The sequence below is a fragment of the Bacillus sp. SA1-12 genome (genome assembly GCF_000981385.1).
Classification (GTDB): Bacteria; Bacillota; Bacilli; order Bacillales; family Bacillaceae; genus Metabacillus.
Genome location: NZ_LATZ01000119.1, coordinates 461,373 through 519,043, shown reverse-complemented (window position 1 = coordinate 519,043; position 57,671 = coordinate 461,373). Strand labels below are relative to the sequence as shown.

Genomic DNA, 57,671 nt, shown 5'->3' with positions numbered 1-57,671 from the left:
TGTTTTCCGTCCGGTCTTGGTGCTTCGGTTTGCATCCAATAAAGCAGGGAAAGACTTAATTGCTTTGCTCCCTGCAAATGCTTCTGCCTTTCTTCTTCACTCACTTCAAAGACTGGTCCTAGCCAGTAATCATTTTGCGGCCAGTTGACAAGGGTCGTATCACTGACAAAGGTTCCAGGTGCAAAATTCTCTTTATCTATGATTCTTCGATATAACCACCATGATGGGAGATCTGTTTCTGGAAATAGGGTAAAGTGTCTTGGTTCCAAAGTAATATGATGCGGAACTGTCCAGCTAAAATGCTTGTCAGGCCAAAAGCTGGCTTGATAGTTTCTCCAAAACTCGTAATTCTCGGGTTTTGGAATCGTATGATCTTCCCCTTCCACATAATCCATTGCAAAACAATGGGTAATCGCCTGCATATCCAGCGGATCAGCCTCATCTGCTAATGCATGGGGTTCACCGGTCTCTTTTTGTGACTCGGAGCCTGTTACATATTCTACATTTGCTAATGGCAATAGATCTCCGCATTCTGTACCATCAAGAAAATAGGTGCCAGTCAATGTCATTCTTGTTCCTGTACCTGCATTCTTTACTTGGACAGCTAAAACGCTGTCTCCTTTTACTTCAGCTTTTTCCGGTACATAATTTGTGAAAATCTTCATCTGACCGCTATGAACATAGGGAGCTAACATCTCTTGAATCACCGCAAGTGCAGCTCTTGGCTCATGGCAAATCCTGCTTACGTTTCCGTTGCCCGGATTGAGAAAGAGACGAGCGCTTGCCTCAGTTGTCAACGGAAAATTTCGTCGATAATACTCTCTGACACGGTTTCGAAATTGGCGATAGCTCTCGGTACATCCGAATTGTTCAATCCATGGATGCTCATCGGGAGGAACTCCCTGGCTTGTCAATTGGCCGCCAATCCAATCAGTTTCCTCTGTCATAATGATCGTTTTTCCCATTTTTGCAGCGGCTAATGCAGCTGCACAGCCGCCGGTACTTCCGCCAATAATCACGATGTCTGCCTTCATTTCCTGATTCATCGTACACTATCACCTTCTGCTTTATATAGTAAGAAGGAAAACAAATTCAGATTATTTTCCTCCCCTTGTTCACGAGTTACTGACTGACAAACTCTGAAATTTGTTCGGTAGCTGAATCTAAATAAGCCTTGTAATTATAGGTACCTTCCAACGTGCTGATGAATTGATCGTATTCATTTAAGGAACGGTTTCCGTATATGAATTTGACGATTTCTTCATTAATATATCGTTCCGCATCTGAAGCAACAAAGCCTTCTGGCAATGTGACTAAACTATCATAAATTTCAATGCGCGGCTGTTCGATTGCGAAATCAATTTGCGGCTGGGCATAGCCGAATTTCGATGCTAAATATTCTGCGTTCGGGCGTCCTGTCAATTGGAAGTAGTGAGAATGCTCAACCCCTTTAGGATCGGTGATTTCCACTTTGTCGCCATTTATCTTATAGTTCTTGCCTTCTTCTCCATACATCACAAGAAGGTTCCCTTCTCTTTCCGATACATAGTTAAAGAGCTCTAAAATCTTTTCAAGCTTTTCTGGTTCTTTTTCTAGAGATTTAGGTAATGACCACATTCTTGAAACCGTGGCAACATCATAAACGCCATCCAAGTTTCCGCCAGGACCCGCAGGTGCTTTGATCTGAATCCATTCTGCTTTTGGGTTTACTAACTTAATTTCCTCTTGGTTTTCCTTTTTCGCGATATCTGTCCAAGAATGGTAGATTAAGCCATATTGGCCTTTGTAAATTTTATCTAAGTGCTGTCTGCCAGTGTTGGCGATTAATTCAGGATCGACAACTCCTTCATCAATCATCCCTTTGATAAAGCCAAGTGCATCCTTCATGGCAGGGTCGTAAAGCGAATTGATAACCTCACCATCCTTAATGTAGAAATTCCCCGGCGTCCCCGCACCGAATGCGCTAAATACACCTGTAAAGCCTGCAAGTCCTCCGCCGGTTATTCCGTACGTATCATTTTTTCCGTTTTGGTCAGGATCATTAAAGGTAAATGCTTTTGCTACTTCTGTGATTTCATCGATTGTTGTTGGAACTTTTAATCCTAAGTTATCCAACCAATCCTTCCGTACCCACCATGTGGAAAATGGAACATCTGGTATCCTCGGAATTCCGTACTGCTTGCCATCAAGATTTCCTTTTTTGAAATTATCATCTCCTGCAAAGGTAACAGAAGGCTGAAGCTTTTCCATATAAGGTGTTAAATCAAGAAGCATGCCTTTCCGCCCGTATTCCGCCATGCGCTGGCGATCCTGAGTGAGGATGATATCAGGATAGTTACCTGCAGCTAATCGAACATTTAATTGATTAAAATAGTCTTCCTCACTTGCCAGTGCTGTTATTTTGATCTTAATTCCTAATGCTTTATTAAGTGCTTCTGCAATCGGATCCGGATCTGGAAATCCTGTCCCTGACATCGCAATTTCAATTTCCATTGGTTTATTCGAATTGCCTGAATCCTGTTCTTTCTCACTAGATGTTTTATTTGAGCTGCAGCCCATGAGAAAAAGACTTATTAAGAGCATCGTGACCACACTAACCAATAATGATTTTTTCATACGTGTTCCTCCCCTTTATATGTCATTCAAAAACAACTAACCTTTTATTGAGCCAATCATGACCCCCTTTGTAAAATGTTTTTGGATAAAAGGATATACAACAATAATTGGCAAGCTTGCTACAATGACTGCAGCCATTTGCAACGTTGTTGTCGGAACATATTCCTCGAGCATTTGCTCAGGATTTGTTGATTGCATTAAAATGTTTCGGATCACTACCTGCAGCGGATATAATTCCGTATCGGTGATATACATGACCGCTTGGAAGAATTCATTCCAATGCCCCACTGCATAAAATAACCCAACCGTCAGTAATACTGGCAATGACAATGGCATGACAATTTGAAAGAGAATTCTAAACTCCTTCGCCCCGTCAATCCTGGCAGAATCAAAAAGTTCATTCGGAATATTTTCAAAAAAGCTTTTCATAATCAGTAAATTGAAGGCTCCGACAGCATTTGGGATGATCATCGCCCACACTGTATCTACAAGACCAGTATCACGGACAACGAGATAGGTTGGAATAATTCCCCCGCTAAACAGAAGGGTAAATACGACTAAAAATAAGAAAAAGTTTCGCCCCGGCAAGTCTTTTCGACTAAGAGGATAGGCCATAAAGGTTGTTAAAAACATATTGACGAGCGTTCCAACTACTGTGATAAAGACGGTTATACCGAATGCTTTCACGATCTCATTTCCTGAAAAAAGCTGATGGTAAGCCTCTAAGGTAAAGCTTTTTGGAATAATGATATAGCCTCCGTTTTTTAACACCTCGCCATATGGTGTGACAGAAACAGCCAGCACGTATAATAACGGAAACACACAGATTATACCGACAATCCCTAAAATGAGATAAATCACAGCATTAAAGATGCGATCCTCAAGCCCTCTTACCAAATTCCTCCCCCCCATCTCTTCGCTAAGCGGTTCGCACTAAGAACCAGGACGAGACCGATGATTGATTTGAATAATCCGACCGCTGCCCCTAAGCTGAAATTCATTTGCTGCAGACCGACACGGAAAACCCATGTGTCTAAAATATCTGCAACTGGATACACCTGAAGGTTATAAAGAATATAAATCTGTTCAAAACCCGCTTCCATAAACTTTCCTAAATGCAGGATAAACAGCAAAATAATTAAATTGCGGATTCCAGGAAGAGTGATATGCCAGATCATGCGAAGCCTGCTTGCTCCGTCTACTCTTGCCGCTTCATAATACTCTGGATTTATGCCAGACATCCCGGCCAAGTAGATGATCGCCCCCCACCCAAGGTTTTGCCAAATATCTGAGCCAACCAGGATGGTCCGGAACCAATCTAGTGATGTTAAAAAGTTGATGGGTTCGATCCCCAATCCTTTTAACCATTGATTCAATAAACCGCTGCTCTCAGACAAAAAGGCAATTAAAATCCCGTAAATGATGACCCATGATAGGAAGTGCGGCATGTAGCTTAAGGTTTGAATGATCCGCTTATACCAGAGAAAGCGGCACTCATGTAATAACAAGGCCAGGAGAATTGGCGGAATCATACCAAAAATAAGCTTATAAAGACTGATTAAAAAGGTATTAGTTAATAACTGGGAGAAATAAGGCGAATCATAAAATGCTTTAAAATGCTTGTACCAAGGATCAGCCCAAGCACTTCCCATGATTCCATCCATGATGTTAAAATCCTTGAACGCGATCACGACTCCGTACATAGGAATGTACTTGTAGATGATGAAATAGATAAGACCTGGGAGAAGCATGAGATAAAAGGCTTTATGTCTCCAAACGAGCTGAAAAATAAGCCGCAGCTTTGTTTCTTTTTTTGGATATACTGTCTTTTCGGTTGCAGTATTTAGGTCCACGTCACCACCCGCCTTTCAGTCTTTTTCCTTACTTGCCATTTAAGCAACTTTAGTTATTGAGACCCCTTGTTAATGTAAACCCTTACATAATTGGCGTTCGAATCATCTCCTTCCGTTTGTCTTACTAGTAGTATAAAAGTCAGGAAATTCTTTTTATATACACATAATCGGTAAAAATGTACGATATGTTACAATCATCATTGGTCACTGGATCATTTTCGTTAAGCCTAAAGTTGGATCCTTTACTGATTCATCATTTCCGCAGGGGATGGTGATTTTCACAATCGTCCCCACATTTTTCAAGCTTTTTACACGGATTCCATAACTGCTGCCATAATGAAGGCGAATTCGCTCATGAACATTCACCATCCCGATGCTGTTAAAGCCCTCTGTCACATGTCTTTTAATCGATTCATTTAGGAGCTGATTGACTTTTTCTTGTTCCATACCAACCCCATTATCGCGAATATACAGCTTTAACATTCCTCCTGAGATGGTCCCTTTTATTGAAATTTCTCCTTTCCCTTCCATTGTTGAAATCCCATGAAATATCGCATTTTCAACAAATGGCTGTAACGTTAACCTAGGAACCTTACAAACGAATGCTTCTACGTCTACGGCAACGGATAAGGTGAATTTATTGCCATATCTCATTCTTTGAATGTCGAAATACATTTCAACACTTTCTACTTCCTCTGTTAACGAAACCATTTCTGAGCGTTTATCAAAGCTAAAGGATAAAAGGCCGACGAGAGAACGGATGGTTCCCCGCACTTCCTCTGTTTTATTCTGTCTGGCTAAGCTTCCAATACAAGCTAAAGTATTATAAAGAAAATGCGGTTTAATCTGGGACTGAAGCATTTTAAATTCGTACTCCTTTTTCAGATCCTCCATCCTTGCATTTTCTTTAAAAAGAAACTGAATACGATCAATCATCGCATTATAGCTTCTTGCCAGACTTCCTATTTCATCCGACCTGTTCATCTCGATGGTGGACATATTTTGCAAGCTTGTGACGGTATCCATTTTTTTCGCTAATTTTCGTATTGGTTTCGTTAAGTATCGGCTTAACATAAATGTACTAATAAAAAGAATAACAACAAGAAAAACTCCAGCCTTTTTAAAATTTTCATTAAGGATATTAACATTTTCATAAAATACATTTTTGTCGATGAGGGAAATAAGACTCCAGCCTAAGCGGTTTTGATCTGATTTAACCGAAACAAGTGACATGCTTTGTTCGGCTAAGTCATGAACGCCATTTTTTTGGATCTTTATGTTTTGGATAAAGGGTTTACTAGGCTTTCTAGGATAATCGGATAAATCCTGAGGGATGTTTGATTCCTTTTTAATATCTGTTGATACGATATTTCCGGACGATGTAAGAATGATAAAGGATTGATTTTTATTTAATAGCATCGGAGTAAGTTTGCGAGACAATTGTTCAAGGTCAATTTCGATGACAACCGTGCCAATAAAGGTATTTTTGTTCTTGATTGGACTGACAAAAGCGACTGTATTGCCTGCTGAAAGCGGCGAATGATACGGCTCGCTCCAATTGATTCCGCCATAGTTTTTTTGAGAAAGCTGATATAAATAAGAAATTTGCGGATTTCCTAAAATTTCATAATAAACCTTATGGCTGGAATACACCTTACCATCTGTGCTGATCATATAGATGGCATTGATTAATGATGAATTAATATCCGCAGTTGTTCGTAATTCGTTATTGATCGCCTCTTCATTTTTCGTTAACAGTAATTCATCCTTCATAGACAAATCCAACAAAATACTTTGAATGTTTTCTAAGTACGAATTCAAGAACAAGTTTGTGTTTTCCAACAATTTTTGAGAATCATAGATCACTTGGTTTCGAAATAGTTTTATTGAATCCTGTTGGTTATTCCAAATCAAGGTTACAAATATCATTAAAGTTGAGATGAACAAAAAGATAAAATGCTTCGTCGCAATACTCAGCCGATTCGTGAACTTCATCTGCATCACCTTTTCCTAAAGTCTTTTGGCGTTAATCCTGTCCATTTTCGAAATAACACAGAAAAATAGCGATAACTTGGAATCCCTATTTTCTCCGCCACTTCGTACACTTTTAAATTGGAATGTTTGAGTAAATGAATGGCCTTTACCATCCGTAAATCCGTCATAAACTCATTAAATGATTTTCCTGTTTCTTCCCGAAAAAGGCGGCTTAAATAATTCGGACTAAGTCCTACCTCTTCAGAAACAGAGGAAAGCGTCAGCTGTTCTCCAAGCTTGTTTTCGATGATGTCAATCGCTTTTCTGATCTCAAAGCGATGCTTGTACTCAATGTTTTCGTTTGTATTTAGTTCCTTCGTTAAAACGTGAATCACTTGCGATAAGCTTGTTGCTTCCGCCAATTCTTGACTCACCTCCACTTCAGCCACCCCTTTTACCTCCTTCATCCATTCCATTCGCCACTTAGCTACAAGCCCTTTTATCTCATCAGGTCGAAATCTGTTCTTCGTACACCAATCATAAAAATCACGCTGGAGGAAGTCTGTCAGCTTTTCGCGATTATATAAAAACGCTTTCATTCCCTTTTCGATTTCTCTTGTCTTTTCGTTATTCAGTGAGTGATAAGCAAATTGATCGATCACCCCCACTTTCTGCTGGTTCTCATAAAATCCGTAATGAGCACTATAATTCATTTCTTTTAATCTACTTAAAATTTCTTTTTCTTCCAAAAAAGAATGGCTTATCAGAACAAATAAATCAACCTCCGAGCTTATGTATGACACATGTTGCAGAATTCCATTTTGCAAAAAGCTGCGAATGTCTTCCAGCTGTTTCGACAGGATGGAAAGGTCGTTGGAGGGATTGTTTAAGAATAAATAGTACTCTCCTGGTTTTGACGGGAGCCAAATAAATCGTTCATTTTGCAATTGCTCCAATTCGCTGAGCAATTTTTGTAAAGCACGATCTAAGAAAAGGATATCTTCTAATGCGACTCTCACAACTAGTTTTGCCATACGATAAGGAAAAGATAGGAGAATACCTGCAGATTCCATCTCCGCTATAAACTGATTTGTTGTCAATGAGCCTGCATGCAAATATTGATTAAACAAGTTTGATTGTTGGAAGCGGAGCTGTTCCCTTGAATTCTTCTTATGTAATTGTTCACGTATGATGATCTCTCTTGCTTTATTTAGAACAGATGCTAATTCTTCCTCACTCCACAGCACTTTTACCAAATAATCAAGCGCACCTAGTTTTATCGCTTCTTTGGCATAGCGGAAATCACTATAAGCAGTTAACATAATGATTTGCACCTCAGGAAACTGGCTTTTAAGCATATGTGCGAGCTGAATGCCGTCCATCTTTGGCATCGTAATGTCTGTAATAACAACATCCGGAACAAAATCTGTACAAAAATCCAGTGCATCCTGACCATTTTCTGCCTCCCCTACTAATACAGCACCATGTGACGCCCAATTAACTAGTCGTAATTCTTCTCGAATCGGGACTTCATCATCTACAATGAGGACACTCAACATTTGCGACTGCATAAGCCATTCACTCACTTTCTATTTGATTTACTTTTGATTATTCTAGCTTTTTCGTTTTTTACCTTTTTCACATTTCTTTCGATATGTATAGATAAGAGATTCTCATCAAAGTATTCTAGTTATAAGCATCCCTATTAAAGGTAAGGAGTATTTCAAATGAAAATTTCCCTTAGCATGTGGAGTGTTCACCAATATTGGTTTGAAGAAAAATGGACGATCACCGAATTTATTGATTTTGCCGGAACGACAAAAGCAGAAGATGTTGAACTTTTAAGTATTTTTTGGCGCAATCAAAAGCTGGAACTGCCTTTAGTCGAAGAAGCCCTTAAACGAATCAATTATCGGTATCTAGTTATGCTGTTTGCTATAACTTTGTGACAGAGGATCCTGAGACATTTAAGGAACAAATTAAAGAGGTTACGGATGCCATTGATATGGCGAATCATTTTTCGACATATATTGTAATGGGGTTTTCACTGGAGATCTTCCTTCTGACCAATCCATTACCTATGTGCAAGGAATCGCATATGTATTAAAAGGCCTTTCTGAATGCTGCCAATACGCTGAGAAAAAAGGCGTCTATCTATACATTGAAAACCATGGTTTATTTGCTGGAAGAAATGATCAAGTCATAGATATCATCAATAAAATTGGTTCACCCATGCAAAAAAGTACGTTTGATACAGGCAATTTCCTGCTTGTTGACCAAGATCCAAGTTCCTAGCACCTGCATAAAAAAGTGGGGGTCCCTAGCTACCGAAATAATAGGTCCTATTCATTGGGTACAGATTAAAAACTGGTTAACCCTATAATACGAAGCACCATTAGCTTAATAAGGTTCTCTCAAAAATTAAAAAAGCAGCGATCTCCTAAGCCTAAGATAATATTGTAATTGCTTAAATCTCTTTATTTGATCTTTCGAAAGAACTGAATATATGAGAATGAAAATGGTTATGAACTTTCCATACAAATTATTAAACCTCGGATTCCAGTTAAGAATCCGAGGTTTTTATTTTTCATCTCTATAAGACGAGATACTAGTTAACTTACTGTTTTTGAAGCCAAATAAGCTACAAGTATATACCGTTCAGGTGCTGAACCAATATACTCAAAAGGATAACATGTACTAACGGTTAGCGTTGCTCTGGGTTTCGGAACAATAACGGTCCGGTCATCTTCATCAACAATGCGTACTTTATTGACTTTATATTTGAACTCCCCTGCTGAAGTTCTGACAACTAACCAATCTCCTTCGCCAACCTCACCGAGTTTTCGGAATACTGTATCTCGATGACCTGAAAGAACGGAATTGTCATTTTCACCGGGCAGCACACTTCCTGCAAAATGGCCGACTCCTTTTTCCAGCTCATCCTCGTCAGTCCCATGATAAATAGGAAGTGTTGCGTTTAATTTTGGTATATACAGTTCTCCTATTTCTTCCCCTATTTTAGGTCGCTCAGAATATAGCTCTTCGTCAATATCTTCTTTAATTTGCTTTGTTGGTTCTTTTACTTGGCTGCTCGAGGAATGGGTCTTGTAAGCAAAATAGCCTTTTGCAAACTTATAGGCATTTGTCGTAGAAAACCAAATTCCAAATAAGATGACAGCGATCGTAATTGAAAGAAAGATCATTCGTTTTTTGCGATTGATTCTCTTATCTGTTTGTGTTTCCATCTTATGCAATTTTTACCCTTCGGTACATCAATATTCCGAATAATGCAATGAAAAGTCCAAATAGTGTATTCGGGATATAATCAGAAGCAGTCTTTGGAAGTTTAGCACCTTTTACGGTCCTCTGTTCCATGTTCTTCTGAGTAGCAACGACTTTTTGTTTTTCTGATTTGATTGGTGACGTATGCTTTTCTGATTTAGCTACAGGTGAACTTTCAGTTGTTTCTATCACAGCCTCGGCAGACTCCTCTATTTGTTCGCCTGTTTCAATAACTGTTTCGGAATCAACTATTTCACCCGTTACAATAAGGTCAGCAAGGAAATGCCCATCAGTGTTAGATAATACTACTTTCAAATTAGCACCCTTTAGTTCTTCTATTTTCATTAAGTCAACAAGAGATAATGGTGTTTCTGAACCATCTTTCACGAGGCTATACGATACTTTTAGCTTAAAGATAGAAAGTAATTCTTCATAAATAGAAGCTAACTCAGTAATTTGTTCGGCTGTAAGCTCGGTAGCAAAATCAAAATCTTCGAAAGCCATCATGCGGTTACCCAATTCATCAAGTCGTTCTAGGGTTTCTGGATTAGAGAAATGTTCCTCTAAGGACATTAAATGGCCTTCGATTCGTTGAAGCTCCTCATCCGTAAGGTCTATTTCTTCCTGAAAAATAGGAAGAAGATCTTCAGCTATTTCTTCTCCCATTCCAGGAAACAGCTCACCTTCATAATAGGTCCAAACAGCATTGTCAAGGTCATCAATAAAAACATAATCGTTGATATCCTCACCGTTTTCTTCTAACAATTGGATGATGGCTTGTCTATCCAACTCATAATTTTCGTAAAAGTAATCTAAATTACTTAAATCTGCTTTAATGACTTCACCTAAGAAATCACTTAGATCCTCGACCGTTTCAAATTCATCGATATTAGTCTCATAAATAGCAAGAGACGCTTCTATATCTTCCTTTGTTATTTCAAATCCTCTTTCGTTACTAACTTTGGTTAGATAATTCACTAGGTCTTGCTCAAAGTTTGGATCACGTTCAAAAACCCCCTCTTCTGTATAGAAGTAAACCGCTGTATCGAGGTCATCAAGGAAAATATAATCGTTTATTTCATCCCCATTTTCTTGTAACAATTGATGGAGCCCTTCTTCATCCAATTCATATGCCTCATAAATATTTTCTAAGTTACTTAAATCAGCTTTAATGACTTCACCTAAGAAATCACCCATCTCTTCAACAGAATCATAATTTTCAATACTATCTTCATATAGTGCTAGAGATGCTTCTATATCTTCTTTCGTTACTTCAAATCCTCTTTCGTTACTAACCTCTTGTAAATATTGGGTAAGTTCTTGCTCAAACTTAGTGTTTGAAGCGGCTTTTGTTAAATGCGGAAATAAGCCGATTAACAATGAAAATGAAAGTAAAATTGCCCCCAGTTTTTTCATAACTGTTCTCCTTTTTTTTATAATTTTCTATAATTCTAGAAAATTATAAATGAATAACAAGAACTTAACAATGATGGTAATTTTACCAAATAGTTTTTTATTTATATACAGCGTTATTTGTTATCGGTTCTGGGATACATAAGTTGTATTTGACAGTGGTTTAGAACTTTACTTTGCTAGATCTTAGCTTTTAACAAAACACCAATTTCGTAAAATATAGGAGGTTATCGATAGCAACAGTGCATTTTTAAATTGAGAAGATTTTCTCCAATTTTTCAAGTTCATCTTCATCAACTAATTTATTTTTCTTAACATAGAATTCTGTTTCAATCTTAAGATTATTAAAAATAGGTTGAGTTAAACTCATAATTTGTTGATTTATCTCAATGTCAATGATTATTGAAGATTTTTGTACAACTTCATCAATAATGTTGATTATAAATTTCTTGAATTTATATTCTTTCATAATATCCTCCATTGATACTAGACTCTACAATCTTTATTATTTTACAGGAGGATTTTAATATGTCCAGATTTTTTATTAAATATTTTACAATAATCTTAAAAAACAAAAATCCCAAAAGGGTTTTACCTTTTGGTTTTTTTCAAATATACCTGATTTCTAATTATCTCAGAGTGTTGAAACTGTTACAAACTCATAGCCCTGTGCACGTAATTGATCAATGATTTGAGGAAGTGCCTTAACAGTTTCAAATTTCCATGTTACATGGTAGTTATGTTGAAGAATGATAACTCCAGGTCTCGCATCTTTCATGACTCTCGATACAATTTCTTCTGCAGGCACTCCGCTCCAGTTCTTTGTATCAGCTCTCCACATGATCGAATGGTATCCTTGTTTATTAAGAAGTTCCTATCTGGCAATCTTCAAATTCACCATACGGCGGTCGGAATAATTTTGGTTTCACTCCTGTAATTTTCTCATTTACTTGAGAAGTAGCCTGTATATTTCATTCAATTGTTGGTCCGTAAGTTCAGGTAAATGCGAGTATCCCAAATGTGGTTACCTATAGCTTGTCCCTTCTCTTTATATCTGTTTTTGCTGTTCAGGATACTCCCTGGACTGCTTTAATGACCACAAAGAATGTGGCCTTCACACCTTTTTGTCTTAAGATTATTAAAATTTGCGGAGTATAAATTTTTTCTGGACCATCGTTAAAGGTTAGTGCGATTCTTTTCTTCTCGGGATTTCCCATATAAATGATTTCATTTTTAATTGGTGCATTGATGATTTGTTCAGGGAAATTCAACTGGGGATCATCATTTATGAGTTGGCTCGTATTTGCTTAGGTATTGCAAAGGTAAAGTTAATTAATTAAGCATATAAGGTCATTAGAAATTTTTATTTGAAAAATCTTTAAGCAACAAAATAACGAATAAGGTATTTTAAAATGGCAAACATAAATAAAAAAGAAAAGTGATAAACATGCAAATAATTTACCCGATAATCTTTTTACTAATTTCATTAAAATGGGGAAAATGGAAAAACTGGCAAACATATTATCCTACTGTATTATTTATGGTGGTAGGAAATCTCCTATATTGCTTTTTGTTTTATGACTATCCATTTTGGAGATTTGAACACACATTTGAAAAAAAAGTTCTTCCTACTAGGATGAGTATTGATTTGTTAAAAACATTCACTTCATTTCCAATATTAGTTTTTATTTATTTATCGCTTTTCCCCGAGGAAAAAAATTTCAAAAAATATGCCATGCATATTCTAACTTGGACAATTTTATTTTGTGCCATTGAATATGTTTCTAAATTATTAGGAATGATTAGTTACCACCATGGGTGGAATATGTGGTGGTCATTAGTCTTTAATTTTACAATGTTTACTCTATTAGCTATTCACTATAAACGCCCTATTTTTGCATGGATCCTTTCAACTATTTTCATTTTGTTTTTATGGAACGTCTTTGAAATTAATTTTAAACTTTTAGAATAAAACAGGAATTAGGTAAACTCAGTGTAAATGAACGAATATACTGCTACGGTAGATAGCTAACTGGAGTGTTCGTTTAACAAGATAAAAATTTGCATGGTACTATTATCACGACTGGGTGTCTTGTGTGGTCAATAGGACCATACATTTTTAAACTAAGTCTAATTTGTACTTATTTATTATTGTCACCTATAATTAAATTTGTTACTTAAAAAAAGCTTTTTCTTCTTAAAACCTAGATTTATAAGCGATGTTAACGGAAATAGAAAACGATCTTCAGCGAAGATCCTTTTCGCTCTTTGTTTTACTAGAACACCTGACTAATATATTGAAGCCTCAACCATTTTTTTATTATTTACTTAAAATGTAGGATTTAGGGTTTTAGTCTATTTAGTTATTATATCAAATGACCTGTGCGGGACATGAACCCTTGTCACGACCCTGTCAGGTGTTTTAATGAAATGGATTTTAACAGTTTGAGTTAAAATGGAGATTTAATATGCCTATTTTTAGGTAGGTATGATTTAAACACATGTAATTGATGGCACAGTTTACCCCTTTTGTTCTTCCGCCTAATACGTTAATATGTCTTGCATTTATAATGTTATTTATCCTGCATACGAATAGAGCTAATTAGTTAACTGCTAATAAACGTATTAATAAAGAAAAAAAGCGTTTTCCACCGAAGTAGAAAACGGCTAATATTATCCCATATTCTCGTGTTATTGTACGTCCTATATAACGTAAAAAGTACCGGTGGTTGGTGTTTTAGCAACAAATCCCTATTTATTTTGATTTTAACATTCGAAAATCATTCAACTAAATTCCGAATTTCTTGTAATTATATTGATAAGGTTACAATTTAATTGATCAGTCGGCCTTCATGATATAGAATGAAACCTGCTGCATATCTGTTTTACATTTTAGTTTATCACTCAACAAGCTGATCCTCAATAAACTGCATCCTCTTCATGACCTTTCCTTCCTTACTTTTATCATAAACATTGTATTCTTTTTGTGGTTCAGCATCTGACCAAATAATTGATGCAATGAGATCATACTTATGATGTTCCATCCGATCTGTATTCATGTAACTTTCATCAGGCTGCCAGTCTCTTGGCAAATCGTCACTTTCCCTATAGAAGGACATATAAAAATTCCTGTTTTTTCCTTCTATTTCTTTCATTTCATCTTCAATTGGATGATCCCTAATGTATTTTTCAACTAATTCTTTCACATCTATTAAATCTTTTGGTGGATTCAGAATCATATAATGCTTTCTAAGAGTCACCACTTCTTCATCCTTTTTACCAATGACCTGTTCTGTATTGGCAATTTCGAAAATCTTTGTTTCCCCGTTTGATTCCCCATTCGTTGTACATCCGATTAAGTATAATGGAATGAAGCATATACCAATAATCAAAACTAGAATTTTTAAATACACTTTATTCACTCAAGTCCCCCTCAAAAGGTATATCCATTTCCATTATAGTAACAAAGGGCTTATATTTCCCATCATATTCATCATAATGCTGTAAGACAAACCAAGAACGAAATCCTGCTAAGTTGACATACACCTTCTCCACATCTGGCTGATCTAGCCCAAAATGATCATATAAACGAACATGCATGACACCTTTAAAGTGATTATTCTCTACTGAAAAATCTTTTACGGATATCGTATTTCCCCATGTATCATTTACTGTAATTGTAAGTCCGCCTATTCTATCATCCCAAGTGCTAAACGTCGGGTAAGAAGCATTATCCTGTATATATTGATAAAATTCATTCGTTTCCTTTGTATTTTTATCAAACTGAAGAGCTGCCAAATTACCTCCATTTTTCTTTAGCTCATCAACTAAAGCATTCTTGACAAATTCAACATAGTCTTTTGTTGTCTCATGCTCACTCGCTTTTTTAGTTAAAGTCTGGTTGCTATACTCTGTACCAGTTCCATCCTCAAAATGATCAATCATATTTAAGACAACATCTTCCATTTCTCCCGTAGAAAATAAGCTTGTTGACATTGTCTCGAATTCATCAAAGAGAATACCTGGGAAATAAGATTCAAGTAGTTGGAAATTGAACATCCAGCTAATGTCAGTCATTTCATCTCCAGTATAATCATTTGTTGTCATATCATTCGCTACATTTCCATTTTCATCATAGCCTTCTGGTCTGTCTGATTGAAAAATGGTTAAATTGGATAGATCAGCGTACAACGGTCTCGAATCCTCATTATCAAAAATTCCATCTCCATCACTATCTTTTTCATCAGGAAAACTAGTTGGAAAGAAACCTTCAAAAAGAATAGTAATTCCAAAAATAGTTATCGTGAATGTTTTGAATGGCCCCATTTCTTGCCCATCGGTTAATCCGTCTCCATCACTATCTTTCATGTCAGGATTTGAGTAGATTATAATACCGCATGGTGTTTTCATTCAATTTAGGTGAACAGAAACAATTCGTTTATAAGCACCTTTTTTGTTATTATCCCTTCATGTATGCCCTTCTCAGTGTGGGAAATATGTCCACGGTATTAGCGCTTACTTGTTGGTCCTAAAAAAGGCACTCCTTCAAAACTAAGAAAAGATATACCAATGCCTGACCATATTTTTTTATAAAGATATCTCATAATATATTGGGTGAAAAAAGATCCATTTTTTTACAAATAAAGTATAATTTGTAAGTAAAATATAATCATCAGACTTATGAATAATTTTGTAAGCGGTTAAAAGTCGCATTGCTATCATATACAATAGTAAAAACTTTTTTGGTGTATAGTTATGAGGGGGAATCCTACTTAGCTACTCTTTTATATGTATACCTATACAAATCTAATTAACTTAGTGTCTATTATCAGAGGGTATGCCAAATAGAAGAATCCAGTAGTCAAAAGTTTGGCTATTTAACGTTCAGCTTCTCAAACGGAAACACCACAACAAAATATTTTCTAATAAGTAAGTCCAAAATTAAAAGGTAACATCAAAAAAATACGGACTTACATCTTTAAACATATTATATCCATATTAAAAATCCCAATTTCTCAATAACAAAAATGAGAAATTGGGATTTATTTATACAAAAAATATTTATTATTATCCTTTAACAATAAATTATGCGAACGAACGTTCTGTTTAACATTTGTTGAAAGTTTTGATAAGTAAAAAAGCCAATTCAGGATAAACAATAAAAGGAAGAGAATAATCAAAGCAATTATGAAGCAATGGAATATAAATATGATTAGTAATTTTCCTCAATAGGTACTCTTCCATACGCCTAATAATATAATAAAAATCCATTGAATAGTATGTAGGTGACTGCGTGGACCTACCTTTCCCCATTTTAGATCACAAGGTTAGGCTGTTCTTTAATTCTAATTGGTCTAACACAATTTGTTTGATCATGTTTCACTATGCAGGTTCCCCTTTATCCTGCTCCTGCTCCTGCTTCTGCTTCTGCTTCTGCTCTAATAGTAACTAATCATTTGACCAATTAGTAACCGGTGGCTCATTAAACCAGTCTTTCCTTACTAATAACTTAAACCCTTCCTCCGAATAGCTTTCAACCTGTTCGATTAGTTCCTTTAGTTTTTTCACGTGGCTTTTTTTATAACTAGATACAACAGCAGTTTGTAAATTACCGACCCCTATAGCATTCAGGAACATAACTAAGTTAGCCATTAGTTTATCTGAAAATGGAGAATTACTCACTTTATTTACATGAGCCTCTAATCCGGTTGTTGTTGGAACTCCGTTTTCTCTATATATGTCCGATAAAGCAGCAGCTTGTCTGAAAGCCAACTTAGTCCCATCTTGCAAAAACCTCTTCGTGTCTTCATCCTTTGCAACCTCAGAAAAAGCAGTACATAGGGCTATGCCAACATTATTACATTGAAATGAACCAAACATGCTTGCTAATTCAACAGCATTAAGCGGCCTTTGCTGGGTGGATGCAACTTTAAAAAATTTGCCCTCACTACCTTCAGCTTCTTTGTAAGAAAATGGCCTATTTTGTAATAAACCTTTATTATCTAGCAAAATTAAAAGAGATTGATCAATTTCAGTTATCTTAACAAGAATTTCTTTATAAAAATTCCTAACTTTTGAGTCCGTTAAGTCTACATACTGATAAGAAAGGACGCGCAATCCATTACTAGATATATGCTTAAGAATCTCTATAATTAATTGATCAGAAAATAACTTTGCAGAGGAGCAATATAGATCATTGTCACTGAAAAACGGTGTATCATGATAGCCATTCTCAGACAATAATTGTTTAGCCTCTTGTTCTTGAAATGTAGCAAGTGTTTTAATCTCATTTAATATATTTTTTAAATCACGATCTTCAGCCGTCTCAACTAGATATTCCAAAAAGAAGTTGAACAAATTTGAACTTGATTTTAAATACCAAAGAAAGCCTAATTCGTTTACATTCATCTGGAAGGCCCCTCCACAATTTATTTTCTTTTCTAAGTTTACCAAAGAAAATGGTATTTATACTTTATATTATTTGGGAGGAATGTTTTGGCATTATCAACTAATAATGATAATGCCAAACAGCTTAACGTCCATTTCTTCCATATATGATGGATTTGTTATGCCGTAAGATGGAGCATATCGTTATTCTGAAGGAATCTTCCATTCGTTTTTAGAAGCAACGAATCACGCACTTCCCGAAAAATCGCGTTTAAATTTGACAGAATACATCAACACATATACAACAATGAGTGCCGCAAACAAATTTAGTACGATCAGCGAAGTGTTCAAATTGAAAAATTGAGTAAGTGCTCCGACCCCAATAACCGGAACGATAAATCCAGAGTACGCGCACAGATAAAAAGCCGAAATAACTTGTGGCCGCGCTTTAGGTTCCGGTAACTGACCTGCAAATCGCAACGAAGTTTGAAACGTCCATCCTCCACCAATAGCCTGGATGAAAATGCCTGTCCAGAGTAATGGCAAACTTGATGTTAAACCCGAAGAAACAATAACCCATGACCCGATCACAAGAAGCATGATGCCAAATCGGATACGTGTAACTGGATGATTCGGCCAAGGTATGAACTGAGCCAAAGCCGCTCCGCTGAGAAGCACGAAAATAATCAATCCAGAAACGGAGAGGTTAGACGTGTGAATGACATTTTTCACGAAAGCAGGAATAAGGGAAAACGCTATTCCTTGTATTGTGAAAACAGTAAAGATAGGCAAACCGACCATTGACCAAAAATGAGAACGAATATTGCTAGGTACACCAAGTGTTATCTTGGTTTTTGCACGTTTTTGATCAAGGGAAACAACATCATTTGGAATCGTTTCCAGTATGATGAGCGAAATGATGAGCAGGACGAGCAGAATCCCAAATGGCAGTCGAAGTGGCTGGAGCTGTAAATATTGCAAGATTAAACCTGCAAAAGCTGGTCCCAGACCAAAACCAACGAGGATCGTGACTCCAGATAACTTGAGTGCTATGCCCGCTTTTTTTTGGGGAGTTTGCTTCATTAGATAAGCAACAGCTGTTCCTGTAAAGGCTCCGTAAGCGATGCCTTCCAATAACCTGGCGACATAGAGCATCCAGTCATCTATGCTTCCCAGGAATAGCAAGGTAGATATGATGGAGATCCAAATGCTGCTGCGAATAACCTTTTTTAATCCCCAAGTGCTGCCTTTCGATCCAGTGACAAGCAAAGTCGGCAATAGAAAAGCAGCATATATGGAAAACAAGATCGTGATTTGCAAACTATTCAGTTGGTAGGTCTCACTATATAAAGGAAATAACGGAGTAATAAAGGTTGCCCCACTCGACATCAAAAGAGAAACCAATAGCATTCTTTTCATTATAAAACCCCCACCTTTCTATTATTTATTCTCAATAAAACTTTATATATAAGTGATTAGTTGCTAAATTTTTTTAGAATGTGATTGATAAAAATAACCTTACTTACTAGAAGGTAAGTTGCAATCCTTAAAAAAAAACCGTTCTTACGGATTTCTTAAGAAACGGTTTAACTGGTTTAGTACTTGGACTAATACATCGTCACCTAGAACACGTCTGTATAATAATGCTCCCTTAATGCTTGATAATATCGATATTGCTAACATTTGAACGTCTTCAGAACCATTTATATTTTTTTCAGTTTGTGCCTCAGTCATAATTTCTTTGATGATCGAGAGTTCCAGTCTGCTTACTTCCTCAATCTTTTCTTGTACGGAAAGTGGCAAAGATTCAAAATCCGTCTGCAACGAAGAGATTGGACAAATTTCATTACACTCGAACCTTTCAGATTGTCGCTGAATAAACTGCTTAAGTTTCTCTTCAGCTGAAACTGACGAATTTTTAATTAACTCCAAAGAGTTTTGCAGGCTGTTTGAAAGACGTTCAGTAACTGCAATTCCTAAATCCTCCTTTTTCTCAAAGTGATAGTGAATACTAGCCTTAGTCACGCCAAGTTGTTTTGAGATGTCATCATAGCTGAATGCTACATATCCTTTTTGTTGGATCAGCTTTATTGCTAAGTCTACAATTTGTTTTTTTCTATTTTCCATGTTCTTATATTAACTTACTAATAGGTAAGTGTCAAGGTGAAAAGCTCTAAGTCTTAATTTACACAAAATATCTCTCATAATTGTTATCCTTTTGCTTGATCTTCAATCAGCCACTAAATTGATTATATCTCATAACAAACACGACTGTGCTGGCGATCTCGCCGGAATTGCAAGGCTGAAGTGAACAGCCTATGCATCCCCGTCAAGTATGCCATTAATCACAATCGTGTCATCAAGTTCTAAGGGACTTAATCCTCCCCGTATAATCAGAGCTATCTTTGTTTTAATATCATCTTTTTGGCAAGCTGCTGACGATATCCACTATACTATTTACCCAACAACATTCGTTACTACTTCGATATTGCCGCGGGTTGCTTTCGCATAAGGGCAAACCTTATGAGCTTCCGCTACGATTTCCTCAGCCACGCTGGTTTCTACGCCTTGAATAGTGATATCCATAGTCATTGCAAGCAAATAGCCATCTTCCTCATCCTTACCAAGCGTAACATGAGAAGCAATTGATATACCTTCTGCTTTAATCTTTCTTTTTCTAAGAATCGTACCCATTGCACCTTCGAAGCATGCGGCAAAACCAGCTGCGAAAAGTTGTTCTGGATTTGTTCCAGCTCCGTTACCGCCTAATTCCGTGGGATATCTCAAGTCCACATTAAGATTGCCGTCGCTGGAAACCGCTTTGCCGTCTCTTCCGCCTTGAACGTTTACAGTTGCCGTGTACAATTTCTTTTCCATTTTCATCATTTTTGGAACGCCCCTTTTTGTAATGAATTATTTTATACTCTTTGTCCGTTTAATTAACCAACAACGTTCGTTAATACTTCGATATTGCCGCGGGTTGCTTTCGCATAAGGGCAAACCTTATGGGCTTCCGCTACGATTTCCTCAGCCACGCTGGTTTCTACGCCTTGAATAGTGATATCCATAGTCATTGCTAGCAAATAGCCATCTTCCTCATCTTTACCAAGCGTAACATGAGAAGCAATTGATATACCTTCTGCTTTAATCTTCCTTTTTCTAAGAATCGTACCCATCGCACCTTCGAAGCATGCGGCAAATCCTGCTGCGAAAAGTTGTTCTGGATTTGTTCCAGCTCCGTTACCGCCTAATTCCGTGGGATATCTCAAATCCACATTAAGATTGCCGTCGCTGGAAACCGCTTTGCCGTCTCTTCCGCCTTGAACGTTTACAGTTGTCGTGTACAATTTCTTTTCCATTTTCATCATTTTTGGAACTCCCCTTATTGTAATGGATTATTTTATACTCTTTGTCCCTTAATTAACCAACAACATTCGTTACTACTTCGATATTGCCGCGAGTTGCTTTCGCATAAGGGCAAACCTTATGAGCTTCCGCTACGATTTCCTCAGCCACACTGGTTTCTACGCCTTGAATAGTGATATCCATAGTCATTGCAAGCAAATAGCCATCTTCCTCATCCTTACCAAGCGTAACATGAGAAGCAATTGATATTCCTTCTGCTTTAATCTTTCTTTTTCTAAGAATCGTACCCATTGCACCTTCGAAGCATGCGGCAAAACCAGCTGCGAAAAGTTGTTCTGGATTTGTTCCAGCTCCGTTACCGCCTAATTCCGTGGGATATCTCAAGTCAACATTAAGATTGCCGTCGCTGGAAACCGCTTTGCCGTCTCTTCCGCCTTGAACGTTTACAGTTGTCGTGTACAATTTCTTTTCCATTTTCATCATTTTTGGAACGCCCCTTTTCATAATAATTAATTAATACTCTAGCCATTCTGTTGAAATTAAATCCGCTGAAAAGAAATTCAAATCCTTTTGCAGATGATCATCGCCATATTAAATCTTTTTCACCATTTGGAAATATTCTTCTAACGTAAGATCATTCTCATACATGACAGATGCCTTTTCCTTTCCAACATAACGTAAATGCCATGGCTCATATTGATAACCGGTGATTGGTTCTTTCCCTTTAGGATAACGGATAATAAAGCCTGCTTTGTGAGCATTTTCCTTCACCCATTTTCCCTCTTTCGTTTCACCGAATTCCTTGGTTATTTCAAGGTTAACACTTCTGCTTGTTACATCCATTGCCAAGCCGGTTTGATGCTCACTTTTCCCTGGTAAAGCCACAGCCTGCAGTGCCTTTTCTTCACCTTTCTTTTCTTTTTCAATATTAAAAAGATCCTGCTGCCTTGAATACGACCTAAATCCTGATACAGCAAGCAATTCAGCCCCATCTTGTTCAGCAAGAGCAAGCAATTCCTCTAAAGCCTTTGCTGCCTCTTCACGCAAATATCGCTTAGGTATATCTGTGTCACTAAAAGAAAACTCAACATTAGGAACAACTAAGTCCGCTGGCTCATATGATTCCGGCAAGCTGTACTCTTTATTTACCATTGCAAGGATATTGGTTGGATTTTCGATCATTTTATTACCATTTGCCTCTTTCACAACATTAAAATAGTGTGATTCTAATAAGAAGTCTTTATCCATTTGTTCAATGTTTTGTTCTTCGTTTTGTTCTTCGTTTTGTTCTATATTGTTTTTTTGTTCAGATTGATTATGATCCTGTCCCACTTGTTCTCCCTTGGAAGAGATACCTTCAGGTAATGAAAAATTCATACACGCGGATAATGTTATACCAAGAAGCAAAATTATTGATATTTTTACATAATCATACATTTAATCACCTTATTTGCGATCAATATCAATACGTTTTATTATTTATCATTTAATGATTTTTTAATAATAATTAAATTCACGAAACTAACTAACTAGTAGGTAAGTTCTAATTTCAAAGAAATCGATCTAACTGTTAAAAAATTTGATAATTTTAGTTTAGCTGTACCTTAATGAACATCTTAACTTCTATTATCACCTCCTAAATTCTCATTGTCTTCAATATTATTAACTTACTAATAGGTAAGTGTCAAGTAAAAGTCATCAGACGAAATGAACTTACAACATCCAAACTGGTTCATTTGGATGCCGTTTGTCTATAATCTGTAACGATTATGATTAGATGTTTATTGAGATTTATTATTTTTCAGTTGCTATATTCCCCATTGAAATAGAAATTCGATTCCAACTGTTGATTTGATTAATGATTAGAACAAGGTCAATATATTGTTTCTCGTCATAATGTTCACGTACTCGTTGATAAAGCTCATCTGGCACACCTTTAGTCGGAATTAAAGTCACGTACTCTGTCAACTCAAGTGCGGCTTTTTCTGCATCTGTGTAAAATGTGCACTCTCTCCAAGCACTAATACAATATAAACGCTGCTCTGTTTCTCCTATTTTTCTAGCATCTGCTGAATGCATATTAAGACAAAATGCACAACCATTTATTTGAGAAGCCCTAATTTTTATGAGCTCACGAAGTTTACGATCTATACCTGTCGTTTTCGTATATTTCTCCATTTCCATCATTATTTTCATTGCTTCTGGTGCTAAATTGTAATAATCAATTCGTTGTTCCAATTTCATTACCTCCTTAAAAAAGTATTTTTTCTTGAGCTGCTAATCTGGAAGCAGCTTCTTCAGCTTCTTTGAATGCTTTTTGTAAAACTTCATTTGGTTCTAGTATTGCAGTTCCTTGTGCCCTAATGATTTGATAATCTTCAATCCCAAGGAAATTAAACATTGACTTTAGGTATTTATGAGAGTATTCAACTTCTGTATACCAATCATTATTTGTATAGATTGAGCCACTTGCTTGTATGACAAGCATTCTTCGGCCGTCGTTAAGCAGTCCCACTGACCCATTTTCAGTGTATTTAAAAGTTTCACGTGCAATCATAATATTGTCCATATAATCTTTTAACTTTGATGGAATATTAAAATTATGCAAAGGTAAAACGATGACATACGTATTTGCACGTTTAAATTGTTGTAAGATCTCTGACATACGATCGTTCACTTTTTTTTCTTCCCTCGTTAGCTCCTGTTCTTTTCGTTGTTTTTCCCAGGCACTTAAAACTGTTTTATCTACCATAGGCACTTCATCACTGTACAAGTTAATCTGTTCAATTGCTTCACTATCAGGAATTAATTCTTTATAAGCTTTCAAAAAGCAGTTAAAAACTTGCAAGCTAGCTGAAGAAGAATCATCTATTTTTGGATGTGCGTTGATGACAAGTGTTTTATTCATTTGCATTTCTCCTTTAACATGAAATTTGGGAAATCACAATTGAAGATCAAGTTAATCGGCGATTAACTATGTCTATAATATAAAGGTTATGATTACTTTTGTCAAATGAATAAAATTTTCCAAATAAGGTTTGGTATTTATTTGACTAACTCCTAAGATACCAATTTGAAAACCTTTAAAGTAAAAATAGGTGAGTTTATATATGCAATATAGTGTCGGCGTTGAATATGCTTTACATTGCCTGGTTTATTTAATTGATGTTCCATCTAATGAAAGTATTGGAATAAAGGATTTGGCAGAATTTCAAGGGCTTTCTGAGACTTTTCTTTCATAAGTTTTCGGTAAATTATCTAAAGGCTGGAATTGTAAGTTCTGTCCCTGGTGTAAAGGGAGGATATAGGTTATCTAAGTCCCCAGATGAAATTTCCTTTTGGGATGTAGTTGAAGCAGTAGAAGATCCTAAGCCTATTTTTCAATGTAAAAATATAAAAGATAATGGTTATTTGTATAGAGAAAACTGTTGTACAGTCCCCTCCTCTTGTACCATCAATTTAGTTATGCTCTTTGCAGAAAAAAAAATGCGTGATTTTTTACGAAGTAAAACAATTGCTTGGTTAAATGAAGAGCTTGATCGTGTCTTATCCAAACAAATACGTGAAGATACTCGGAACTATTTTTCAAAGAGCAGCATATAAAACAAACCTCTCGTGATATTCCTTATTTAGGAGGAACTAGAGAAGTTTTTTCTTAGATCAAGGAAACGTTCTATCAATTGTTTACTGATAACTATCACCCATTCTCAATTATGCACCCGTGGGACTCGATCCCTTCAGCTAAACTGTTCGCCCCCTAGCCAGCCTTCATGTTTAATCAACATTGAATGTTAGAAATGAGAGATTACTTTCTCTAAATCTCTAGCATGACTTAAATAAGGATTAGACACTGCTCAAATAAAAAATTTTGTAATAAACTAGGTTAATCTTTAAATGATTAAATAATAAATTTAAATCTCGAATAAAACCACGATGTCTTTTTCGAGATTTTTCTTACTTTACGTTTGCCATTAATTCGTTTGTCATTCAGCCATAATAAAAATGAAAAGGTGAATACAATTTTTGATAGTAAAGATACTAATTATTGACTGCATAATAAGGAGTACAATTGTTTATGTTTAAGAAAAAAAATAATCAGAACCCTACAAAAAATCAAACGCTTGCAGAAATAGTGAAGAGAGCTAAAAAATCAGCTGATTTTAAAGAGATTAAAAAGAATATTTCAGGATTCCAGATCGTTATTTTTTACTTCACTACTCTTATTGATCACAAGACGATGGAACGTGTATTTCTTCCATATCTTAATGAATATGAAAAAAAGAAAGACAAATCTTTTGATATTCATCAATTTAAAAACAACCTTCCTCTTGAAGATGTCTTTAAAACACAGGATCCAGAAGAAATTGAATCGAAAATTCATCAAGGATATGTACTCATTAAATTTGAAATTACCACTAAAGAATGTCTTTTAGTAAATGTAGGCAATTTATCTAAAGGGATTAGAGAATCTAACGAAACTGAGAATGAATTTAATGTTATAGGGCCAAAAATAGGGTTTGTTGAGAGTCTTGATACTAATATTCTGTTACTTCGATCTAAGTTAAAATCACCTTTATTAACGACTGAAGAGATCGTGCTAGGCACACTGTCAAAAACAAGAGTTATCATTGTTTATTTAGATGGTATTTCAAATGAAGAACATATCGAAACAGTCAGAAAAAGACTTTCTGAAATAGATTTTGATATTATTTGGGATACTACTGTTATAGACCAAATAATTAGAGAAAACTCTCACACTCCTTTTCCGCTTTACTTGACTACAGAGAGGGTAGATAAAATTTCTTATACACTTTCTATGGGCCAAGTAGTTATATTTAGTGATGGTTCACCATACGCAATATCCGGGCCTTCTACAATAGCCGATTTTTTACTTTCATCTGAAGAGTATTATTATAACTGGGTTATTGGGTCTTTCTTGCGTTTAACACGAATATTTGCGATCATTTTTTCAATCTTTTCCTCATCTATTTATGTTGCGGTTGTGACGTTTCATTATGAGATGATACCCGCGGATTTACTTGGTCCGCTAATAGAGTCCAGAGCAAATGTTCCATTTCCGCCGTTATTGGAAGTTCTTTTTTTAGAAATGACAATTGAATTATTAAGAGAGGCAGGAGCTCGTTTGCCTACTAAGGTGGGACAAACATTGGGAATTGTTGGAGGTATTGTCATTGGGCAGGCAGCAGTAATGGCAGGACTGACAAGTAATATTTTATTAATTATTGTCTCTTTATCAGCCTTAGCTTCTTTCACTACACCAACTATGGTTATGTCCAACACAATTAGAATCTTAAGATTTCCCTTTATCATTATGTCATCATTACTTGGCGGGTTAGGTATTATAATAGGTTTTACAGTGTTACTATGTCATTTGTTTAAACTAAAATCGTTTGACACACCTTACATGGTTCCTTTGTATCCGTTTCGTTTCAATAATTTAACAGATAGTATTATAAGGCCACCTTATAATATATTAAATAAAAGGCCAGATTTTTTGAGACCTAAAGATAAAATGAAATATTCCCCTATAGAGAGAAACAAAAAGAAGGAGGATATTAATGACGAATAAGTCTTTTGTTACTATTGGTTTTGTTGTTATCTCTCTAATCCTGGCTGGATGTGTACCTAACAATATTATCAATGAAGTCTCTTTGATGCATAATGTAGGCTATGATGAAGATGGAGAGATGTTAAAAGCAAGTGTTGTTTATCCAAAATATACCGAAAGGAATAAATCTACTTTAATGACAGCTGTTGCTAAAAATCCATCTAGTCTGCATGAAGAACTTGGGCATAAGTCTGAATTTCCATTTGAAATAGGTCAAGTAAGGTTAATGATATTTGGAGATAATCTAAGTAGAAACGGTTTAGCAGAAGTATTGGACACCATTTGTAAAGATCCAAAGATTGGCATGACAAGAATGGTCATTACAGATGGATCACCAGATCAAATATTAAGTAAATCCCTGAATGAGAGTCCGTTATTCCTAATGAATTTGATTGATAAAAGTATTGAAAATGAAGGAATACCTGAATCAGACATCCATGTAATGTTTGATCAGTATTTTGGCAGTGGAATTGATATGTCCTTTCCAAATCTTATAGTAGATTCTAAAGGAAATATTAAAGTCGATGGAATGGGGATTTTTAAAGATGATAAATTAATACTTAAGATTTCAGATAAAGAAACATTTTTATTAAAATTAATGACAGACAGAAACAAACGGGGCGTATACAGTTTTAACCTCAACATGAATGGACACGAAGGTAATATTGGGGTCAGAACGATTGATGGAAAACATAAGGTAAAAGTCATCAAGAATAATCTCCGGGAACAAGTCAATGTGAGTCTAGAATTAGATGTAAAACTTGATACTTTGCCCAAATGGATCAACTTGGAAAAGAAAAAGGATCTAAAACTTTTTAAAAATTCCTTACAGAAATCAATTTCAAACGACACTGAACTACTTCTTAAGGATTTTCAAACAAATGGTGTAGATCCTTTAGGTTTAGGAAGAATATATAAAATCAATCACAAAAATTGGTCTGAGCAGCGTTTTTACGAAAGGATCTATCCTAATATGACGTTTGATGTAAATACCAAAATTGTCGTTAGACAAACTGGGGTTGGAAAATAGTGGCCGTAAAAGTAGAAAAACAATTTCAGGTTTCGGCTTTTTTCACATTTTTTCTCATTCACTCTTCGCAAACCGGTGTTGGTATCCTAAATTTTCAAAATCAAGTGATTAAAGGTGCTGAACAGGATGCTTGGATTTCTTTATTAATAACTGGTGTTACAACCCATATCATACTCTTTCTTATTTTTAAGTTATTAGATGAGGAAAACAACGATTTAGTAGCTGTTCATCACTATTGTTTTGGAAAATTGATGGGTAACATGTTGTCTGTCTTTGCAATGGTCTATTTCTGGTTAGCTTCCTTGTCGGTTTTTCGCGCCTATATTGAAGTCATCCAAATATGGGTGTATCCAACCATAAAAACTTGGCAACTTTGTTTCGTATTCGGACTTACATTTTATTACCTAATATCAAGTGGCTTCCGTACTTTAACCGGCTTTAGTTTCTGGGGAGTTGTTTTACCTTCTTTTCTATTTATCTTAATTTATTTCCCAATGAAGCATATCAATTATATTTATTTACTCCCGGCTTTCAGCCATTCTCTTGGTGAGCTATTTTTATCTTCTAAGGCTTTTTCCCTGCTTTTTCTTGGTTTCGAGTGGATACTGATGTACTACCCTTTCATTAAGGAATCAAATTCTAAAAAAATTTCTAAATGGGCATATCTGGGGAATATATATACAATCATTGTGTATCTAATTGTAACGTTAATTTCCTTCTTATACTTCAATCAAGAAGTATTACAGCAGTTGCCTTGGGCCACTCTAATTATGGTAAAAATTGTTAAATTCTCCTTCGTGGAAAGATTTGAATACGCGTTCATATTTATTTGGTTGTTAGTGGTGATATCCCCTATCTGTATTTCTTTGTGGGCATGTACAAGAATCGTAAAAAGAGCTTTTTCAATGCCTCCAAAAGTGACTTTAAAACTCTTACTTATTGCAATAGCTATTGTTTCCATAAGCTTAAAAGAATTTAAAAGTGTTGATCATCTCATCAATCTTACAGCAAATGTAGGAACTGTTTTTGTTTATGTATATATCCCCTTCCTTCTTATTATAAAATGGATCAAGAATCATTTTCTTAAAAATAAGACATATTCTAAAGGATAGTATTTTATTTTGCCTATTTCCTAAAATTATCGTTTATGTCTTTATTTAATAAGAATTGCATGGGGTAATTATATCTTTATATCATTTTTTACTATTATTACCCACAGCCGCCCCTCCTTCTGTTCAAGCTCAAACGGACCGTTTAAAAACCTGCTTGGTTTCAAAGGATGGTTTGTAGTGAAATTGAGGAAAAAATGATAAAGATATGAAAAGACCTAAGAATTAAAGCGAATGCTGTAGCTTATTAAGCAAGGAATAATTGATTGTGTGTTTTTATATCAGCTTGATCATTTCCTGATTTCGGCCAAAGAAACTAAGTTTAATTTTCATGACTTTTTCAAACATGTTTTGAAAAAATAAAAAAGCGCTTGTAAAAACTAATGGTATTAGTTAAAATTAAACTAACGTTATTAGTTTAAAAGAGGGTGGTTAAAAATGAAGGTTAGTAAAGAAGTTTTTATTTACCAATTAACTTTTTACCCGGCACTTTTTCCAGTTAATTGCTACATGATTGAAGAAAAGGATGAACTTACATTAGTTGATACTGCACTGCCGAATAGCTATAAAGGCATAATAGAGACAGCTCAAAAGATTGGAAAACCTCTTACACGGATTATTTTGACTCATGCACACGGGGATCATATCGGCTCCCTGGATAAACTGAAGGAAATACTTCCTGATGCAATGGTTTATATATCCAAAAGAGACGAACGCTTGTTAAGAGGGGATCGCTCTTTAGATGTAAATGAAAACAAAACACCAATAAAAGGTGGTGTTCCTAAGCCTGAAATGGTAAAAACCCAACCAGATGTGTTACTTCTGGATGGGGACCGAATTGGCTCGCTGAGAGCAATTAGTACACCAGGCCACACACCCGGCTCAATGTCATTTGTAGATGAAAGAACGAACGCACTCATTGCTGGAGATGCTTTTCAAACACGAGGTGGAATGGCTGTTTCAGGGCATGTACAGGTTTTATTTCCTTTCCCAGCCATGGCGACTTGGAATAAGAAAGAAGCACTAAAAAGCGCAAAGAAGTTAAAAAATCAAAAGCCGTCTCTTCTCGCCGTTGGACATGGAAAAATGATTAAGCAGCCTGCGAGTACAATTGAATGCGCCATTCTTAAACTTGAGAAAACTATTACATGAACAAAATGGAGGATTGACTATGTCACCTAGAGCCGGACTCGATTTAAACACTATTTTATCCGCAGCATCAGAAATTGTTGACACTGAAGGAGTTGACTCCTTAACCTTAGCGACACTAGCGAAAAAATTAAAGATTCGTCCCCCTTCTTTATACAATCATGTAGAAGGATTGCAGGGTTTGCAAAAAGCATTAGCTCATTATGGATTAGAGGAATTATACGAAAGGATGTCACAAGCAGCAATTGGACGATCAAAAGATGAGGCTGTTCACGCAATCAGTCAAGCTTATATAAGTTTTGCACGTGCTCATCCTGGTTTATATGAAGCAACACTTTGGGCAAATGCTGATGTAAATAACACTGAATTTAATAGTATTAGTACAAAAATCGTAGACCTCGTTGTTCGTGTGTTACATGCTTATGAACTTGGAGATGAGGAATCCATTCATGCATCTAGAGGGCTTCGCAGCATTTTACATGGCTTCGCTTCTCTTGAACAAAAGAATGCCTTTGGCATCCCACTCGATATTGATATCAGCATTAACTTGATTATCGATACTTTTATTGCTGGAATTCATAAAATGAAATCTCAAATTAATCAATCATCCTAAATAATGGAGTGATAAAAAAATGAGTTTTATCGTATTTGTTCTTCTTTTTACAGTAGTTTGCGGTGTAGTAGACAGCAGAATTCGTGCAGATGTTGAAAAGGAGATGAACTAATATGTTTGCAGGTCATTTTGGTGTTGCAGCTGCAGTTAAAGCGAAAACACCAGAGTTCCTTTATGGGCACTTATGTTCAGTACTCAATTATTAGATATCCTATTTGTTCCATTGTACATTGCTGGTGTTGAGGGCTTAGAAAATTTGGATGGTGGCGGGTATGGTAAAGCGATCATTCATGCTCATTACACTCATGCTTTCATAAGTACACTTGCCATATCGCTCATTGCTGGTTTACTAGCTTGGCGCTTTTGGGGAAAGCGAGGCGGTATTGTCATTTCCTCGGTTGTCTTCAGCCACTGGCTTCTTGATTTAATTGTGCATAGAGCAGATATGGGCATCCTTCCTGGAGCATACGGAAATTTCCCACTACTTGGACTGGGATTATGGAAATTTCCTATTGCCAGCATGACTCTTGAGCTTATGCTCGTTATTATTGGTTCTTTACTGTATTATCGCTCCCTTGTTCCAAAAGCAAAAGGAAAACAAAGAAAATACGCATTTGCAGTTAGCGGACTTATGGCTGTTTTGTTAGTACTATCATTTGTGACGTCTGTTTTAGGTGGGTAATCGGGTCCGATCATAATATAAGGTTAGCCAATTTACTGGCTGGCCTTTTTTCATGTGGTCTATAGTAAAAAGAAATTAGAAAAAATTCGATCAAAGTCTCTTCTCATGTTAGCTAGTTGCCTAAATGGCAATGGTACTAATGCCATAGCTCCTACTCCTTCGTATAAATTCAAGGTTATTCTTTTTAAATAAGTAGAATTATTCCTATATAATGAAAAATCAGCAACACAGGGTAAGCATAAACATTAGAACTTAAACTTTTTACGGATAAAAGCAATACAAAGCAGTAATATTGGGATAATTATTTGAAGTGGAACGTGGAAATATGGAACAAAATAGTCCAATCCAATTTTTAAGTGTTCAGAAAAATTTGGTGCAATTAATAGTGATAAAGGGGGAATAATGGTCCCCAAACCAAGAAGTACTGATTTAGTATGATTTAGCTTAACTAATTGAGAAATTCCTACAGCAGCACCAAAAGTCCAACCCCCAACTTTAAAAAATACTCCTGATACCATCATTAATATAACCAATGCATCAAAGCGTTCAAGGAAATCTGCAATCGAAACCATCTGAGTAGCTGTAAAAAAAGGGAACCAATTCTCACCATATATTTCTGGACCAATGACAGACAAAATCAAAATTGAATTAATTGTAAGTATTAGCCCACTGACTAAAATTATAGTCATGCCCACCTTCCTGATTATTTTTTTGCTATTTAAAAATGGAAAAAACATCATAATGATAATCATTTCTCCAAAAGGAAAGTTTATAATTCCGGGATATACCTCTTTTATAATTGGCTTTAATCCATTTCCCATTATAGGGGTAAGGTTTTTTAGATTAAAATCTTCCACACTTAATAATAAAATCCAAATTATAATTAAAGACATAATGTATATGGGAAATACCATTTCACCCATTCTTCCAAATGCCTCAACTCCGCCTCGAAGACAATAGATAATTAATAACATAAAACTTACGATTACAACGATTATTGGAGTTTTAACTAACATTGTAGAAGTAATTAAATCTCCGAAATCACGACATGCTCTTGCCGCAGAATAGATAAAATGAGAAATATACAGGATTATTAATGGATAAGAAAGGAATTTCCCAATGATTTTAGGCAGCATAGAAACTAATGTATCATTCGGATAATAAAGTGATAATTGTGTAAAAACGCCCATTAAAATCAGACTGCTTAACATACTGATCAGTATTGCCAACCATGCATCCTGCTTGGCTCCTGATCCTATTCCCAGGATAATCGCGGTTCCAAATTCGAATCCCACTAGGACATCAAAGAGTTGAAGTCCATTTATATTTTGCTTCTTCATAACCGCCCCCGAGAATAATAAACTCTTATTTAACCGAATAGAGTTTTTTATTATTCTCCCCAATGAAGTACATGTTATGCTTACAAAAAAGGCTTATTAATAGCTGATCTGTTGCTATCCCTACATAATAGTAAATGACCGTTCATTACTAAATACCTTTTTTCGGCACCATAGAGAAGAGCATAAAAAGCAGATCACGAACTGGTTGTAAAGTATTCGTTCCTGACTACTATTGCGAATATGTGTAATTGACAAGGTTTATATCCCTATGGCAAGCCAAAATCGAACAACCTTAAATCTCACAATTAAATTTTCATTTTAGTATGATCCTTTAACCATTTTTGTTTCTACAAATTTATGAGGTATATAGGATAACCTATTTAGTAACCAACTTATTTTGTATGAGTTGATAAAATGGAAATATTTCAGAACTTTTTAGAAAGTTATCCATATCTGTTTTTATCATCCGCTCCCTGGCAGCGTTAATTTTTTTGGTTCCTATAATAATGCTATTCTTTAAAAAATTCATTTTAGAATAGCGCTTGTATTGCTTAATTTATCAATGTTTATTTCAATATTTTTATTACAGTTCACATACTAACTTAATCCCCTACTTATAGATGCTAATGTCCTTTATAATCAACTATATCTAATCAACTTTTTTGTAGATTAAACATATATTACGAGTGCAGCAACGAACAAAACTGCGGTCCAAAAAAGATGGTTTATTTAACTGTTATCATGTAGATAACAGTCTTTTTATTAATATTTAGCGTATTGTGACTTGTCGGAAGTAAGTACAAAAAGCCCTCTATCAAGGGGCTTCGTTTACCCTTCTTTCACTTTTTGTTTTTCACTTTACCAAAAGGCTTAAGGTACGTGATAAATGTCATGAATATCATAGCAACAATATTAATACTGGCTCCCCAGATCGTCTGAAGCCATGCAATTTGAAAATCTTTATTTTGTAAAGAAATAAACCCAATTTTATCAACAGTTTCCAGTAGAAACGCGAATGCTTCACTTGTAACGATAATAGAAAAAATAATGATAACAAATGTTAAAATCCACTTTACCAATACCCAATAATGTTTTATAAGTCCCCACTGTGTCCAAATTGATAATAGAATTCCAGTTAATAACGTTACAAGTGCTGGGTATTTAAGCAATGAAACATCAATAACATTCATACTCGACAATGTGTAATAAAGTTGTTCTCTATTTTCAGCACCTTTCATATAGAACCCTAGTAACAGCATGCATATTGTTCCGCCCAGCCAAGCCACTAAACTAAGCACGTGAATGCTTACTAAAATCTGCTTCTTTTTCATTGAAAGTCTATACGCCATTTCACTTTGATTCCTCCATATAATTATTTTAGAAATGTAAATTAACGTTTACACTTCCACTAATTTTAAAATGTATGAAGGGCTATTTTAACCACCCCTGGACTAATTTGATTATAAGACTTAAGACGTAATATAGAGGTCATATCTTATGTATAAGCGTCTGGCATTTACATGTATTAAACAAAAAGATGTCATTTTACTTAATAGAGATTAACAGCACAAAAAAGAATCTTCAAAATGGTCTTATCCCCGTCAAGTAGACAATTAATAAAAGGTTCACTTATTAGGCAGCCTTAGCTCTATATTCAGTAGGGCTAAGGTTATTTAATTTTTTTTGAAAACGTTTATTATTATAAAACTTAATATAATTTCTTACTGCTTCCTTAACCTCATTCGAACTCTCAAATTGGTATCGGTAAAAACATTCAGCTTTAAAGTGGCTAAAAAAACTCTCCATACAAGCGTTATCTAAACAATTTCCTTTTCTAGACATGCTTTGCTTAATGTTGTATCTTTCTAATAGCTTGTTATATCTTATTGAGGTGTACTGGAATCCTTGATCGCTATGTAATAGGAGTCCTTTCACATCTCTTTTTTTTATTGCTTTTTTTACTGTATCAGCTACTAGCTTTAGATCATTTCTTTCACTTATTTTATATGAAATAATCTCATTGTTGTAAAGGTCTAGTATCGTAGATAAATAGAGTTTCTTTCCATTAAATAGTAGATATGTTATATCAGTTACCCATTTTTCATTTGGGCGTGAAGCTGAAAATTCTCTGTTTAAATCGTTCTCTGAAACGACATATTTTTCTTTTCGTCCAAAGTGTTTCCACTTCTTTACTCGTATCTTTGCTTGAATTCCATTCGCCTTCATTAAACGATAAATTCTCTTATGATTAACTTTCAAACCATACATCTTTTTAAGCCAAGTTTGAACTCTTGGGTAACCGTAGCTCCAATTAATATCAGGATCTTGTTGGCATTTAATAATCTTAGTTACGATGGATTGATCTTCCAAGTCCTTATCTGTTGGGTTATCTTGGCGTTTTAGCCATTTGTAATAGCCACTTTTTGAAACACCGGCTATCTTACACAACGTGATAATAGTAAATTGATCCGTAAGCTCATGAATTATTTTGTATTTTAACGATTTTTCTTTTCCGGAATCATCTCCCTTTTCGCAGCTAATAGCTTTTTTAAATAGGCATTCTCTGCTTCTAATCGACTTATTTTTTCTGTATCACTCTCGTGGTCTTTTTTAGCTTTACCTTTAAGTGGGTTTCGAGATTTTCCTCTCTTTTCGTTTAACCCTTGAATTCCCTCACTTTTATAATGAGCTATCCATCTTTGGACAATTGTATATCCAATCCCTAACTCTTTGGAAATTGATCTGATCCCCATATCTTCGTTTTCGTATAAATTAATAGCTTTTAGTTTAATTTCTTTTGTATAGGTTGTTCTAATTTTCCCCATGAAAAAATCCCCTCCATAGAAGACAGTACAATCCTTTCTTTTTACTGTCCACTATAAGGGGATAATAACAAAATGAAGATTCCTTTTTTATGATTGTTCAATTATAGCGCTCGAAGCAGAATATTGATTAAACGAAGAAAAACTACCTAAACGTCCTAGGAAACTAACAACCTCTTTTAAAGAAATAAAACCATTAATTCTTCATCAAAATAGGTTTGCTCTAACTTTAATGCTTTCTTATCTTTTCCAAATACCTTAAACCCTAAAGAAGAATAAAGCCTTTTTGCTCTACTATTAGTTGATACCACTGTTAAATAAATCTGCTCAATTTCTTCATTTTCTTTTGCCTTCTTAATTGCCTTTAGAATTAAATACTTTCCAACACCAATACCACGCTTTTCAGGAGAAACATACATTGCGAAAATATTCGCTCTATGTATTAATTTACTCTTCTTTTCTTTAACCAACGTAACTACACCGAAAAGTTTTTCATTTTCAAAAGCACCAAAAGTAAAGGATTCCTGAGAGTGAAATCTGATTTTGTATTTTTCTACGGATTGATCTTTCTCCTCTTCATAACTAGATGCAAATGCCTAGGACTGTTTTGTAAGGCCTCTAATCTTAGATCAAGATAGTTCTTAGCATCTGGCGGATTTAACAGTCTTATCTCCATCTTTCTCTCCCCTAAGAAATAATATCTGTATATTTATTTTACTATTTTGGTATCAACTCTTATTCAAGTAAATCGCCCTTTTATTACAATCTCATTAGGTCCCTTTTCGCTGAATCCAGAGCTTTTATCAACCCATCAGGATCTTGAGATCCCACCACCACAGTACTATTTGGTAAATGTAATTCTATTCCTTGGTTTCCACTCATGGTATAAGCAGTTTCTCCTTCTGCATTAAAACGTATGCCCCAACCTCCAAATCGTCCAAGCGGACGGTATGTAATGTTCTTATAACGAACAATATCCTTAAATAAAAATGACTTATAATGAAAATGGAACGGCACATAACGTACATAAAGTCCATCCCTCCGGACCTCAGTTACCAGCTTCATGAACCGGAGCAAACACAATGGAAATACAATGCTGAAAGCAAGCCAAAACAGCAACATAATTATGTCCGGAGCCGGTTTATCACCTATTGGAACGCCAATGATGACTTGTGTTATGAAGCTAAACCACATAAATGCTGCAATCAATAAAATGATAACCCATATCCAAATTTGTCGGGGGCGCTGAACTTCTCGAAAAATAATGTGTTCTTGTCGTTTCATTAACGTCTATCGCCTCCATACTGGTTTATAAGACAGCAAGATTAAGTCTGCCTCATTTTTCTATACAGATCTATCTTACGATTAATCATGACTTGATACGACATAAATTGTTCTACTTGTGATTTTACGTTTTCTTGTTGTTTCTCAAGCATTTCAATACGTTGGTCAATCGTTGTACTTCCTCTTACAAACTGCTTTATATCAGAAATAGTCATACCTGTCGCTCGAAGACAGCAGATAAATTCAAGTGCTTCAAGATCCTTCGTTTCATACAAGCGTATGCCGCTTTCATTACGATTTACATTTGGCATAATTCCTTCTCTTTCATAATATCGCAATGTGTGAATCGATAACCCTGTTTTCTCTGATGCTTGACCAATTGTATAGCTCAAACGAATTCCTCCTATAGTAGTCTATTAAGTTTTTAAAGTCCATATGTAATACTTTGCTATGCTCTAATTTTCCATCCATTTAATCTATTTGCTAAGTGAAAAGCCCACCTGCAAAAAAAAGGTGAGCACTTAGTTATCATCTATTATAATTCTTGTAAAGTTGGTCTTACAATTATTTCATTGACAGCCGTATGTTCCGGTTGTGAAATGGCATAAAGAATCGAGTGGGCAATAGCTTCCGGCGGCAATGCAAATTGCAAGGACTCGTTAATGCTTTCTTTAATATCTTCATTTGAAATGGTATTAACCAGCTCCGTTTTCACTCCTCCAGGACAAATAATCGTCGTGCGAATATTATTCGCTGCTTCTTCTTGTCGCAAAGCTTCAGTAATCGCTCGAACGGCAAATTTTGTTCCTGAATAGACGGCCCAAGTTTTTCTAACGATATGACCTGTAACCGAGGAAACATCAATAATGTGACCTTGTTTTTGTTTTCGCATATACGGAAGAACCGCACCAATACCATAAAGCACTCCTTTAATATTTACATCAATCATTTGATCCCATTCCTCTACCTTCTTTTCGTGTAAAAAAGAAAGAGGCATGATCCCCGCATTGTTAATGAGCACATCAATTTTTCCAAAGGTATCGATTGTAAAACGGGCCAGCTCCTCCATCTGCTCTTGAGAAGTTACATTAGTAACTTTATATTCAACTGTTCCACCTTCTTTTTCAAGAGCTAACTTAAGATTCCGCAAACGCTCTTGTCGCCTTGCTGCAAGTACGACCTTAGCTCCTTTGCTTGAAAGTACTTTTGCAGCCGCTTCTCCGATTCCACTAGATGCTCCGGTTAATAAAATTACTTTTCCTGCTACATTTAACATACCTGATCATCCCTTCCCTGTTTAAGATATGTTTAGTGTAGGACCTAGAGCGCGCTCAAGGTCAAGGATTTTCGAAACTTAATTTCATGCTGATTTTTTAGGTGAAATCTCAAAAAAAAAACATATGTAAAGAAGCACAGTGTTGTCAAATGTAGAAAATATGGATACTGCTGCCGTCGTGACCCATACGTCTGGCTATTCCAGAAAATTGGAATGCAGAAATCCTAGCAGGACTATTTCAAGACAATAATAAAAAAAGATAAAAAACAGGTACCATTTTCTCTTTTTAGAAGAAAGCGGAACCGTTTTAGTTTTACTGCAAAAATACGTTTGTCATTGATGCTGAAGCTCATCCAGAAGGTTGCCGAACCAAGCAAATGGTAAGGCATATCCTTAGACACCAACTCCATTCTTTGCTGAATAATCTCATTTGTCGAATTTTAAATCGTGAATGCAAAATAATAGAGCAAATATAAGGAATATAAGTTATTATTTTCATTTCATTATTGCACTTTATTTCTATATAAAAGTAATTAATTTATAATAATAGATTTACCTCATGTAGACGATTTTTCCAGGTTGAACTTTTTGCGTATAAATGCAATACAAAGAAGGATGATTGGCAAAATCAGTTGTAATGGTGCGAATAAATAAGGAATTAAGTAATCATATGCAATTTCCAAATATTCCACAAGGTTCGTTGCAATTAATAAGGATAAAGGAGTAATAATGGTCCCTAAACCGAGTAGTACCGATTTCGTTTGATTTAATTTAACTAAATGAGAGATTCCAACAGCAGCACCAAATGTACAACCCCCAACTTTAAAAAACACCCCAGATACCATCATTAAAATAACCAATGCATCAAATCGTTCAAGAAAATCTGCAATTGAGACCATCTGAGTAGCTGTAAAAAAAGGAAACCAATTCTCATCATAAATTGCTGGACCTAGGACACACAAAACAAAAATTGAATTAATTGTCAGGATTAAGCCACCTATTAAAATAACAAACATGCCTACCTTTCTAATTATTTGTTTGTTATTTAAATAAGGCATGAACATCATGATGATAATCATTTCTCCAAAAGGGAAATTTATAATACCAGGATATACTTCTTTCACTATTGGTTTTAATCCATTTCCCATAACAGGAGTAAGGTTTTTTAAAGTAAAATCATCCACATTTAATAATAAAACCCAAAGTACAATCAAGGAAATAAAGTAAATTGGAAATATCACTTCACCCATTCTCCCAAATGCTTCAACCCCACCTCGGAGACAATAAATGATTAATACCATAAAACTTGCGATTATAACAACTGTAGGAGTTCGAACTAACATTGTAGAAGAAATTAATTCCCCGAAATCGCGGCAGACTGTTGCTGCTATATAGATTAAGTAAATAATTAAAATCAATGTAATTGGATAAGAAAGGTACTTTCCAATTATTTTTGGCAGCATCGAAAATAAAGTATCATTTGGATAATAAAGTGATAATTGTGTAAAAACGCCCATAAGAATCAGGCCACATAACATACTAATCAGTGTCGCCAACCATGCATCCTGCTTGGCTCCTGATCCTATTCCCAGAATAATTGCGGTTCCAATTTCAAACCCCACCAGGACATAAAATAGCTGAAGTCCGTTTATATTTTCTTTCTTCATAACCGCCCCCGAGAATAAAATCTCTGACTTATAGAATCGATTTTTTTATTATTTTTTTCATATGAAGAGCAAGTTATGCGTACATTATAAGTTTATTAGCATTATTGCTTGTTGTGTTTTAAAGATACCTGTACAGCTTTTTGGGGTCACTTCATCGATAAACACCCCCTATGATTTAAGAATGATTACTTCAAGAGATCACACAAATAGTTCTTCATTCTCTATACCTAAAAAAGTTTTTGATTGCATCAAGGCGAATAATATGAGTACAATCTTCACAACAAAATACACTTTTCCTATTTTCTTTGAACTGTTTATATTGCCTAGTTCCTTCATAAACTCTAAATTTTTTTCTACAACTACAGCAAATGACCTCATATGAAAACATGTTATCCCCCTCACTTGATGCATTACTTTCGAGTAGCCCTGTTGAAGATTGCGACTAGTTCTTTAGAATATTCCTGAACATTTAACAGAGGATTTCTCATTCATTCAATGCTAAAACCATCAATAGATTGTCTGATCGTTAACGCCATGACTCTGGCAGATTGTACCGAAAACTCTCAAAATACTCCTTCCTTCATCCCCAAGCGTAGAATATTTTCAATCGGTTGAAAAATTGTTTCATTATGCTCAGCTGCAAAACTTAGTTTTCCGTCTTCCATTCTCATATTAGATATTATCTCTATAACTGCATATACATGCTTTCGATTTTTATTTACAAAGGTCAGATTTGCTACAATATATGCTTTCAATCATGTCATGGGGAGACGTTTGAACTTCAGTTTGCGGACAAACAAAAGACTGGCATGCCAAATAATTTTCAATGACAACTTGCTCAAGAAGTTCCTCTTTATTGGTAAAGTGATAAGAAATAACCCCTTAACTTATATTTGCACGTTTAGCGATCAGTCCTATAGATGCTTGTTCATAACCATTTTCTGCAATTGTCTAAATTGCACATCCTACAATTGGTCTACTGCGCTTTTTTAATAAGTGACATTTCTTTTTGACTGTTTGTATTATTTTTTATACTCATCATTAAAATTTTAGATGAACTTTTGCTACCATTCGTTATAGTAAGAGCCTGCAGGATTAAATACAAATTTGAATCCATTTTTATCTGCTAACTCCCTGCTTTTTTCTTGGTCTGTAAAACCTACAGCCATTACCTGGGTTCCGTGCTTCTTCCTTACTTTTTGCAGCTCTTTCATCATTTCCAAAGACCATTCGTCTTTTCCTACTACCCGATAAGAAAAATCCTCCCACATGATGAAATCGACATAATGTGCCGTGTAGTTCATTAAAGTGTGAAAGCCCCAGTTCTGTGCCACTGACATATCATTTTGCTGTTTGATTTTCTTAATAAATTTTACTAGTTCTTCGTTTTGCTCCGTTTGTTCCGATTCAGGAAGAAAGGAATCTATATTTCCGACCGTATCCAAGAAAACCCCGTCCAACCCTTTGCTGACTACCTGCTTTTGGATCTCCTCCAGCATGACTTCCTGGTAATGCGGAGAAGTCATATCCATCATGTAGGAATCCCATTCCTCGAAATAAATCCGATCCCCATTCTTATCCTTATAAAAATCTTCTTCGATGAATTTACGATAAAGCTCATTATTCCATTTGTCGCCTTCCATGGTGTTAATATAACCGTAGACTAATGTACCGCTCTCTTGGGCAGCATTAATATACATTTGCTGCATTTCAATCGGTTCAATGATGACTAAATCCATTTGCTTCATTTGCTCACCAATCGACTTATTACCAGTATCCAAATAGTATTTAAACTCCTCTACCTTTTCTAATTTTTGTTTTATAACCTGTGAAGTTTGTGATCTTCCTGATTGTATTTGTTGCTTTATACTTATATTTTTTACTAGAAGATATGTTCCAGCTGCCATTCCCGCTACTAACAATAAAGTAAGAATAGAAATCATTGTTTTATTTATTCTTTATTCACTCCTTTTTACTATCATTTTTCGATTTAAGTATTTATTCCTTTAATCTCCCTCCATTAAAGATAGTAAATATCAGTTTCAAAATTAATGCTTTATCCAATTCAAAAAAATGCTCCACTCTTATTTTGAAGTAAAGCATCCCTAGTTGAAGTATTTATTTATACAATCTTTGTCCTTAAAAATAGCTATCTTATCATTATACATCCTATACTTGTTAAAAAAATTTCTTTTCCCTACTTCTTCAAATTGTCTATTCCATTTAAACATGCTAAAAAACATCCTAAATGTAGGTTTGTAATTTGACTTCTCTAATTGAAGCTTTTGTTTCAAAAACCTCTTTATTATACGATAAGTTCTTATTGAATACTTTGTATCTAAAAAAATAATCAAATCTGCATGATGAAAACTATTAGCCACCCACTCTTCATTGTGGACACCTTCGATTATCCAGATGTTAGATTGAATAATAGAATTAAGATATTCTTCTCTTTCCTGTTCAGATCTTCTTATATCTCCATTATGATTTCTTATCCAAACAACATTATCTAATTCGTAAAACGGTATATCCAACATGGAAGATATTCGTTTTGCTAATGTTGTTTTACCACTCCCAACAGAGCCAATAATATGGATCCTTTTTGGTATTGTCTTTTCCAACATAAACCACCTAACCAAGGAAAATTTAAATTCTTAGGTTTATTCTATTCTATATCAGTATGCATTTTCCTCTTAGATTGCCGTTATAACCCACAAAATTCGTTTTCAGTCATTTAATTGAAAAAAATTTTTCATATCCTTATATCCATTTATATAGTTTGTTACAAAGGAGTTTAACGCACTAGTTAGACCTCCATGTCCAAATCGTATATATTTACTTATAGTAGATCCGTCCCTTTTTGTTTCAGATACATAGTTTAAAAAAGCTAATATATAGATTCTCCGATGTATTACATGGATGATACCGTACTCAAAGAACCAATTGTCAATTGTATTATATACACCTCGATTAATCTGGTACTGCTCGTTGCATTTTCGAAAAAAAGAAAGATCCGGAAGATTTAAATGATGGTTTTCTAGTAAAGTTGTTTTCTTTGTTTCTTGCAGAAAATCGATAATGTTCATAACGTCTTTTTCCATGGAAAGTACCCCCTTGTTTCAGTTCACAAATAAGTTAACATCCTCATTAATTCCATTTCCTTCATCCTCTATAAAAAAGACCAACCATATTAACATGGTTGGTCTTTGGTTATCCAATCGACTTTGATTTTTACTTATGGTTATAAATAGTAGGATTAAACCTTCATTACAACATCAGGCTTTCTTTTAATCAAACTGCATAATAACCCATATCGAATAATTCCTATGAAATAAGTCGGAATTTCAGCAATCAATTAAGTAGAAGCTTTCGAAATTTTAAAATCCTCAGATAGGATCTTTTCTTCCCCTAAAATTTGAGTCAATATCTTTCGGACAAACTTATTAAAGAGGGGATGATCCTTCTGCCTTGGGTAAGGAAGGTTGATGACTTGTTCCATAGATATTTTTCCATTTTCGATCACAATGACTCGGTTAGCTAACGCGACTGCTTCTTCAACATCATGAGTAACTAAAATAGCTGTAAATTTCTTTTCCTTCCATAAATCTTCAATCAGCCGATGCATTTCCATTCGAGTTAACGCATCTAGTGCACCTAAGGGCTCATCCAGCAACATTAGCTCTGGCTCATGGACAAGTGCCCTTGCCAAAGCAACCCTTTGTCTTTGACCGCCAGATAAAACACTTGGCCAATCCTTTGCACGTTCTAATAATCCAACCTGCTGCAGCAAAGTTGTTACTTTGTCTTGATTTCCTTTTTTTAATCCTAAACCAACATTGTGCTGGACTGATTTCCACGGGAGAAGCCTTCCATCCTGAAACATCATTTTAGCAGTTGAGTTTTTCTCATTTATTTGTTTTCCATCTACTAACAATTCTCCTTCAGTTGGAGGCTCCAGCCCAGCGATTAATCGCAGCAAAGTACTTTTCCCACATCCGCTTTTGCCAACGATTGCAATGAAATCACCTTTATTTACTCTTAATTCAATATTCTTAAGAACTTCCTTTTCACCAAATGATTTTTGAACATTAATTAATTCAAGTTTAACTTTTTCCCCTATACTCACGACGATCCCCCTACTTCTGAAAATTTGGATTCCATTTCAAGAACCGTCTTTCTGCTAATTTTGCTGTATAATCAGATAGCTTTCCTAAAATAGCATATAAAATGATACTTAAAACGACAACGTCCAATTGCATGAATTCCCTTGCATTCATTGCCATATAACCAATTCCGGAATTTGCTGCGATTGTTTCAGCAACGATTAACGTAACCCAAGTAATTCCAAGAGCATAGCGAACACCAACTAAAATGGAGGATAAAGCACCCGGAAAAATAATATGCCAGAATAGATGAAATCCTTTTAACCCATATACCTTACCCATTTCAATTAGTGATGAATCGATGGAACGTATTCCATGAAATGTGTTTAAGTAGATAGGAAAAAACGTTCCAAGTGCAACTAAAAACAGCTTTGCTTCTTCTTCGATACCAAACCATAAAATAACGATCGGTATTAAGGCGAGATGAGGAATATTACGAATCATCTGGATGGACGTATCAAATATTGTTTCTGCTACTCGCGATAATCCATTCCATAGACCAAGTAAAAAACCTACCCCTCCGCCAATAATAAATCCAATAAAGGCTCTCTTAGTGCTAACACTAATATCATGAAATAATTGTCCAGATTGTCCCAGCTCAATTGCCGCTTTAAAAATATCAACAGGATTAGGCAGAATCCTTGATGAAATGACTCCTGCCGATGATAGTACCTGCCAAGTGGCCAGCAATAAGAATGGGAATATCCATGGTACAAATTGGTTTATACTTTTCTTCATTTCTATCACCTTTTTGCATGTAGTTTTTTCGGAAGGAGATTATTTGCAACAATTTCCCCAAAAGGACTTACAATACTAGGATTACTTGCATTGTTTGATTTCCCTAATTGCAAATAAGGAAATAACAGCTCTGCTACACGATAAGACTCTTCTAAGTGTGGATAACCAGACAAAATAAACGTCTCGATGCCTATTTCCTCATATTCTTTCATTCTTTGCGAAACTGTTTTTGGATCTCCGACTAAAGCAGTACCTGCTCCGCCTCTAACTAATCCAACTCCTGCCCAGAGATTTGGACTAATTTCTAAGTTATCTCTACTACCTGAATGCAATTGTGACATTCTTTTTTGTCCTTCAGAGTCAAATCGAGAGAAGACTTTTTGAGATGTTGCAATTAAGTCATCATCTACATATTTAATTAATTCAACTGCTGCAGCCCATGCTTCTTCTTCGGTCTCTCTAACGATGACATGAAGCCGAATACCAAAACGCAGCGTTCTTCCCTGTTGTTTAGCAAGCTTCTTCACTTGATTAATTTTTTCTTCCACCTTCTCTGGCGGTTCTCCCCAAGTTAGATAGACATCAACATGTTTTGCAGCCACTTCTTGGCCTATTTGTGAAGAGCCGCCAAAGTATAATGGTGGATAAGGTGATTGCACAGGCGGATATAATAATTTCCCGCCGGTAACACTTAAGTAATTTCCTTCAAAATCAGCTTCTCCTTTGGATAATAAATCCCGCCATATGGTTAAAAATTCATCTGTTAAATCATATCGTTGTGTATGACCCAGCTTTAGGCCATCACCAGCAAGTTCAACAGGATCACCGCCTGTCACAACATTGATAAGCAACCTTCCGTTAGATAATCGATCGAATGTAGATGCCATTCTTGCTGCTTGTGATGGAGAAGTTAAGCCAGGTCGTACAGCAACAAGGAATTTCATTTGTGATGTAACCGAAATAAGCGATGATGCCACAACCCAAGCATCTTCACATGATCTTCCCGTTGGCAGGAGTGCACCTGAATAGCCTAATGAATCGACTGCCTGTGCAATTTGTTTAAGATAAGGCAGATTCACTTCTCTTCCACCTGTTGTCACTCCTAAATATCTTGAATCCCCATGTGTTGGAATAAACCAGAAAACATTCATTTTTCTCAACCCTTCTTTATTATTTATTTAATGATGCATCTTCAACATTTATTGAATGAGGAATTAGTTTAAGGTTATAGAATTGATCGGCAATTTTTTGCTGATCGTTAATCACATCTGCTGTAACCTTCTCTAATCCAAATGTCCTTCTATTTAAAGTAAGTTCTAAGGTTTCTGCATCCATACCGATTTGCGGTGATAAAAACTCTGCAGCTTCCTTCGGATTTTTTGATACCCATGTTTCTGTCTTTTTCACTTCATCAAAAATAATATCCAGAACCTTTGGGTTTTGTTCAGCAAACGTACGTGACGAAAGGAAGAATTCTCTATTGGCAGCTAAATCTGTTGCATCGGCAATAATTCGCCCGTTTGTTGACAACTCTGCATCTGCTAAGAAAGGATCCCAAATAACCCAAGCATCAATATCTCCCTTTTCAAATGCAGCCCGTGCATCTGCGGGCGGAAGAAAAGCAGTCTCTATTTCTTCATATTTAATTCCTTCCTTTTCAAGTGCCTTTACAAGCAGGTAATGAACATTAGACCCTTTATTCAACCCAATCTTCTTTCCCTTTAAATCCTTTATGCTTTTTATAGACGAATTCTCTGGTACAATAATTGCTTCCCCTCTAGGGTTTGGCGGCTCATTGGCAAAATAAACAAGTGGTGCATCTGCAGCCTGTGCAAAGATCGGCGGTGCTTCTCCTGTATGGCCAAAATCAACACTTCCTACATTTAAAGCCTCCAACAGTTGAGGACCAGCAGGGAACTCTGTCCACTTTACTGAATAACCTTCTTTTTCTAATGCCTGGTCTAAGCTTTTATTTGCCTTTAAAATATTTAATGTTCCAAATTTTTGAAACCCTATATAGACTGTTTTCTCATTCTTTTCATCTGATCCATTCGTCTCCTTACCAGAAGAAGAAGAGCTGCAGCCTGCTATCACAAAGGCTAATAAAATACTTGTGATAGAAAGTAAAATACGTAATTTCATTGTAAAATCCCCCAATCGTAATCATTTAGCTTTTTTATAGACAATCTTGATAAATAAAAAAGGCTCCCGAGCTAAGTGTTAGATCAAGTCACTTAGTTCTGAGAGCCTCTAGTTTTCTAGTCAGCATTAATTATTAAATTTTCACATAATTTTCTTTCATTAACATAACCTGATTATAAAACCCATTATTCCGACCTGTCAACTATATTTTAAATTTCCTTGTAAACAGAGATAAGCAACAATGATTCTTAACTTTGATTATATAAGGGATGTTATTCAAGTTCATCTTAAATGATTTGTTTCTTTTAAGACAAAAGATCCAATTCCTAATTTCTAAAACTTCTCATGGCTACAGGACTTTTCTCGCAAATAAAGAGAGGAACTATTATAGAATGATCGAATACTTATTTTTATAGATAACCTGTAAATGAAGGCTGAGGAGGTAGTATGTTGAATAAGCAAGGATTTAACATAGAGATAAAAGCTGCAGAAGAATCCCAATTAGATTACCTAGTGTCACAGTTTTCCCCCGATAACCCAATGTTTCAATATAACCGATATCATGTTCAAAAGAAGGCCGAGGGACTATATCTGATTGCTTGGAAAAACAGCATACCTATTGGTCATTTTTTACTACGTTGGTGCGGTCCTCAAGATACATATGTTACCAACTCTATTGATATAACTTATAGTGCTTTTCTAGAAGCAGGGCTAACTAAAGATGAATATCGAAGAATGGGAGTAGCAACAGCTATTATTCAAGAAGCAGAACGACTCTCTAAAGAAAAAGGATGCACTCACATAGGTTTAGAAGTAGGTGTCGAGAATTCTGAAGCCAAACGCCTTTATGAAAAATTAGGCTATAAAGATTGGGGGTATGGAGAATTTCCGATAAGCTGGGAATGTATTGATACCAATGGTAATAAAGGAACCGATACAGAAATTGTTATTTTTATGCAAAAAGATCTTCAAGAAAGTATGAAATAAATGTGGTTATGTGTAAAGCACCGGTTAAACAGTTCAAAGAACTATTAAACAGGTGCTCTAATTTAATATGAACTGAAATATGGTATCGTCCATTTACCTAAATAAGTGGTAACTGATAAAGATTCTACTAAAAGAATCCATAAAAAAATGAAAGAAGTTGAAATGAAAAAAAGTTCTCTTCTCTCCAACCCGTTAATGAAAGAATGAGTCGTAATGAAGTGCTTCACCTTATTCTTTTCTGTTTTAAAGCGTCAAGTAGCAGAGCTAAATTGGTATATTTTCCTGCCTATTTAATCAAAATAATGTCAGATGAACTTACATCTTGCTACGTTAAAATAAACATTAAATAGGTGATTTAATGGACTTTATGAAATATGAAGGTGAATGGTATGTCTGGACCATTGTATTGACTTCCATATTATTCGTATTAATCATGCCTAAAAAAAATCTAACATGGGCAGGCATTTTTATGACGATTTTTTTATCTGGGGGACTTACTTGGATTTCCGATAGCATTGCAGGGTCAGTAATTGATTTATTTGACCTGGCAAAAAAACAAACTACTGAGCTTAGTGATGCTTTTTTAATTAGCTTTGTTCCTGCGAGCATTGCTACCAGCTTTGTTAATTTTTATAAGCCACAGAAAAAATGGATGTTTGCTATTTCCTTTACTGTATTGTGTACTGTCTTAGAAACAGGTTTAGTTTTGTTTGGATACATGAAAAATAACGACTGGAGAACATGGTATGGACTTCCTGTTTATTTTATCGTTTTTAGATTCTTTTTTCCTTGGTACTTACAGTTGCTTACAAAGAAATTAGTAAAATATTGACAGTCCTTTTCAATACAAGTTAAATATCCCCATTCGCCTACTCTGCCTATAATGAAACGTTTACCGAATATGATATACAATTTGTTTGCTATAAGGCATGAGAGAATAGTAAAAACAAGCTGCCGAGACTTTCCCGACAGCTTGAGATAGAAATGATTGAGCTACTTTTATTATTCTTCTTCACGGATTCTTATCCGTTCATCCAGTGCCTTGTCCCTCGTTTCGATTCGCTGATTAAGCCCATTGTCAGAGAGTTCAATTCTTAAATTTCTTGCAGCGTCACCAACATAGATTCGTAATTCTCTTCCGCGATCTCCTACATTTAAACGTATGTCAACTGGGTCTTCTTCTAAATGGTCACCAATGTATTTCGTAAGATCCTCCAGACGTTTTTCTTCTCTCTCCTGTATGTTACGCATTTCACTTTCTTTCGCATTTATCTCATCTTTTCGTATTGATTCTGAATCATAAACCTTATCTACATTAGTACTCTCCCACTCATACCAAGCTTCGATAAGTCGGCTTTTTTCTTTTTTGAAAAAGTCTTCAAATTGTTCCTGTGAGGAGACGGTTTCATATTTCCCTGCACCAGCATTGGCTACTTCTTTTAGTAATTCTTGACCTTCGTTATCTACATCATAACCTATGATATTAACGATACCTTTACTATCCGATTGGTTGATTTGTTTGGCTGCTTTAATCGGATCGCCATCACATGTTTCAACCCCGTCACTTACTACATAGAGAATGTTCTCTACATCATCTTCTGAAAATGCTTTTAAGTCCTCTCCAGCTGCTAGAATGGCACTAGCTAATGGGGTCCATCCAGCTGGTGAAAATTGATCCAATGCCGCAGAAAATTGGTTTTGATCATAAGGTTGAAATGGATAAACGACTTCAGTACTACTACATGAAAGAGATTTATCAGCATCACTCCCCGTTCCTTTATGACCATATACCCGTAAGGATATCTGAACATCCTCAGGGAGTTCAGATACAAAAGATTGAACTGCATCTTTTGCTAATTGCATCTTCTGTTTTCCGCTTACTTCGCCATTCATACTTCCGCTTGAGTCAAATAATATCTGTATGTTTACCTTTTTCCCTGATGGAACATCTACATTTTTGCTTCCCGGCTCCGCACTATTTTCCTCAAAAGACGTATCTACTCCATCAAAATATTCTTTATACGGCCGATAATCTTCAGCAACGAGGGCAAGTAACTGTTCATAATATTCCTTCATCTCTAAGTCTTTCGGCCATTGGTCAATCAATTCCTTGACTTTCAATTCATTATATTTATCGCCACTGAATTTGCCAGGGACTTGCATAAGAATATCTTCAATTTCAGTTGATTGGTAAGGTGTTGTATCTAGTAACACATTTTCTTCATGTTTCTCTTCCTTGTGACTTTCTTCTGTATCCTTTTCAGTTGTTGTCGTTGCCACTTTGTTCTCCTTACCATCTCCACATCCAGTGAGGAAAACTAGTAGACTGAAACAATTAAAAAGGTAGTTTCTTAACTTCATTATTCTTTCTCCTTATGATTAATACTTTAACTCGTGCACTCATTATGAGGTGTGCTATGTATTTTTAATTCTGAGCGCATAAAAGTAACAACGAAATTCATCGTCTATTTTAAATTATTCTATATTTCAAAACTAGTCAATCTATATTGTATTTTTTTACAATATGGCCCTTAACATAAAAAATGGACGCTATCTATATGAGAGATAAGCGCCCTAAAGTTGAACAATCTATTAGATCATTATTAAGTCAAATTTCATTCATTATGATAAAATGGCGAATCCTATATTTATCCATTTCTTTTCATATAGTCTTTGAGCAAAATTATTAGCTGGTGCTATAATCAGACTTATTTTTTAAATGTAATATTATTCTATTTGCTTCCGCCTATTAAGGTGATTTTTGCAGCTGTTTTTTTCCTATTTGATCAACTTTCAAAGCGGGCATTTTCCAATGCAGCAATATCAATTTTTTTCATTTTTAAGAGTTCCTTTATCAATCTCTTGATTCCATCACTTGAGCCTTTAAACATGACCTCATCCATGTTTTCCGGAACAATCTGCCATGAAACGCCAAATGGATCCTTTACCCATCCGCATTGCTCTGCCTCAGGTACCGCAGAAAGTCTATTCCAAAAGTAATCAATTTCTTCCTGATTTTTGCAATTTATCATGAATGAAAATGCTTCGTTAAAATTGAAATCTGCGCCAAAGGCATTATCCATTGCTGAAAAATGAATATCGCCAAGGTTGAAACCAGCATAATTTACTTTTGCCTCCGGCGACGCCGCTTCTCCTTCTCCATATCTGCTGATTATCTCTATTCCTGAATCTACAAATATTTCCACGTAGTACTTAACTGCTTCTTCAGCTTTCCCGCATGAATCACTTGAAAAAAGAAAGTTCGGGGTAATTTTTTGAACAGTTTGTTCTTTATCCATAAGCATCAACTGCCAAGACAACCCAAATCGATCCTGAACCCAGCCATACCACTTGCTAAAAGGATATTCACCCAGTGGCATTAATTCGGTCCCGCCTTCAATGAAAGCATTCCATTTTGCATTTACTTCTTCTTTAGAAGAACATGCCACCATCAAGGAAATGGATGGATTAAATTTAAAGTAAGGACCTGCACTTATTGCATCGAATCGTTGTCCGGCCAACTCAAAGCTTACATATTCCGAGTCTCCAGAAGGAGTATCTTCAAGAACTGTCACATTTAATAATGTAGAATCGTCAAATAAACTAGTGTAAAACATCGCGGCTTCCTTCGCTTCTTTGTCATACCATATATGCGGAACTATTTTTTGCATAGCGGTCTCCTTACTATTACTTTATTTACTAGCAGAAAGCCTGCCAGCATTCAATCCTATTATACTTACTAGATACCACTCATCGCAAAACGAAAAAAATAAAGACCAAAAAGTTAATAGGTTCTCTACCATTCAAATAATGCTTTTTTAATTACTAAGAAAAAAGGTAAAAAAATAACAGAAGAATAAATTAAAAATCAAAAAAATGCTCCAACCAATTGCTAATATCTAAAAAAATGCTGAGTATCTTATAGAGGATACCCAGCATCATTTTTTGTTGTTATTTTTGATTCTTATTACCTAAGATTGTTGGAACGGTAACAAACTCGTAGCCCTGTGCTCGTAAATAATCAATGATTTCAGGAAGTGCTTTAACAGTCTCAAATTCCCCTGAAACATGGTAGTTATGTTGAAGAATGATAACTCCAGGTCTCGCTTCTTTCTTTACTCTTGACACAATTTCTTCTGCAGACACTCCGCTCCAGTCCTTTGTATCAGCTGTCCAAATGATCGAACGGTAGCCTTGTTTATTAAGGAGAGCTATCTGTCGATCCTCAAATTCTCCGTACGGGGGTCGGAATAAATTTGGTTTCACCCCTGTAATTTTCTTTATTTCTTCAGAAGTAGCCTGTATGGTATCCTTCAATTCTTGATCCGAGAGATCAGGTAAATGCGGGTGATCCCAAGTATGGTTGCCTATGGCATGTCCCTCTTTGTAAATCTGTTTCAGCTGTTCAGGATACTCCCTGGCCTGCTTCCCTACTACAAAGAATGTGGCCTTCACATCCTTTTGTCTTAAAATATCTAAAATTTGCGGGGTATAAATATTTTCCGGACCGTCGTCAAAGGTAAGTGCGATTCTTTTCTTACTAGGACTTCCCATATAAACTTTTTCATTTTTTATTGGTACATTTATGATTTGATCCGGGTAAATCATCTTGGGATTTTCAATTTGGGAGTTTGCTCGTATTAGCTCCGACAAAGTACAATCCAGTTTAATTGAAATTTTATAGAGTGTGTCCCCTTTGCTAACTATGTACGTTTTTGGAATTTCTAACTGTTGTCCCGGCTCAAGAACGGTAGAATCTAATCTATTCAAGTTAACAATCCTATCTTCCGTTATTCCATACTTGTCTGAAATTTTTGAAAGGGTATCTTCAGGTTGAATTATGTATGTTTCAGCCATTGCAGGTTTTCCTAACAGAATGCAAACTAAGATAAATGCTATTAAACCGGTTGCTTTTTTAAGCATGATTTCACCTCCTTATCATCACACTACTTTGTAAAACAGACGTGATCTCCTTAACTTTTATTATATTAAACGTAGAATTTTTAGCAGCCTAAAAAATCATAGCACAATATAATAACATCTCAATACAGTCTAATTATCTAAAAAAAGCTCATTTTTTGTAGGGAAACCTCTTTAGTTAATGGGTTGATTTTCCATTTTTTCGACACATTTCCTCAAAATATCTAGATATTTTGCATTCTTTTCCCATTTTACCCTCGAAAAAAATAGTTTCTCCGAGAAAATATTTTAGAAAGAAAACAGTTTTTTAAATTTTTTTCAACATCTTAATTTAATTAGAAATTTGAATAATGAAGATAACAATTATTATAAAAAGATTTTTCTTTGGTATTAAATTGTAGAAATAAAGAATTTGTACATGGAGTGAGAGAAATTAATATTAAATTACTAGATTTATTATTACTTATAATAGGGTTTTGGTTTGGAATTAATAAAATATTTATTAATACAACTGGTGGATTCCTAATGAAAGTAATTGCAGGATTGGCGTTATCATTATCTGTATTACTCTTTATTTCTTGTATATCTAATGTATTTAAAAAGTAGAATATTAGTAGTTATTGAGCAACTGAGGGGAAGATTATATTGTTAAAAGAATTCAGGGTATGTTATACACTTGATGATGATATTAAGTGGGGAAAGATAAGTAAAACATCAAGTATACAGAAAGATGATGTTTTACAAGAAATATTAAAAAGGATAGAACGCTGTGATTTTTTTATCGTAAAAGGTGATAGTAATCCTTTTATTCTTAACACCTCAAAAGTACGTTATATAAGAATTTTTGATGAGAAAACAAAAGCCGATCATTCCTTATTATAGGAAAAATCGGCTTTTTACATGGTTGAAGTTAGCTTAGCGTAATTTTTACGCGTTTTGTTGGCAGGATGACTGTTTTCTAGTTCTATTTCATAAAATGAACCGTTTGTTAAAATGATTAAACATCACTCTTTATCAACCGTTTCGTTTGTCGAATGAAAAAAATGCTCAACTCATAACTACCATATTTACTTTTTTTTGGTATGATCGTGTTTCACCACAATAACCTGGGAAACGGTAACTGTGTTTCTTCATTATCGGTTGCTTAACAGGTAACAGTATAAACACTTCTCCATTCCCACTTCTTTCTGCATGTACAAAGATCTCTAACTGTTTCTTTCTTAGTTAAACCTTATTTCGATAAAATCATGATCGGGAAAAAACTTTATTGAGACCTTTAAAAGCAGAGATACTTACTTTTTTCCAAATCCAGCTATACAATATGGAGAAAGCGAAAATCCCTAAAATAACCATACTATTAAAATGAGTTGTTATCGATGGTCCCAGTATAGAAAATTTAAGTCCATATAATAAAATACTTATACCTAGTGTTAAACATACAGCTGCAAATGAAATAATGAGTATGCTTCTCTTTAAATACTTAAGCCCAATGCCTAAACTGAGTCCTAATAACCCTGTTGTAAAAAGGAACACCAATAGCTCACTTGGCTGGAAAATAGCCAATAGAAATATGGTTAGGAAATAAGTCATCACGCCTATTCTAAGTGACATTAGGCAAGCAAGCACAAGCGGGCCGGTACTCATCATGCTCAGAATATAACCAATCCCAGAGAAAATCCCCGCAGATTGAAAAATAACCGCTATTGAGCCTAAAAGGGCACCAACTACTAGCCGCATTGTCTTAGAATTATTATCAATCGTTGGGATAAACTCATCACCCGAAAAACTAGTTGTAACTTTTTTGAAAAATGACCGCATCTGACACCTCCATTATAGGTAAATGCAGTGTGCAAGAAGTTTATGCTTGAAATTGTTCAAGATAAGTTGTCCTTTTTCTATCCTAATACTTTTTAGATGGTGTCATTTCATACATATGTTCATATAAACGCAATTAAGACAACTCGGAAGAATGAGCCCTTTGCTTCAAAGACCGCTGGAATGAAACATCTCCCCTGTTGCTAAAGAATGATTGTCACTGGATTGGAAGAAGATTCCTCGCCCTTTATTGGTACTATTAGAACAGTTCTAATCATATTCTTATAAAGCGAGACCTGCATCAGTGGGGGTTTTCCTCTTCACCCACTGATGCATAGCGGGACATCTATACTGCCAGTTATCCTCCACCTATCTTTTTTGCTTTTCTAAAATCTTGTGGTAAGGGTTTTACTGCCCGTTAAGAATGAGATAAACAATTAGAAGGAGTGTAAAGTTAGTTGATAAAAGTTAAAGTTGGTTTGCGTCCCATTGTAAGCAGGATTAATTTACCCACTGTTTTAAAAACAACTATACTTCCTGGTGACTCAATTGAACGATTATTTATTGCAACCCAAGTAGGAGAAATCTTTTACATAGGAAATGGGGATATTAGGACCTTTTTAGATATTCGGACGCGAATTATAAAACTAGGTGCTTCTGGTGGATATGATGAGCGTGGATTGCTTGGGCTGGCGTTTCATCCCAACTTTTATTATAACGGTTTATTTTATCTTCATTATTCAGTAGCTGGAACACAAGGTCCTGGTGCTCTCCCAGAATCTTTTCATCCTAACCCTTGTGATCCCAAGACTTTAAACCTAAGATGGACGAATAGAGATAATCAATATGATCATATTGATACAGTTGAAGAATGGATTTTACAATCGAATGGTCAACCTCAAAAACGACGGACATTACTTAACATAAGAAGACCATTTTCTAATCATAATGGTTTTAATAGCTTAAACTTTTCACCTGAAACAGGAAAACTAGTTTTAACAACAGGAGATGGCGGATCAGGCTATGATCCTTTTAATTTAAGCCAGGACGAGATGGAAATCGCGGGTAAAATAATAGAAATAGATGTAGTTAAAAATACATCCATCTATAATCCGCCAGTCGTCACACGTTTTAATGAACTCCCCGCACCTATTCAAGAAACCCTTACGGTAATGGCCATAGGTGTTCGCAATATACCAGGGATTTCATATCAAAGGTATTATGATCAATATATTAAATATGTGGGAAATGTCGGACAGGATTTGGTAGAGTCCATTTTTTCATTCGTTCATTATAAACCAATTCCGGTTTCCAAGCTTATTCAAGCTTCTTTAATGAACTCAGAAGCTGACCTAGAAGGGCTTATTAACTTTGGTTGGCGAGGTTGGGAAGGTGCTTTTCCTACTTCGATTATGAGGGGATGCTCTGCAAATCCTAATCTGGATGAGAAAACGATTGCCTATTACAATGAAGCAATTAAAACTTCTGTGAGACGGATACAGCCTTTAACCAGCTATTTCCATAATGATCCCCGACTTGATAAGTTTGGAGGAACTGCCATTACAGGAGTTCATCCCTATATGGGGAAAGGAATCCCCGCTTTAACGGGAAGCATTGTGTTTACTGATATTGCCCGGAAGGAAAAATCTCAAACGCCGGTTAAAGGTGTTTTAGCTTATACTAGGGTAAGACAAGATTGTAAACTAAATGATTTTAGTGTTATAGAAACCGATTATCATTCAGGATCTCAATCTGCTTATTATGTTGCTCTGGGAACGAATCTAAACCAAACGAGATTATATTTAGGAGTTTATGGCTCTATGAAAGTGACAGATTTTAACCATGGTACTATTTTTGAAATTGTTCCGTGATGCTTCTCTTCCTTACATTATAGCAACCAGCTCCCGCATTCGTTTATCGTTCCGGGTTTTATATACCTTGATTTCATCCTAAACACTTGCAATCCATTACAAAGGAACGGATATTATCTTACTTGTCGATACAAAATAACTAACCGTCCTTAAAGATACACATTTTATTCTTTTATTATTCAATTGTTAAGGTAAAGAATCCTTTTTCTACTCTCTATGGGGAAAGGAAAAAGCTTTACCCTTTTTGATTTGATACCCTCTTTTTTATCTGAGAACATTCCTATTCAAACAAAATGATAGAGAACAAAAAAAGCTATTTAAGAACCAATAGTTGTTATAATTACTATAATTAATATAATAATCCCTAAAACAAATAATGTGATAACCTAAGTGCCCTCCCCTTCCCTCAAAAAATCATTATTCATATTTACTATCCTTTTAATATTTTTTACCTTTTCATTTATGAAAATGGAATACCTTAACTAATTTAACCTCATCCTGTTTTCCTGTTTCTTTCCCTTATTTAAATAAGTAAAAGCGATAACCTGTAAGTTTACCGCTTTCATTCTCCGTCAACTATCTTTGCAAAGTCATCAAGAGTAGTTGAATACTTGATATATATACGAGGTAAAAGATAGATTTCGTCTTTAATGCCCTTCTCAGAAAATAATTCAGGAGTTGTTGTTAGTCCAAACAAATAGAATTTCTTCGTTTCCGCTATTATTTCTTTACTGAAATTTCCGTAAGGATAGGCGAGAGCAATAACTGGTTTGCCCGTTATACTTTGAATTTTATCTTTGTACCCTTTCAGTTCATATTCAAAATTTTTTGTTTTCGTCAAATCAGGATGTGTAGCAGTATGAGACTGGACAGAGATGATCCCCGATTCAGCCATCATTTTTAAATCTGATGCCGATAATCGGTTGGAGCCACCGATAAAGTCAGAAATAACAAATACGGTACCAGTTGGTTTAAAGCGGTCGTTTTTCAATTTTTGAAAAATAGCAAATGCATTCAGATTGTTTTTGTAACCATCATCAAAGCTAATGAAAATGGGTTTGTTAACTTTATAAATGTCTTGCCATCGTTCAAAAGTTAATAACGTATAGCCTTGGTCTCTTAAATAAATCATTTGCTTCTCAAAATTCTTAGGGGTTACATATAACTCCCTAGAACCCTGTCCTTTAAACTCATCAATCGAATGATATACTAAAATGGGGACTTTTCCTTGAGCAAAAACTTGTGATGGAAGACTTACTAAATGAAAACATAGGAAAAACATGGCAACCTTTTTCATAAAACTCCTCACTTTGTAACGTTTTTCTTTCTTTTTATTTATTGTTTCTAAAAAAGCATTGAACTATTATCATTTCTCCTATATCCCACTCAAAAAATAGACCTCCTGCCTAAAACCAATTCCTTTTTAAAGAGAAACGCTTTTTTCATTCAAACTCGGTATTTGTAGATTTTGACAGAAACTTGTCAAACTATTTTTATTTAAAATTTGAACCTTTCATAGTAAGATCAAGATAAGATTACAAAA

Annotated in this window: 56 protein-coding genes and 2 pseudogenes (1 of these 58 only partly in view); 14 read left to right on the top strand and 44 right to left on the bottom strand. The window is 35.3% G+C overall.

The annotated features are described in order from the left end of the window. The 6 genes from WQ54_RS21950 to WQ54_RS21925 form a co-directional block, all read right to left on the bottom strand. Positions 1 to 1,046, bottom strand: the 5' portion of a protein-coding gene (locus WQ54_RS21950) for an FAD-dependent oxidoreductase (RefSeq protein ID WP_046587261.1). 529 nt of this gene lie to the left of the window's left edge; the window shows 1,046 of its 1,575 coding nt (coding positions 1-1,046); the start codon lies at positions 1,044 to 1,046; the stop codon falls past the left edge of the window. Between the two features lie 76 nt (positions 1,047 to 1,122). Further along, the gene (locus tag WQ54_RS21945; RefSeq protein ID WP_052737911.1) at positions 1,123 to 2,616 is read right to left on the bottom strand and encodes an extracellular solute-binding protein; all 1,494 of its coding nucleotides are present in this window, start codon (positions 2,614 to 2,616) and stop codon (positions 1,123 to 1,125) included. Between the two features lie 36 nt (positions 2,617 to 2,652). Beyond that, positions 2,653 to 3,513, bottom strand: a complete 861-nt coding sequence (locus WQ54_RS21940) for a carbohydrate ABC transporter permease (protein ID WP_046587259.1) — start codon at positions 3,511 to 3,513, stop codon at positions 2,653 to 2,655. Further along, positions 3,507 to 4,367 carry a sugar ABC transporter permease gene (locus WQ54_RS21935; RefSeq protein ID WP_084822268.1) on the bottom strand — a complete coding sequence of 287 codons (861 nt, stop codon included), beginning with the start codon at positions 4,365 to 4,367 and terminating at the stop codon, positions 3,507 to 3,509. The genes WQ54_RS21940 and WQ54_RS21935 overlap by 7 nt, the downstream gene beginning before the upstream one ends. A 306-nt stretch (positions 4,368 to 4,673) precedes the next feature. Further along, positions 4,674 to 6,464 (bottom strand): sensor histidine kinase, encoded by a 1,791-nt coding sequence (locus WQ54_RS21930; protein WP_197089641.1) that lies wholly within the window; start codon positions 6,462 to 6,464, stop codon positions 4,674 to 4,676. 5 nt (positions 6,465 to 6,469) lie between these two features. After that, the gene (locus WQ54_RS21925) at positions 6,470 to 8,014 is read right to left on the bottom strand and encodes a response regulator (RefSeq protein WP_046587253.1); all 1,545 of its coding nucleotides are present in this window, start codon (positions 8,012 to 8,014) and stop codon (positions 6,470 to 6,472) included. A 156-nt stretch (positions 8,015 to 8,170) separates the two neighbouring features. Here WQ54_RS21925 and WQ54_RS32090 point away from each other — a divergent pair, with 156 nt between their 5' ends. Both WQ54_RS32090 and WQ54_RS35705 read left to right on the top strand, forming a co-directional pair. After that, on the top strand, positions 8,171 to 8,392 hold the full coding sequence (locus WQ54_RS32090) for a hypothetical protein (protein ID WP_052737910.1): 222 nt from the start codon (positions 8,171 to 8,173) through the stop codon (positions 8,390 to 8,392). Positions 8,393 to 8,525: 133 nt separating this feature from the next. Then, positions 8,526 to 8,738 (top strand): TIM barrel protein, encoded by a 213-nt coding sequence (locus WQ54_RS35705; protein ID WP_052737909.1) that lies wholly within the window; start codon positions 8,526 to 8,528, stop codon positions 8,736 to 8,738. Positions 8,739 to 9,055: 317 nt separating this feature from the next. Here WQ54_RS35705 and WQ54_RS21915 read toward each other — a convergent pair whose 3' ends face one another. From WQ54_RS21915 to WQ54_RS32075, 5 genes are all read right to left on the bottom strand, one after another. Beyond that, a complete protein-coding gene (locus tag WQ54_RS21915) occupies positions 9,056 to 9,688 on the bottom strand; it encodes a class D sortase (protein WP_046587395.1) in 633 nt (210 codons plus the stop codon). Between the two features lies 1 nt (position 9,689). After that, a complete protein-coding gene (locus WQ54_RS21910) occupies positions 9,690 to 11,141 on the bottom strand; it encodes a processed acidic surface protein (RefSeq protein WP_046587251.1) in 1,452 nt (483 codons plus the stop codon). A 247-nt stretch (positions 11,142 to 11,388) separates the two neighbouring features. Next, entirely contained in the window at positions 11,389 to 11,607 is a 219-nt protein-coding gene (locus WQ54_RS21905) for a hypothetical protein (protein WP_046587248.1), read from the bottom strand. A 165-nt stretch (positions 11,608 to 11,772) separates the two neighbouring features. Then, positions 11,773 to 11,979, bottom strand: coding sequence for a hypothetical protein (locus tag WQ54_RS32080; protein ID WP_052737908.1), 207 nt, complete (start codon positions 11,977 to 11,979; stop codon positions 11,773 to 11,775). Positions 11,980 to 12,205: 226 nt separating this feature from the next. After that, positions 12,206 to 12,409 carry a polysaccharide deacetylase family protein gene (locus WQ54_RS32075; RefSeq protein ID WP_052737907.1) on the bottom strand — a complete coding sequence of 68 codons (204 nt, stop codon included), beginning with the start codon at positions 12,407 to 12,409 and terminating at the stop codon, positions 12,206 to 12,208. A gap of 176 nt (positions 12,410 to 12,585) precedes the next feature. Between WQ54_RS32075 and WQ54_RS21895 the strand changes: the two genes are divergently transcribed. Then, the gene (locus WQ54_RS21895) at positions 12,586 to 13,110 is read left to right on the top strand and encodes a CBO0543 family protein (RefSeq protein ID WP_046587247.1); all 525 of its coding nucleotides are present in this window, start codon (positions 12,586 to 12,588) and stop codon (positions 13,108 to 13,110) included. A 928-nt stretch (positions 13,111 to 14,038) separates the two neighbouring features. On the opposite strand, the gene WQ54_RS21890 is transcribed toward WQ54_RS21895, so the two are convergent. The 11 genes from WQ54_RS21890 to WQ54_RS21840 form a co-directional block, all read right to left on the bottom strand. Continuing rightward, positions 14,039 to 14,560: a hypothetical protein gene (locus WQ54_RS21890; protein WP_046587245.1), complete on the bottom strand. Its 522-nt coding sequence runs from the start codon at positions 14,558 to 14,560 to the stop codon at positions 14,039 to 14,041. Then, the gene (locus WQ54_RS21885; RefSeq protein ID WP_197089640.1) at positions 14,553 to 15,506 is read right to left on the bottom strand and encodes a DUF3289 family protein; all 954 of its coding nucleotides are present in this window, start codon (positions 15,504 to 15,506) and stop codon (positions 14,553 to 14,555) included. Before WQ54_RS21885 ends, WQ54_RS21890 begins: the two co-directional genes overlap by 8 nt. A gap of 1,080 nt (positions 15,507 to 16,586) precedes the next feature. Beyond that, on the bottom strand, positions 16,587 to 17,546 hold the full coding sequence (locus WQ54_RS21880) for a DUF3231 family protein (protein WP_046587241.1): 960 nt from the start codon (positions 17,544 to 17,546) through the stop codon (positions 16,587 to 16,589). Positions 17,547 to 17,771: 225 nt separating this feature from the next. Further along, a complete protein-coding gene (locus tag WQ54_RS21875; protein ID WP_046587239.1) occupies positions 17,772 to 18,944 on the bottom strand; it encodes an MFS transporter in 1,173 nt (390 codons plus the stop codon). 144 nt (positions 18,945 to 19,088) lie between these two features. Next, positions 19,089 to 19,652: a TetR/AcrR family transcriptional regulator gene (locus WQ54_RS21870; protein ID WP_046587237.1), complete on the bottom strand. Its 564-nt coding sequence runs from the start codon at positions 19,650 to 19,652 to the stop codon at positions 19,089 to 19,091. A gap of 330 nt (positions 19,653 to 19,982) precedes the next feature. Beyond that, complete coding sequence (locus tag WQ54_RS21865) at positions 19,983 to 20,411, bottom strand: organic hydroperoxide resistance protein (RefSeq protein WP_046587235.1); 429 nt, start codon at positions 20,409 to 20,411, stop codon at positions 19,983 to 19,985. A gap of 53 nt (positions 20,412 to 20,464) precedes the next feature. Next, on the bottom strand, positions 20,465 to 20,893 hold the full coding sequence (locus WQ54_RS21860; protein ID WP_046587233.1) for an organic hydroperoxide resistance protein: 429 nt from the start codon (positions 20,891 to 20,893) through the stop codon (positions 20,465 to 20,467). 52 nt (positions 20,894 to 20,945) lie between these two features. Then, positions 20,946 to 21,374, bottom strand: coding sequence for an organic hydroperoxide resistance protein (locus WQ54_RS21855; protein WP_046587231.1), 429 nt, complete (start codon positions 21,372 to 21,374; stop codon positions 20,946 to 20,948). Positions 21,375 to 21,482: 108 nt separating this feature from the next. Next, the gene (locus WQ54_RS21850; protein WP_046587229.1) at positions 21,483 to 22,328 is read right to left on the bottom strand and encodes a D-alanyl-D-alanine carboxypeptidase family protein; all 846 of its coding nucleotides are present in this window, start codon (positions 22,326 to 22,328) and stop codon (positions 21,483 to 21,485) included. A 357-nt stretch (positions 22,329 to 22,685) separates the two neighbouring features. Continuing rightward, positions 22,686 to 23,129 carry a carboxymuconolactone decarboxylase family protein gene (locus WQ54_RS21845; protein WP_046587227.1) on the bottom strand — a complete coding sequence of 148 codons (444 nt, stop codon included), beginning with the start codon at positions 23,127 to 23,129 and terminating at the stop codon, positions 22,686 to 22,688. A 13-nt stretch (positions 23,130 to 23,142) separates the two neighbouring features. Then, complete coding sequence (locus WQ54_RS21840) at positions 23,143 to 23,799, bottom strand: FMN-dependent NADH-azoreductase (RefSeq protein WP_046587224.1); 657 nt, start codon at positions 23,797 to 23,799, stop codon at positions 23,143 to 23,145. 202 nt (positions 23,800 to 24,001) lie between these two features. Between WQ54_RS21840 and WQ54_RS21835 the strand changes: the two are divergent. From WQ54_RS21835 to WQ54_RS21805, 7 genes and pseudogenes are all read left to right on the top strand, one after another. Continuing rightward, positions 24,002 to 24,494: pseudogene (locus tag WQ54_RS21835) on the top strand (Rrf2 family transcriptional regulator). 472 nt (positions 24,495 to 24,966) lie between these two features. Further along, positions 24,967 to 26,481: a spore germination protein gene (locus WQ54_RS21830; protein ID WP_046587222.1), complete on the top strand. Its 1,515-nt coding sequence runs from the start codon at positions 24,967 to 24,969 to the stop codon at positions 26,479 to 26,481. Beyond that, positions 26,471 to 27,550, top strand: coding sequence for a Ger(x)C family spore germination protein (locus WQ54_RS21825; protein ID WP_046587220.1), 1,080 nt, complete (start codon positions 26,471 to 26,473; stop codon positions 27,548 to 27,550). Before WQ54_RS21830 ends, WQ54_RS21825 begins: the two co-directional genes overlap by 11 nt. Further along, the gene (locus tag WQ54_RS21820) at positions 27,550 to 28,662 is read left to right on the top strand and encodes a GerAB/ArcD/ProY family transporter (RefSeq protein WP_046587218.1); all 1,113 of its coding nucleotides are present in this window, start codon (positions 27,550 to 27,552) and stop codon (positions 28,660 to 28,662) included. Before WQ54_RS21825 ends, WQ54_RS21820 begins: the two co-directional genes overlap by 1 nt. A 435-nt stretch (positions 28,663 to 29,097) precedes the next feature. Continuing rightward, on the top strand, positions 29,098 to 29,811 hold the full coding sequence (locus tag WQ54_RS21815) for an MBL fold metallo-hydrolase (RefSeq protein ID WP_046587216.1): 714 nt from the start codon (positions 29,098 to 29,100) through the stop codon (positions 29,809 to 29,811). Between the two features lie 19 nt (positions 29,812 to 29,830). Next, positions 29,831 to 30,421, top strand: coding sequence for a TetR/AcrR family transcriptional regulator (locus tag WQ54_RS21810; RefSeq protein WP_046587214.1), 591 nt, complete (start codon positions 29,831 to 29,833; stop codon positions 30,419 to 30,421). Positions 30,422 to 30,534: 113 nt separating this feature from the next. Then, positions 30,535 to 31,103 (top strand): annotated as a pseudogene (locus tag WQ54_RS21805) (permease). Positions 31,104 to 31,348: 245 nt separating this feature from the next. Here WQ54_RS21805 and WQ54_RS21800 read toward each other — a convergent pair. The 17 genes from WQ54_RS21800 to WQ54_RS21715 all read right to left on the bottom strand — a co-directional run bounded on the left by WQ54_RS21800 (position 31,349) and on the right by WQ54_RS21715 (position 46,535). Further along, complete coding sequence (locus tag WQ54_RS21800; protein ID WP_046587213.1) at positions 31,349 to 32,443, bottom strand: endospore germination permease; 1,095 nt, start codon at positions 32,441 to 32,443, stop codon at positions 31,349 to 31,351. Positions 32,444 to 33,282: 839 nt separating this feature from the next. Then, complete coding sequence (locus tag WQ54_RS21795; protein WP_046587211.1) at positions 33,283 to 33,792, bottom strand: hypothetical protein; 510 nt, start codon at positions 33,790 to 33,792, stop codon at positions 33,283 to 33,285. Positions 33,793 to 34,075: 283 nt separating this feature from the next. Next, positions 34,076 to 34,984 carry an IS3 family transposase gene (locus WQ54_RS21790; protein WP_231597615.1) on the bottom strand — a complete coding sequence of 303 codons (909 nt, stop codon included), beginning with the start codon at positions 34,982 to 34,984 and terminating at the stop codon, positions 34,076 to 34,078. Continuing rightward, positions 34,939 to 35,268, bottom strand: a complete 330-nt coding sequence (locus WQ54_RS21785; RefSeq protein WP_046512178.1) for a helix-turn-helix domain-containing protein — start codon at positions 35,266 to 35,268, stop codon at positions 34,939 to 34,941. Before WQ54_RS21785 ends, WQ54_RS21790 begins: the two co-directional genes overlap by 46 nt. A 176-nt stretch (positions 35,269 to 35,444) precedes the next feature. Continuing rightward, on the bottom strand, positions 35,445 to 35,807 hold the full coding sequence (locus WQ54_RS21780) for a GNAT family N-acetyltransferase (RefSeq protein ID WP_331435161.1): 363 nt from the start codon (positions 35,805 to 35,807) through the stop codon (positions 35,445 to 35,447). A gap of 217 nt (positions 35,808 to 36,024) precedes the next feature. After that, the gene (locus tag WQ54_RS21775) at positions 36,025 to 36,549 is read right to left on the bottom strand and encodes a DUF6141 family protein (RefSeq protein WP_046587207.1); all 525 of its coding nucleotides are present in this window, start codon (positions 36,547 to 36,549) and stop codon (positions 36,025 to 36,027) included. A gap of 41 nt (positions 36,550 to 36,590) precedes the next feature. After that, complete coding sequence (locus WQ54_RS21770) at positions 36,591 to 36,941, bottom strand: MerR family transcriptional regulator (protein ID WP_046587206.1); 351 nt, start codon at positions 36,939 to 36,941, stop codon at positions 36,591 to 36,593. Between the two features lie 143 nt (positions 36,942 to 37,084). Further along, positions 37,085 to 37,825 carry an SDR family oxidoreductase gene (locus WQ54_RS21765; RefSeq protein WP_046587204.1) on the bottom strand — a complete coding sequence of 247 codons (741 nt, stop codon included), beginning with the start codon at positions 37,823 to 37,825 and terminating at the stop codon, positions 37,085 to 37,087. Positions 37,826 to 38,382: 557 nt separating this feature from the next. Next, positions 38,383 to 39,492 carry an endospore germination permease gene (locus WQ54_RS21760; protein WP_046587202.1) on the bottom strand — a complete coding sequence of 370 codons (1,110 nt, stop codon included), beginning with the start codon at positions 39,490 to 39,492 and terminating at the stop codon, positions 38,383 to 38,385. 214 nt (positions 39,493 to 39,706) lie between these two features. Continuing rightward, the gene (locus WQ54_RS34875) at positions 39,707 to 39,880 is read right to left on the bottom strand and encodes a DUF2197 domain-containing protein (protein ID WP_084822258.1); all 174 of its coding nucleotides are present in this window, start codon (positions 39,878 to 39,880) and stop codon (positions 39,707 to 39,709) included. 676 nt (positions 39,881 to 40,556) lie between these two features. Then, entirely contained in the window at positions 40,557 to 41,435 is an 879-nt protein-coding gene (locus WQ54_RS21745) for an endo alpha-1,4 polygalactosaminidase (RefSeq protein ID WP_046587198.1), read from the bottom strand. 162 nt (positions 41,436 to 41,597) lie between these two features. Continuing rightward, positions 41,598 to 42,113 carry an AAA family ATPase gene (locus tag WQ54_RS21740; RefSeq protein ID WP_046587196.1) on the bottom strand — a complete coding sequence of 172 codons (516 nt, stop codon included), beginning with the start codon at positions 42,111 to 42,113 and terminating at the stop codon, positions 41,598 to 41,600. A gap of 105 nt (positions 42,114 to 42,218) precedes the next feature. Continuing rightward, positions 42,219 to 42,593 carry a hypothetical protein gene (locus WQ54_RS21735; RefSeq protein ID WP_052737906.1) on the bottom strand — a complete coding sequence of 125 codons (375 nt, stop codon included), beginning with the start codon at positions 42,591 to 42,593 and terminating at the stop codon, positions 42,219 to 42,221. Between the two features lie 254 nt (positions 42,594 to 42,847). Then, positions 42,848 to 43,624 (bottom strand): ABC transporter ATP-binding protein, encoded by a 777-nt coding sequence (locus tag WQ54_RS21730; RefSeq protein WP_084822256.1) that lies wholly within the window; start codon positions 43,622 to 43,624, stop codon positions 42,848 to 42,850. Between the two features lie 4 nt (positions 43,625 to 43,628). Continuing rightward, complete coding sequence (ssuC, locus tag WQ54_RS21725) at positions 43,629 to 44,393, bottom strand: aliphatic sulfonate ABC transporter permease SsuC (RefSeq protein WP_046587193.1); 765 nt, start codon at positions 44,391 to 44,393, stop codon at positions 43,629 to 43,631. Between the two features lie 5 nt (positions 44,394 to 44,398). Beyond that, on the bottom strand, positions 44,399 to 45,544 hold the full coding sequence (ssuD, locus tag WQ54_RS21720; RefSeq protein WP_046587192.1) for an FMNH2-dependent alkanesulfonate monooxygenase: 1,146 nt from the start codon (positions 45,542 to 45,544) through the stop codon (positions 44,399 to 44,401). Between the two features lie 19 nt (positions 45,545 to 45,563). Further along, a complete protein-coding gene (locus tag WQ54_RS21715) occupies positions 45,564 to 46,535 on the bottom strand; it encodes a sulfonate ABC transporter substrate-binding protein (protein WP_046587190.1) in 972 nt (323 codons plus the stop codon). 447 nt (positions 46,536 to 46,982) lie between these two features. On the opposite strand from WQ54_RS21715, the gene WQ54_RS21710 reads away from it, so the two are divergent. Further along, positions 46,983 to 47,522, top strand: coding sequence for a GNAT family N-acetyltransferase (locus WQ54_RS21710; RefSeq protein WP_084822254.1), 540 nt, complete (start codon positions 46,983 to 46,985; stop codon positions 47,520 to 47,522). A gap of 358 nt (positions 47,523 to 47,880) precedes the next feature. Then, a complete protein-coding gene (locus WQ54_RS21705) occupies positions 47,881 to 48,354 on the top strand; it encodes a hypothetical protein (protein WP_046587186.1) in 474 nt (157 codons plus the stop codon). Positions 48,355 to 48,524: 170 nt separating this feature from the next. On the opposite strand, the gene WQ54_RS21700 is transcribed toward WQ54_RS21705, so the two are convergent. From WQ54_RS21700 to WQ54_RS32070, 3 genes are all read right to left on the bottom strand, one after another. Then, positions 48,525 to 49,802 (bottom strand): VWA domain-containing protein, encoded by a 1,278-nt coding sequence (locus WQ54_RS21700; RefSeq protein WP_052737905.1) that lies wholly within the window; start codon positions 49,800 to 49,802, stop codon positions 48,525 to 48,527. A 506-nt stretch (positions 49,803 to 50,308) separates the two neighbouring features. Further along, a complete protein-coding gene (locus WQ54_RS21695; protein ID WP_046587184.1) occupies positions 50,309 to 51,193 on the bottom strand; it encodes a VOC family protein in 885 nt (294 codons plus the stop codon). 280 nt (positions 51,194 to 51,473) lie between these two features. Continuing rightward, complete coding sequence (locus tag WQ54_RS32070) at positions 51,474 to 52,445, bottom strand: polysaccharide deacetylase family protein (protein ID WP_052737904.1); 972 nt, start codon at positions 52,443 to 52,445, stop codon at positions 51,474 to 51,476. A gap of 642 nt (positions 52,446 to 53,087) precedes the next feature. Between WQ54_RS32070 and WQ54_RS21685 the strand changes: the two genes are divergently transcribed. Beyond that, the gene (locus tag WQ54_RS21685) at positions 53,088 to 53,324 is read left to right on the top strand and encodes a hypothetical protein (protein ID WP_046587183.1); all 237 of its coding nucleotides are present in this window, start codon (positions 53,088 to 53,090) and stop codon (positions 53,322 to 53,324) included. A gap of 363 nt (positions 53,325 to 53,687) precedes the next feature. Here WQ54_RS21685 and WQ54_RS21680 read toward each other — a convergent pair whose 3' ends face one another. Further along, positions 53,688 to 54,260, bottom strand: a complete 573-nt coding sequence (locus WQ54_RS21680; RefSeq protein ID WP_052737903.1) for a hypothetical protein — start codon at positions 54,258 to 54,260, stop codon at positions 53,688 to 53,690. 455 nt (positions 54,261 to 54,715) lie between these two features. On the opposite strand from WQ54_RS21680, the gene WQ54_RS21675 reads away from it, so the two are divergent. Continuing rightward, complete coding sequence (locus WQ54_RS21675; RefSeq protein ID WP_046587181.1) at positions 54,716 to 56,128, top strand: sorbosone dehydrogenase family protein; 1,413 nt, start codon at positions 54,716 to 54,718, stop codon at positions 56,126 to 56,128. 562 nt (positions 56,129 to 56,690) lie between these two features. On the opposite strand, the gene WQ54_RS21670 is transcribed toward WQ54_RS21675, so the two are convergent. Then, positions 56,691 to 57,425, bottom strand: coding sequence for a polysaccharide deacetylase family protein (locus tag WQ54_RS21670; RefSeq protein WP_052737902.1), 735 nt, complete (start codon positions 57,423 to 57,425; stop codon positions 56,691 to 56,693). Between the last annotated feature and the right edge of the window lie 246 nt (positions 57,426 to 57,671).

What these genes read in the sequence shown, in the direction of transcription:
- WQ54_RS21925 (WP_046587253.1), bottom strand. Translation starts at nt 8,014, where the DNA reads ATGCAGTCGCAAATGTTGAGTGTCCTCATTGTAGATGATGAAGTCCCG.
- WQ54_RS21935 (WP_084822268.1), bottom strand. Translation starts at nt 4,367, where the DNA reads ATGCTTCTCCCAGGTCTTATCTATTTCATCATCTACAAGTACATTCCT.
- WQ54_RS21905 (WP_046587248.1), bottom strand. Translation starts at nt 11,607, where the DNA reads ATGAAAGAATATAAATTCAAGAAATTTATAATCAACATTATTGATGAA.
- WQ54_RS21795 (WP_046587211.1), bottom strand. Translation starts at nt 33,792, where the DNA reads ATGGCGTATAGACTTTCAATGAAAAAGAAGCAGATTTTAGTAAGCATT.
- WQ54_RS21860 (WP_046587233.1), bottom strand. Translation starts at nt 20,893, where the DNA reads ATGATGAAAATGGAAAAGAAATTGTACACGACAACTGTAAACGTTCAA.
- WQ54_RS21680 (WP_052737903.1), bottom strand. Translation starts at nt 54,260, where the DNA reads ATGCGGTCATTTTTCAAAAAAGTTACAACTAGTTTTTCGGGTGATGAG.
- WQ54_RS32090 (WP_052737910.1), top strand. Translation starts at nt 8,171, where the DNA reads ATGAAAATTTCCCTTAGCATGTGGAGTGTTCACCAATATTGGTTTGAA.
- WQ54_RS21670 (WP_052737902.1), bottom strand. Translation starts at nt 57,425, where the DNA reads ATGAAAAAGGTTGCCATGTTTTTCCTATGTTTTCATTTAGTAAGTCTT.
- WQ54_RS21875 (WP_046587239.1), bottom strand. Translation starts at nt 18,944, where the DNA reads ATGAAAAGAATGCTATTGGTTTCTCTTTTGATGTCGAGTGGGGCAACC.
- WQ54_RS21800 (WP_046587213.1), bottom strand. Translation starts at nt 32,443, where the DNA reads ATGAAGAAGCAAAATATAAATGGACTTCAACTCTTTGATGTCCTAGTG.
- WQ54_RS21775 (WP_046587207.1), bottom strand. Translation starts at nt 36,549, where the DNA reads ATGAAACGACAAGAACACATTATTTTTCGAGAAGTTCAGCGCCCCCGA.
- WQ54_RS21710 (WP_084822254.1), top strand. Translation starts at nt 46,983, where the DNA reads ATGTTGAATAAGCAAGGATTTAACATAGAGATAAAAGCTGCAGAAGAA.
- WQ54_RS21945 (WP_052737911.1), bottom strand. Translation starts at nt 2,616, where the DNA reads ATGAAAAAATCATTATTGGTTAGTGTGGTCACGATGCTCTTAATAAGT.
- WQ54_RS21745 (WP_046587198.1), bottom strand. Translation starts at nt 41,435, where the DNA reads ATGATTTCTATTCTTACTTTATTGTTAGTAGCGGGAATGGCAGCTGGA.
- WQ54_RS21865 (WP_046587235.1), bottom strand. Translation starts at nt 20,411, where the DNA reads ATGATGAAAATGGAAAAGAAATTGTACACGGCAACTGTAAACGTTCAA.
- WQ54_RS32070 (WP_052737904.1), bottom strand. Translation starts at nt 52,445, where the DNA reads ATGCTTAAAAAAGCAACCGGTTTAATAGCATTTATCTTAGTTTGCATT.
- WQ54_RS21885 (WP_197089640.1), bottom strand. Translation starts at nt 15,506, where the DNA reads ATGAAAGATAGTGATGGAGACGGATTAACCGATGGGCAAGAAATGGGG.
- WQ54_RS21830 (WP_046587222.1), top strand. Translation starts at nt 24,967, where the DNA reads ATGTTTAAGAAAAAAAATAATCAGAACCCTACAAAAAATCAAACGCTT.
- WQ54_RS21715 (WP_046587190.1), bottom strand. Translation starts at nt 46,535, where the DNA reads ATGAAATTACGTATTTTACTTTCTATCACAAGTATTTTATTAGCCTTT.
- WQ54_RS21815 (WP_046587216.1), top strand. Translation starts at nt 29,098, where the DNA reads ATGAAGGTTAGTAAAGAAGTTTTTATTTACCAATTAACTTTTTACCCG.
- WQ54_RS21850 (WP_046587229.1), bottom strand. Translation starts at nt 22,328, where the DNA reads ATGTATGATTATGTAAAAATATCAATAATTTTGCTTCTTGGTATAACA.
- WQ54_RS21855 (WP_046587231.1), bottom strand. Translation starts at nt 21,374, where the DNA reads ATGATGAAAATGGAAAAGAAATTGTACACGACAACTGTAAACGTTCAA.
- WQ54_RS21705 (WP_046587186.1), top strand. Translation starts at nt 47,881, where the DNA reads ATGGACTTTATGAAATATGAAGGTGAATGGTATGTCTGGACCATTGTA.
- ssuC (WP_046587193.1), bottom strand. Translation starts at nt 44,393, where the DNA reads ATGAAGAAAAGTATAAACCAATTTGTACCATGGATATTCCCATTCTTA.
- WQ54_RS32080 (WP_052737908.1), bottom strand. Translation starts at nt 11,979, where the DNA reads ATGTGGAGAGCTGATACAAAGAACTGGAGCGGAGTGCCTGCAGAAGAA.
- WQ54_RS21735 (WP_052737906.1), bottom strand. Translation starts at nt 42,593, where the DNA reads ATGGAAAAAGACGTTATGAACATTATCGATTTTCTGCAAGAAACAAAG.
- WQ54_RS21930 (WP_197089641.1), bottom strand. Translation starts at nt 6,464, where the DNA reads ATGAAGTTCACGAATCGGCTGAGTATTGCGACGAAGCATTTTATCTTT.
- WQ54_RS21810 (WP_046587214.1), top strand. Translation starts at nt 29,831, where the DNA reads ATGTCACCTAGAGCCGGACTCGATTTAAACACTATTTTATCCGCAGCA.
- WQ54_RS21695 (WP_046587184.1), bottom strand. Translation starts at nt 51,193, where the DNA reads ATGCAAAAAATAGTTCCGCATATATGGTATGACAAAGAAGCGAAGGAA.
- ssuD (WP_046587192.1), bottom strand. Translation starts at nt 45,544, where the DNA reads ATGAATGTTTTCTGGTTTATTCCAACACATGGGGATTCAAGATATTTA.
- WQ54_RS21840 (WP_046587224.1), bottom strand. Translation starts at nt 23,799, where the DNA reads ATGAATAAAACACTTGTCATCAACGCACATCCAAAAATAGATGATTCT.
- WQ54_RS21785 (WP_046512178.1), bottom strand. Translation starts at nt 35,268, where the DNA reads ATGGGGAAAATTAGAACAACCTATACAAAAGAAATTAAACTAAAAGCT.
- WQ54_RS21760 (WP_046587202.1), bottom strand. Translation starts at nt 39,492, where the DNA reads ATGAAGAAAGAAAATATAAACGGACTTCAGCTATTTTATGTCCTGGTG.
- WQ54_RS21765 (WP_046587204.1), bottom strand. Translation starts at nt 37,825, where the DNA reads ATGTTAAATGTAGCAGGAAAAGTAATTTTATTAACCGGAGCATCTAGT.
- WQ54_RS21870 (WP_046587237.1), bottom strand. Translation starts at nt 19,652, where the DNA reads ATGGAAAATAGAAAAAAACAAATTGTAGACTTAGCAATAAAGCTGATC.
- WQ54_RS21910 (WP_046587251.1), bottom strand. Translation starts at nt 11,141, where the DNA reads ATGAAAAAACTGGGGGCAATTTTACTTTCATTTTCATTGTTAATCGGC.
- WQ54_RS21895 (WP_046587247.1), top strand. Translation starts at nt 12,586, where the DNA reads ATGCAAATAATTTACCCGATAATCTTTTTACTAATTTCATTAAAATGG.
- WQ54_RS21880 (WP_046587241.1), bottom strand. Translation starts at nt 17,546, where the DNA reads ATGAATGTAAACGAATTAGGCTTTCTTTGGTATTTAAAATCAAGTTCA.
- WQ54_RS21825 (WP_046587220.1), top strand. Translation starts at nt 26,471, where the DNA reads ATGACGAATAAGTCTTTTGTTACTATTGGTTTTGTTGTTATCTCTCTA.
- WQ54_RS21915 (WP_046587395.1), bottom strand. Translation starts at nt 9,688, where the DNA reads ATGGAAACACAAACAGATAAGAGAATCAATCGCAAAAAACGAATGATC.
- WQ54_RS34875 (WP_084822258.1), bottom strand. Translation starts at nt 39,880, where the DNA reads ATGTTTTCATATGAGGTCATTTGCTGTAGTTGTAGAAAAAAATTTAGA.